The following is a 57,671-nucleotide window of genomic DNA, read 5'->3' on the forward strand; positions in this document are numbered from 1 at the left end:
GGAACCATAAGTCGCCGTTACCTAAATAACGGATATGTACACCGAATCAAACAGCCGCCAAAGAAGGTTCCAACTGCCGCTGAGCCAACCAAATCTCCTCCTGCAACCACTGCGCAAACACCTGCAACTGCGGCGTATCCGTCTGCTCCGGCCGGGTCACCAGCCAATACGACTGATGCCCCTCCACATGCACATTCAGCACCTGCGTCAACTGCCCACTGGCCAACTCCGAAGCGACCATATGCCAATCCGCAATGGTAATCCCCAACCCATCGATCGCCGCCCGAATCGCCAAATCCAGCAGGTCAAACTCATACCCCCCCTCGATATCAACCCCACTGATCCGCGCCGCATCCAGCCAATGCTTCCACGTCAGATACCGCTGATCCTCCCGCGCCAGCACATGCAGCAGCGTCATGCGATTCAGATCAATCCCGTCACTCCACTCCCGGGCATACAACGACGGCGCACACACCGCGATATGCCGCTCCTGAATCAACAACGAGCTGTCCAACCCATCCCATTCCCCATCGCCAAACCGAATCGCACAATCCAGCGTACTGGTCTCCGCCAGGCTGTCCTGCAACCGCGTGGTAATGCTCAACTCCAACTCCGGATGCTGCTCGCGCAAGCGCCCCAACCGCGGCATCAACCAACGATTGGTAAACGTCGGCGGCGCATTGATGTGCAACCGATTGGCATGGGACTTCTGCTGGATACTGCGCACCGTCAGCTCGATCTTGTCGAACGACTGGTGCAACGCCCGCAGCAATACCCGCCCGGCACTGGTCAATTCCAGGTGATGGTGACGACGCTCCAGCAGGGCCTCGCCCAACTGTTCTTCAAGCTGGCGCACCTGGCGGCTGACCGCACTCTGCGTGACGTTCAACAGCTCGGCGGCCCGGGTAAAACTGCCGGTACTGCCGGCGACTTCGAAAGCTTTGAGGGCGTTGAGACCGGGCATTTTGCGTTTCATGGACGACACTCGGGAGCACAGGGGAAATAACCTGCACAACATACCTTTTTGTATTGGGTCAGCGGTAGCACCCCAGCCTGACAAACAATTAATCGTCACAACCGCTGAAAGTGTCGTTTATCGCTACAGACCGTCGCTCACGAATAAATAGCCTGCGTATAACGCATGCACACTAAGACAATTAAGCATTGGTCGTCGCCAGGCTATAAACGCTAGTCTGCCAATGTACTTCCTGTAACTTCGCCCCTCTCTTTCGCGATTAACTTATCGAGTCATCGCCATGTCCAACGCACCCGTTTCATCCCGGCGAAGTATTGGCTTGCTGGCACTGGTGTTTACCGCCTGCAACGCCACCACCCACGGTTTCAGTGTGTTCCTGTATTCGGCGCTGTTGCCGCAGATCCGCCTGGCCTTTGAGCTCAGTTACAGCCAGGCCGCGTTGATTGCCGCGCTGTTGCAGCTGTTCTACATGGGCGCCTCGATTGCCAGCGGCCTGGCGGCGGCGTGGATCAGCCCGCGCAATATGGTGCGCCTGACCATCGTCCTCAGCCCCGCCCTGCTGGCCCTGGCCGTCGCCACGCCGTGGGTGCTGCCGTTTGCCCTGTGCCTGGCACTGGTGTCGGCGTGCGCGGTGTCGAACTGGAACGCGATTTCGGCCCTCGCTCAAGAGGTGATCCCGACTACACATCGCAGCCGGGTGCTGGGGCTGGCGTCCTCGGGCTCAGCCTTTGCGCTGTGCTTGAACGGGCTGTTGATCGCGCTGTTGCAGGGCTTGTCCTTGCGCCAGTTCTGGCTGATCTGCGCCGGGTTGACGCTGGTTGTCACGCTGTTGACCCTGTGGGCACTGGCCCCGATCAAGCAACCGACACCACGCGAGACCATGGCGCCGGCGCTGAATCAAGTGCTGCGCCAATGGCTGAAGTTGTGCGTGGCACAACCGGTGGCAATGCAGATCGTCTTGCTCAGCGCGTTTATCGGCGCCATCAGCGGGCCGTTTCTGAATTTCCTGTCGGCGTTCGTCAGCGAGCAGCTACAGGCCAGCGCTTCCGTCACCGGCTCGATGTGGACGCTGATCGGGATCGGCGGTGTGATCGGCGGCTTGCTGCTGGGCACGCTGGCAGATCGTTGGGGGGCGTTGCGGGTGATGGCCCTGAGTATCGGCGCGTTTGGTCTGAGCATGCTCGGCTTGCTCGGGCACCCGAGCCTGGTACTGAGCTGGCTGGCGGCCGGGCTGTTCGCGCTGTTCTATTTCCCGTGTTGGGGCTTGATGGCCGCCTACGTCGGGGCCCGGCTCAGCCCGGTGCACAGCCTGCAAGTGGTGAGCCTGAGCATGGTCAGCTACGGCCTGGCGAGTGCCACCGGCAATGCCTTGTGCGGCTGGCTGCTGCAAGTCACTGGCGAATTTGCGGTGGTGCACGGCTGGATCGCGGCCTGGGTGTTGGCCAGCCTGTTATTGCTCAAGCGCATGGCCCAGCGACACACCCGCGAAGCGCTGGCCGCCCAGATGCCCTGAGTGGCCCAGTTGCCGGCGCAGAATCTCCACCAGGGCATCCACTTCCGGCACCTGGCAACCGGCTGAACGCCAGAACATCAGGCGCGCCGGGGCAATCGGCGGGAAGCCCTGGCGCTCGTCCAGAATCTGCCAGTCGGGTGGCACCAGGCGCCGCGCCATCACGCCCACCGACAAGCCCTGCTCGATCGCAATCGCAATGCCGCGCGGGCTTTGGCTGGTGTAAACCACCTGCCACGAGCGCCCGGACTGGGCCAGCGCCTGCACGGCGTTCGCACGGAACGCGCAGCCCTCGGCGTACACCGCCAACGGCACCGACTGACGCCCCACGCAACTCCAGCTGGGCGCCGCGACCCACACCAACGGCTCGTCGCACAGGTATTCCCCGCTCTGCAAACCTGCGTGTTCCACCCCCAGCACCAGGTCCAGTTCGCCCCGTTGCAGGCGCCCCACCAGGGCCGTCGACATCTCGCAGCACACATCGGGCCGTACCTGGGCGAACTGCGCCTGGAAGTCCTTGAGCATCCCGCCCAGGCAATACTCGGCGTAGTCCTCGGGCATGCCGAGGTGGATACACACCTGTTGATTGGGCAATTGCGCGGCGCTGACGGCCTCGCTGTGCAGCTTGAGGATCTGCCGGGCGTAGATCAAAAAGGTTTCGCCACCAGGGGTCAGGCCCACCGAGCGGCTGGTACGGCGGATCAGTGGCGTGCCGACGATGTCTTCCAGGCGTTGCAGGCTCTGGCTGACGGTGGATTGGGTCTTGTGCAGGCGCTCGGCGGCCGCCGAAAACCCCTGGCACTCGATAATTGCCACAAACACTTTAAGCAGGGTGCCATCCAGTTCGCCCGACATAACTATCGCCCTCGCCGATGGATTCGATCACAACTTGTAATTTCCACTTTGCACCTCGTTCAGCAACTATCGGGTCAGCCAAAAAACACCAACTGATAGTTCCGGGAGTCTTGCATGAGCCTTCAACTTGCTGACGCTGAAGTGGGCGATATCAGCGACATTATTAATACCGAGCTGTATCCCATACATGATTCGGGCCATGTTCAATTACAGGCCCTGATCGAACACGCCCGGGCCGAACTGGCCGAAGACGGCTGCTGCCTGCTGAAGAACTTCCTGCGCCCCGCAGCGCTTGAGCAGGCGCGCCTGGAAGGTTTGGCGCTGTCGGGCAAGACGTTTTATTCGGTGCGCAAGGTCAACGCCTACTTCACCGAGGACGACACCTCCCTGCCCCACGATGACCCGCGCCGCACGTTCATGGAGCGCACCAGCGGCTTTGTGACCCGCGACATGATCGCCCCGGACGCGATCATCCACCGGCTGTACGTGTCGCCGATGATGAAACGCTTTATCGGTGCCTGCCTGAATGAGCCGGAAATCTTCGAGTACGCCGACCCGTTCGCCGGGCTGGTGATCAACGTGATGCCGGACGGCACCGAGCAGCCCTGGCACTTCGATACCAACGAATTCATCGTCAGCATGATGACCCAGAAGCCCGAGGCCGGCGGCCTGTTCGAGTACGCGCCGATGATTCGCTCGCGCACCCAGGAGAACCTCGGCGCCGTCGGCAAGGTGGTGCGTGGCGAAGACCGTTCGCGGGTGCAGGAACTGGAGCTGAATCCCGGCGATTTGCAGATATTCAAAGGGCGTTTTTCGGTGCACCGGGTGACCCGCGTGGAAGGCGCCACCGAGCGCAACACGGCGATCTTCGCCTACTCCGAAAAGCCCGGAATCATTGGCCGTGCCCAGCGCACCAAGCAGCTTTACGGACGCCTGTCCGAAGCCCATCTGCAAGCCGAACGCAACCTGGTCCGCAGCGACCAGTTGCTCGACTGATTCACACCTAAAAAACCTTGAAACCGTATGTGCCCTGCGAGGAACACCCCATGAGTCTGTCCGGCCCCAACCGCAACCCCGCTGACTGCGAACCTACCCATGACGAGATCCAGCAGATCCAGTTGGACCGTTTGCAACGGGTACGCAACGAGCTGAAAAAACGCGACTACGCCGCCTGCGTACTGTTCGACCCTACCCACATGCGCTACGCCACCGGCTCACGCAACATGCAGGTGTACTCGGCGCGCAACCCGGCCCGCTATGCGTTTATCCCGGCAGAAGGCCCGGTGGTGGTGTTCGAGTTCGGCGGCTGCCTGCACCTGGCCGAAACCCTCAACACCGTCGATGAAGTGCGCCCGGCCAAAGCCATCTCCTATTACTTCTGCGAAAGTTTCCTGGGCAATGTCACCGCCGACTGGGCCGCGGAAATCGATGAGCTGGTGCGCAAATGCGGCGGCGGCAAACGCATCGCCATTGAAAGCGCCACCTCCGCTGCGGCCTTCGAACTGCAAAAGCTCGGTTACCAGATTTTCGATGCCCAGGAACCGCTGGAACGTGCGCGCTGCATCAAGGTGCCGAACGAACTCAAGATGATCCGCGCCAGCCTGCGTGCCACTGAAGCCGGGGTGCGCCTGATGGAAGGCAAACTCACCCCCGGCATCAGCGAGAACGAGCTGTGGTCGCACCTGCACCAGCACGTGATCGCCACCGACGGTGATTACGTCGAGACCCGCCTGCTGTCCTCCGGCCCACGCACCAACCCGTGGTTCCAGGAGTGCAGCACCCGGCCCATCGAAGCCGGCGACCTGGTAGCGCTGGACACTGACGTGGTCGGGCGTTTCGGCTACTACGCCGACTTCTCGCGGACCTTCCTGTGCGGTGAACAAGCCGCCACCGCCAAGCAGCAGGAGCTGTACAAACTGGCCTACGAGCAAGTGCAGACCAACATGGAAATGCTCAAGGCCGGGCGCAGTTTCAAGGAGTACGCGGAACTGGCCTGGAAGATTCCCGAGCATTACAAAAACAACCGTTACTTCGCCCTGGTGCACGGGGTTGGCATGACCGGTGAATACCCCTACGTGGTGCATCGCGAAGACATTGATGCCCTGGGCTACGACGGTGTGTTCGAAGCCGGCATGACCATCTGCGTGGAAAGCTACATCGGCCACGACGACGGCGGCGAAGGGGTCAAGCTCGAAGAGCAGATCTACATCCACGAACACGGCATCGAGTTGCTCTCCGACTACCCGTTCGACCCGCGCTTGTTGAGGTACTGATCGTTCCCACGCTCTGCGTGGGAATGCATCCCGTGACGCTCTGCGTCACCGTTTCGCAGAGGGGGCGCGGAACGTCCGGGGCGGCATTCCCACACAGAGCGTGGGAACGATCAGTCGGTGGGGAGCGACATGTAACATGCGTTTATAGAACGTTCCAACGCAGAATTTGTCGTTTGTCGATCTTTGCGCAAATGACAAAACTGCGGGCATCTCTAATAAAAACAACATGAGAGCTGCCCTATGTCCTGTCCCATTGCCACCCTCCCGACTTCGTTGCGCCTTGTTCTTCTGCCGGCTTCACAGCGGTCACGGTCGCGCCTTCGCGGCGCTTGCCATTGACCCTTGCGGTTCAACAAAAAAACGCATATTCGCAAGTACCGGAGAGGCTTATGAAAGAGTTGACTACCCTGGACGGCGCCGCGCCGCATCCAGCCGTAAATGATCTGTGTGCCCAAGTGCAAAGCGGCGAAATCAACCGTCGCCAATTCCTGCGCACGGCCGCGCTGCTGGGCATCACCGTCGCCAGTGCCAGCACCTTTCTCGGTTCCGCACTGCTGGGCAATGACGCCCAGGCCGCCGAGCCACGCCAGGGCGGAAGCCTGCGGTTTGCCTGCGCGATCCAGGAAATCCAGGACCCGATGCTGATCACCTGGATCGAAGCCTCGAACCTGCTGCGCAACTCGGTGGAATACCTGACCTGGGTCGACGCCGACAACATCACCCACCCTTACCTCGCCGAGAGCTGGAACCCGTCGGAAGACCTCGCCACGTGGACCTTCAACCTGCGCCAGAACGTGAAGTGGAGCAACGGCGACACCTTCAACGTCGACGACGTGCAGCACAATATCGAACGCTGGATCGCCGCCGATTCCAAGTCGGTGAACCGCACCGCGTTCCAGGACATCAAGGCCTTCGAAAAAGTCAGCGAGTTCCAGTTCCGCCTGGTGCTCAAGCGGCCGATCCTGGCGATCCCGGAGATGCTCAACGCCTTCACCTGCGCCATCGTGCACCGCAGCTTCAAGGCCGGTGACGACTGGGCGAAAAACCCGCTGGGCACCGGGCCGTTCAAGCTGGTTTCATTCGCCGTGAACAAGCAGGCGACCTTCGCCAAGCGCGCCGACTACTGGGGCAAACCAGCCAACCTTGACGAGTTGCGCTACATCGACATGGGCACCGACGTGTCCACCCACCTCGCCGCCCTGCAAGCCGGGCAAGTCGACGTGCTGTACCGCGTGACGGTGGCTGAACTGGACCTGGCCAAGCGCTTGCCCGGGGCCCAGTTGCTGACCTGCAAGTCGGCGCAAACCGTGGTGATGCGCATGGCCTGCGACCAGAAACCGTTCACCGACCTGCGCATCCGCAAGGCGGTGGTGCTGTGCGCCGACAACGCGCAGATGCTGAAGATCGCCTATCGCGGCATGGGCACCCTCGGCGAAGACCATCATGTGGCGCCTTCCCACCCCGAATATTTCCCGCTGCCCAAACGCAACCGCGACGTGGCGGCGGCCAAGAAGCTGCTGGCCGAAGCCGGCTTCCCCAACGGCATCGACATTGACCTGATCGTCGGCAACACCCAGGGCCGCTATGAACAGGACTGCGCGCAGATCCTGCAACAGAACTGCCTGGAAGCCGGGATCCGCATCAACCTCAAGGTGATCCCTGCTGCACAGTACTGGCCGATCTGGGACAAGGCCGCCTTCAGCCTGACCTACTGGGCCCACCGCCCGCTGGGCGTAATGTCCCTGGAACTGGCCTACCGCGGCGGTGGCGCCTGGAACGAAAGCCATTACAGCGACCCGGCGTTCGATGCCGCGCTGGACAAGGCCATGGGCATCATCGACCCGAAACAGCGCGCCGTGGCGATGGAAAATGTCGAACGCATCCTGCAGGACGCCTGCGTGATCGTGCAGCCGTTCTGGGGCGACAAGTTCACCGCCGTGAGCAAAAAGGTCCAGGGCTTCCAGGTGCACCCTTCCGACTTCTACCCGATGGACAGTGTGTGGATGAGCGCTTGATTTAGCGCACGCCCTCCTCCCTGCCCGCACACGGGCAGGCATCCCTTGAACAGTCGGAGCATGCACCCATGGCTCATTTTCTGATGCGCAAGTTATTGGCGCTGGTGGCGACCCTGCTGTCGGTGTCATTGATCGTGTTCCTGGCCCTGGAACTGAATATCGAAGACGTGGCGATCAACGTCCTCGGCCCCTACTCCGCCGCCGACCAGCGCGCCGCGTGGCTGGTGGAACATGGCTATAACCAACCCTTTGTGTGGCGCTACCTGGTGTGGCTCAAGGACTTTGTCAGCGGCGACTGGGGCACCTCGGTGTACTTTCGCGAATCAGTGATCAAGCTGCTGCTGCCGAACCTTGCGCAAACCCTGACCCTGGCCGGCCTGGCCTTGCTGGTGATGGTGCCGGTGGCGTTGACCCTCGGCGTTCTGGCCGGGATTCGCCAGGGCTCGGCGCTGGACCGCCTGGTGTCGTTCCTGTCGATCGTCACCACCTCGATTCCCGACTTCGCCAGCGCGGTTTTCGTCTCCGCGATCTTTGTGTTCTGGCTTAACTGGCTGCCCGGTGTGAGCAGCATGAGCGAAGGCTTCAGCGTCGTGCAATTGGTGCTGCCACTGATGGTGCTGTGCCTGTTCGGCATCGGTTACCTGGCGCGCATCACCCGGGCCTCGATGGTGGAAGTGATGCAGGCGCCGTACATCCGCACGGCGCGGCTCAAGGGGGCGTCGACCTCACGCATTGTGCTGCGGCATGCCCTGCGCAATGTGCTGATCGCGCCGGTCACGGTGATCATGCTGTACATCCCGTGGCTGCTGTCGAACGTGATCGTGGTGGAGGTGTTCTTCGCCTACAAGGGCTTCGGCTCGCTGCTGTACACCGCCTCGCTGAACCATGACGTGTACCTGATCGAAGCCTGCGCGATGGTCAGTGCCGTGGTGGTGGGCATCACCAAGATCTTCTCGGACCTGGCCTACACCTGGCTCAACCCGCGCATCACCCTGCGCAGCCTCGGCGGAGGTGCCCAATGAACCTGCTGCACTCGTTCAAACATCCCTTGGCATTGCTCGGCCTGCTGCTGGTGGGCGGCTGGGTGGTGATCGCGCTGTTCGCACCGTGGATCGCGCCCCATGATCCGCTGGAAAGCTTCACGCCCTTACTGACGCCAATGACCGTCGGCGACAACGGCCAGAGCTTCCTGCTGGGCACCGACATGATTGGCCGCGACATTCTCTCGCGGCTGATCTGGGGCACCCGCACCGTGCTGTTCTGGTCGATCCTCGCCACGCTCACCGCGTTTGCCGTGGGCATCGCCATGGGCCTGTGCGCCGGCTACTTCAACGGCTGGGTCGACAGCGTGCTGTCGTATGTGGCCGACACGGTGCTGTCGTTCCCGGTGCTGGTGTTGTACATCGTGATCATCATCGCCCTCGGTGCTTCGGCGCTGAATATCCTGATTGCGGTGACCTTCACCAGCGCACCGGCGATCTTCCGGATCATGCGCGCCCTGACCATCGACATCCGCTCGCGAGACTACGTGCTCAGCGCCATCACCCAGGGCGAAGGCTCGCTGCGGATCATGCTGGTGGAAATCCTGCCCAACTGCGGCGGGCCGCTGATTGTCGATTTCTGCCTGCGCATCGGCTACACCGCGATCATGATCGGCGCCCTCGGCTTCCTGGGACTCGGGCTGCCGCCGCCCACACCGGACTGGGGCGGCATGATCAATGACGGCCGCGCCATGGCCATCGCCTTCCCGCACCTGGTGATCTTCCCGTGCATCGCCATCTCCACCCTGATGCTGGGCCTGAGCCTGTTGGCGGACGGCCTGGATGAACACGCCCAGAAAGGCGCAAGGAGTTGAGCATGAACCACACGCAAGTACTGCGGGTGCAGAACCTGTCCATCGAATTGCCCGCCGGCGCCGACCGCAGCCACGCGGTGCAAGGCATCAGCCTGGAGGTGCGCAAGGGCGAAATCCTCTGCGTGATCGGCGAGTCCGGCTCCGGCAAGTCCGTGCTGTCGGCGGCGATCATGGGCGACTACGCCAAGGGTTTGCGGCATACCGAAGGCGTGATCGACTTCCTCGGCGATGACATTTGCACCCTCGACGAGGAGCGTTTGCGCCAGCTGCGGGGCAACCGTATTGCGATGATTTTCCAGGAGCCCATGGCGGCGCTGAACCCGGCGATTCGCATTGGCAAGCAAGTGGAAGAGATCTTCGATATTCACGCACCGCAGATGCCGGCGGCGGAGCGTCGCGAGCGCATGTTGGCGCTGCTGGAATCCACCCAACTACCGGACCCGCCACGCATCGCCAACAGCTTTGCGCACCAATTGTCTGGCGGCCAGTGCCAGCGAGTGGTGATTGCCATGGCGCTGGCGATGAACCCGGACCTGCTGATCGCCGACGAACCCACCACGGCGCTGGACGTGACCACCCAGGCGCAAGTGCTGAAGCTGGTGCGCGAGCTGCGCGGCCGCGGGCAACACGGCATTCTGTTTATCACCCATGACTTCGGCGTGGTGGCGCAGATTGCCGACCGTATCGCGGTGATGGAAGGCGGCCGGCTGGTGGAAATCGGCGAGCGCGACCAGGTGCTGAATGCCCCGGCCCACGCCTACACCCGCAAGCTGATTGCGGCCGTGCCGGCGCTGCACCCGGAGCTGCACAAGCCGAGTGCCGACGGCGAGCTGGCATTGCGCATCGAGCACCTGACCAAGACCTACACCGTCGGCGGCAGCTCGGTGGCGGCCTTGCGCAATGTCTCGCTGCAACTGCCACGGGGCAAGACCCTGGCGATTGTCGGCGAGTCCGGTTCGGGCAAAAGCACGTTGGTGAAAGCCGCGATCCGCCTGGTGGACAGCGACAGCGGCCACGTATGGGTCGGTGACACCGACTTCCTGGCCCTGCGCGGCTCGGCGCTGGCGGCGAATCGTCGGCGCATCCAGATGATTTTCCAGGACCCGTATGGCTCGCTCAATCCTCGGCACCGGGTGGGCGACATCATCGCCCGCGCCGCGCAATTGCGCGGGTTGTCGGCCAAGGATGCGTGGGCTGAAGCCGGTGATTTGCTGGAACAGGTGGGCCTCAAGCGCGACGCCCTCAAGCGCAAGCCCCGGCAGTTCTCCGGCGGCCAGCGCCAGCGCATCGGCATCGCCCGCGCCCTGGCGATGCGCCCGGAAGTGTTGATCGCCGATGAGAGCGTGTCAGCCCTGGATGTCTCGGTGCAGAAACAGGTGCTGGAACTGCTGGCCGAACTGCAGCAGCGCCTGAACCTGAGCATCCTGTTCATCACCCACGACCTGCGGGTGGCGGCGCAGATCAGCGACTACATCGCGGTGATGCGCCAGGGCGAAGTCGTGGAATACGGCACTGCCGAGCAAGTGTTGCTGCGACCTCAGAACACTTACACCCAGACCTTGCTGGCCGCCGCCCCCGGCGCCTCGGAGCTGCCCACGGCAGGCCCGCCGTTGCGGCTGATTCGCCCGCAAGCGCACTGAGTCAACCCTTTACCCCGCGTCGCAGCGTTCGTTGCGGCAAGGGGCTGCTGTTGCCAAAAAATAACCAATAACGAGAGCAAAACCATGCGACCAACCTTCCGTTACATCGCTCTGGTCCCTGTGCTTGGCGCCCTTGCGGCACCGGCCATGGCCATTCAAGTCACCGACAACCTCGACCTCGGCGGCGCCGTGCGCGCCCGTTGGGACTACGACCCGGATCGCGACATCCAGAAGTTCGGCCTCGACACCGCGTACCTCAGCGCCAAGTACAACTCCGACACCTGGATCGGCGAGGCGCAGTACCGTTTCTACGGGCGCTCCTACCCGTACCAGTACACCAAGAACTACGGCGATATCCAGTTCGCCAAGTTCGCCTGGGTGGGCTACAAGTTCAACCCCGACCAACAGGTGCAAGTGGGTTTGAACACCGTGCCGTTTGGCTTGCAGCCGTACTTCGGCAGCACCTTCTACGAAACCCTGGGCAACGTGATCGGCCTGGAAGATGTGCAGCAGGTGGGCGCCAAGTACATCCAGCAAAGCGGCGACTGGAACATCCAGGCCGGTTACTACCTGCGCCCGGCGTGGCAAGGCAAAGGCACGAGCAAGGGCGTGACCTACTCCAGCGTGATCTCCGAGGCCGACAGCTACGTGGGCGACGGCAGCAACAACCAGGAACGCAATACCGTGGTGGTGCGGGTGGCCAAGGCCATGGACCTGGGCGGGTGGAAATCGGAAGTCGGGCTGTCCGGCCTGACCTCCACCCTGGAGAACAAGGACACCAACGACGATGGCCGACGCAATGCGGTGGCGATCCACTACCTGGGCAAGAACGGCCCGTGGGGCGTGCAATTGCAGGCGGCACGCCAGCAGATGTCGCCGCGCAACCCGGGCACCGACAGCGTGGTGACCCTGGGCGGGTATGACGGCACGTTCAACGTGGCCAGCCGCGGCAATCTGTATGTGGCGGATTTGAGCTACGACGTGGCCGGCAAGTACCTGTTTGACCAGGTCAGCGGTGTGAAGCTGTATGCCAACTACAGCGCGTTTGACAAGTCCGAGGATCAGTTCAAGACCTCACAGCGGGTGATCCTGGGCACGTCGTTTTCGGTGAGTAAACTGTGGGTGGCCACGGAGTGGTTGATCGGCAAGAACGACCCGTATATTGGCGGGAGCAGCTATACCGAGAGCCTGGGGGCTGGGGGGAGTAACCAGTGGGAGAATCAGTTGTATATGAACATTGGGTACTACTTCTAAAATAGGCGGCGTCTTCACTGACGCCTTCGCGAGCAAGCCCGCTCCCACATTTTGACCGCGGCGCCGATCAAATGTGGGAGCGGGCTTGCTCGCGAAGAGGCCGCCAAAAACACCCATAAAAACAACAGGTGTGGAATCCATTTCATGCGCCAACTGCCCTCCCTCAACATGCTCCGTGTCTTCGAAGAAGTCGCCCGCCACCGCAGCTTCAGCCAGGCCGCCGTGGGCCTCAACGTCACCCAGGGCGCCGTCAGCCGCCAGATCAAACAACTGGAAGACTACCTCGGCGTCGCCCTCTTCATCCGCACGCCCCAGGGCCTGTCCCTGACCGAAGCCGGCTTCGCCCTCTCCCCGCACCTGAGCGACGCCTTCGACCATATCGAGCGCGCCCTGCACGCCGTGCGCGTGCCCAACCTGCGCCAGCGCCTGCGCATCGTCGCGCCACCCACCTGGGCCACCCGCTGGCTGTCCGCCCACCTGCGCCGGTTTTGCGAGCGTTACCCGGACATCAACCTCAGCGTCACCCACCAGAACACCCACGCGAGCCTGGCGGAAATCGACTGCCAGGTCCGCTTCGGCCTGGAAGCGGCCACGCAGTGCAGCAGTGAACTGTTGGTGATGGAACGCCACATCGCCGTCGCCAGCCCGGAACTGTTCAGCGACGGTCAGCCGCCCGACCTGCGGCGCTTTCCGCTGCTGCACATCCTGCACGATGGTAAGCGCTTGAAGGTTTGGGAGAACTGGCTGGCGGCCATGGGCCGGGAAGATATCGATGCAGGCCAGGGCCTGGAATTCAGCACCCTGGACCAGGTGATCCACACCGCCCTGGCCGGCGGTGGGTTGGCGGTGATCGACCGGCAGATGATCGAGCGTGAACTGGCGAATGGCAGCCTGCTGCCGATCACCCCGGTGGAGGTGATCGGCCCGTATGGCTATTGGCTGGATGTGGCAAGTGACAAGCAGGGTTTATCCAAGGTTCGGTTGTTTACGCAGTGGTTGAACCGGGTGAGCAATCCCTGACACCGCAGGCTCGGCCTTGCACGCCTGGCTCAACGTCAACGCCTTGGTTTCCGGCGCCCAGGCCCAGGAGATGATCGCGCCCAGCACCAGGATCGCGGCGAGGATGCCCATGGTCGGGCTCAGGCCGATCCCCGCTACGCTCACCGGCAACAGGAAGGTACTCACCGCCGAACCCAGGCGGCTGACGGCTGTGGCAAGGCCGATGCCGCTGGCCCGCACTTCGGTCGGGAAGCTCTCCGCCGGGAATACGCCCACCAGGTTGCTCACCGCCGACAGCACCAGGGTGAACACGCCGAACGTCAGCACCATCAACCACGCCATGCTGCCCGGCAATACCGCCAGCAGAAACAGCGCCGCCGCCAGGATGATGAACGAGTTGATCAGAAAGCCCCGCCGGGAGAATTTCACGGTGCACCAGATGCCGATCAAGGCGCCGATGATCAGCAGCAGGTTGAGCATCAGCGCGGTGCCAAAACCTTCGGCCAGGCCCATCTTCTGCAGGATAGACGGCAGGAAGGTGTAGATGGCGAAGTACGGCATCACGATGCACACGAAGAACAGGCAGTTGAACGCGGTGCGCTTGCGGTATTCACGGCTGAACAGCACGCCGTAGCCGGAACGGGTTTGCCTCGACGGTTCTTCATCGAGGACCACGTGTTCGCCGAGGTGTTTCTTGACGATGGCTCGGGCCTCGGCAATCCGGCCCTGGTTGATCAGCCAGCGCGGCGATTCGGGCGTGCCGATGCGCGCGATCAGGATCAGCCCGGCAGGAATTGCCGACGATGCGAGCATCCAGCGCCAGGCATCATCGCCGAGGCTGAGCATGGCGGTGCCGACAAAGGTCGCGGCCACGTAACCAACCGTCCACACCACGCTGAAGGAGCCCAGCAGTACCCCGCGATGTTTCCTGGGTGAGAACTCGGCAAGCATCGCGTGGCCGACGCTGAAGTCGCCGCCCAGGCCGATACCGATCAACACCCGACAGAGGAACAGCCCCATGGCGGTTTCGGCGTAAAACTGCATCACCGAGGCAACGGTGATCAGGACGAAGCTGACCAGGAAGATTTTCTGCCGGCCGAGGGTGTCGGAGATCCAGCCAAAGAACAGGCTGCCCATAAACAGGCCGATCAGGGCCGAGGCGCCGATCAGGCCTTGCCAGAAGGCGTCCAGTTGCATCTGTGGGCTGAGCAAGGTGAAGGCAATGCCGATCAGGCCGAGGATGTAGCCGTCGGTGAAGTGGGCGCCGAAGGTCAGGCCGGCGATTTTAAGGTGGAAGCGACCGATGGGCAGGTCGTCGATTTTGATGGGTTGAGTGGACATGGTGTTCTCCATATTTTTGTTCTTGACGGAGTAACAGCGGGCAAGCCCATTTCCCTGTGGGAGCGGGCTTGCTCGCGAAGGCGGTGTGTCAGTCAATGCATGTGGTGGCAGGCCCACCGCTTTCGCGAGCAAGCCCGCTCCCACATTGGATCGGTGTTGTTTGGGAGAGTGGGGTCAGAGACCGCCCATCAACAGGTATTTGATCTCCAGGTAATCCTCCAGGCCGTACCTGGAACCTTCACGGCCCAGGCCCGACTCCTTGATCCCGCCAAACGGTGCGACTTCGGTGGAGATGATCCCTTCGTTGATCCCGACCATGCCCGCTTCCAGGCCTTCGGCCATACGCCATACGCGGCCGATGTCGCGGCTGTAGAAGTAGGCGGACAACCCAAACGGCGTGTCATTCGCCCGTTGCAGCACTTCGGCTTCGTCCTTGAAGCGGAAGCAGGCCGCCACCGGGCCGAAGGTTTCTTCCTGGGCAATGAGCATCTCGCCGTGGGCTTCGGTGAGGATGGTCGGTTCGAAGAACGTCCCGCCCAAGGCATGGCGACGGCCGCCGCACAGCAGCTTGGCACCTTTCTCGAGGGCGTCGCCGACGTGGGCTTCAACCTTGGCCAACGCGGCCGCATTGATCAGCGGGCCTTGTTCGGTTTCGCCGTCCAGGGCGCTGCCGACGCGCATCGCAGAGACTGCTTCGGCCAGCTTGCGGGTGAACGCATCGTACACAGCGTCCTGGATGAAGAAGCGGTTGACGCAGACGCAGGTCTGCCCGGTATTGCGAAACTTGGAAGCCATGGCGCCTTTGACGGCAGCGTCCAGGTCGGCATCGTCAAACACGATAAAGGGTGCGTTGCCGCCCAGTTCCAGGGAGACTTTTTTCAGGGTGTCGGCGGCCTGGCGCATCAGCAGCTTGCCGGTGCGGGTGGAGCCGGTGAAGGACAGCTTGCGCACAATGCTGGAGGCTTGCAGTGCGCCACCGATGGCCACGGCATCGCCGGACACGATGTTGAACACGCCCGCCGGAATCCCGGCCTGTTCTGCCAACACCGCCAGGGCAAAGGCCGACAGCGGGGTTTCTTCCGACGGTTTGAGAATCATCGTGCACCCCGCCGCCAGCGCCGGGCCAACCTTGCGGGTGACCATGGCCAGGGGGAAATTCCATGGGGTGATCGCTGCGACCACGCCGATGGCTTCCTTGGTCACGATGATGCGGGCGTCGGCCTTGTGGCTCGGGATCACGTCGCCATAGGCACGCTTGGCTTCTTCGGCAAACCATTCGAGGAAGCTCGCGGCGTAGACCACTTCGCCCATGGCTTCGGCCAGCGGCTTGCCCTGTTCCAGGCTGAGCAGGTGGGCCAGGTCCTTCTGGTTGCTCAGCATCAACTCGCTCCAGCGCTTGAGGCGCTGGCTGCGCTCCTTGGCGGTGAGCTTGCGCCAGGCCGGCAACGCGCGGTTGGCGGCGGCAATGGCTAGGTTGGTTTCTTCAGCACCGGCGCGTTGTACTTCGGCGATCTGCGCACCATTGGCCGGGTTGCGCACCGGGTAGACCGGCCCACCGCTGGACCATTGGCCATCAATGAAATTGCCTGTGCGAATCAGCGGGTTCATGCCACGGCCTCTATCAGGTTAAAACGGTCCAGGCCCGGACGGGCGCTGCGCAAGATGCGTTTGCCGGCGGTGTAGTCGTTGATCACATCGCACGGCGTGTAGTTGCGTTCCAGCTCGTGCAGTTCTTCGGCATCCAGTTGGGTGTCGAGGGCTGCAAGCGCGCTATCAAATTGTGCGGTGGTGTCGGCGCCCACCAGCATCACGTCCACACCCGGATGATTGGCCACCCAGGCCTGGGCAATCTGTGCGTTGGACACGCCACGGGCACGGGCCACACGTTGCACCGAGTGGGCGATGTCGAACGACGCCTGGTCGCTGTACATCTGCTGGGTGAAGAAGTCGGTCTGGTTGCGGGTCGACTGCACTTCGCCGGTGAGCAAGCCACGGGCCAGCGGGCTGAACACCGACACGCCCAGGCCCTGGTCGCGGCAGAACGGGATCATCTCGCGCTCTTCCTCGCGGTAGGCGCAGTTCAGTTGCAGCTGCATGTTGATCGGCTTGACCCAGCCGTTGCGCTCGCAGGCCATGAGGATTTTTGCCAGTTGCCCGGTGAGCATGGTCGACACGCCGATGTAGCGCGCCTTGCCGGAACGCACGATGTCGTTGAGGGCGCCCATGGTTTCTTCCACCGGGGTGTTCACGTCGAAGTAATGCAGCATGAACACGTCGACGTAATCCATGCCAAGGCGGCTCAGGGAGGCGTCGATGCTGTCCATGATGTGCTTGCGCGAATGGCCGCTGGCATTGATGCCGCTGCGGGTGCCGTAGCCGACCTTGGTGGTGACCACGATGTCTTCACGGCGCGCAACGCGCTTGAGGATGCGCCCGACCACTTCCTCGCCGACGCCTGCGGAATAGAAGTCCGCCAGGTCGATGAAGTTGACACCGTTGGCCAGGGCATGGGCAACGATGGGTTCGCTTTGTTTCTCGTCGAAGATCCACGGTTTCCAGTCCGGGGTGCCCATGTTCATGGTGCCCAGGCACAGGCGCGAGACTTGCAGGCCGGAGTTGCCCAAACGGATGTATTGCATGGGAATGTCCTCAGGCTTTTGGCGTGTAGAAAGGGTTGCTGATGTGGTTGACCACATCCGCCAGTTGCGCGGTGTGCGGCAAGCCTGTGAGGGCGGCGCGGATCGCAGTGCGGCAGGCGTTGTAGTTGTTGAGGTAGACCGCATCCAGGTCGTCGCAGGCCGGGTTGACCCAGTTGGCGGTGACAATCGCCCACTCGTCCTCGGCTTCCGGCGGCAGGGTGCCGTCGAGCAGGGCTTCGAGCACCGCCTTGGCGATCCCGGCCTGGGACGCGCCCCAGGTGGCATTGCCGTGCAGGTCGCTGCCGATGGCGGCCTTGTTGACGTAGAGGGTCATGGGTTTGACCGGGATGTTCGGCTGGGCAATCACCATGAACGGGCAATGGCCCTGGCTTGGCGACGCCAAACTGTTGGCAAACGCCTGGCCGGCCGGACCGTTGCGCGGGCCGATGAGGATGTTGATGTGGGCAGCATTGACGCCTGGGCCTTCGAAGCCTTCGCCGATGTACAGATCAAGTGCTTTCATTTCGCAAACGCTCTTTTTTGTTATGGGGAGCTGGTTGGCGAATTTTTAGCACTGGCCCGGGTAGCGGCCGTAACCATTAAAAGTCATGGGGCTGTGAGTTTTAGTCATGGCCCTGCGACCATCGGCCTGGTCTTGTGCGTTGACCATCGTTGTTACACCCCATATAGTGTGCCCACAAACACAGACAACCACTACATAGTGTGCAAGAACGCTGAACACCGACCACACTATGCGCAGTATTTCAATGCCTTGAAGCCTGCAAAACGCACATTTTTGAACACGCTGGGTGAATCGAAGCCCACGCCGTCAGACGGACCACGAAGGAGCAATTCAATGCTGAGTTGGGATGAAGCAGATCAACCAGACACCGGTGACGTAGTCATCCGGGGCGCCAACGCCGGCCACGCCACCGAAGCCAACATGGACCGCCTCGACGGTGCCGGCGCTGCCGCCGCCCTTGAAGCCCGCAACGTGACCGCCAGCGACTCCGCCGCGATCATCCGGGCCAAGGCCGCCCTCGACAAGCTCGACGTCGCCGAAGGCCTCGCCGAACTCGAAGGCTCCGCCGCCCGCGTCGCCGTTGACGAAAAGCGCATGATCAACTGCCGCGCCGACCTCAACCAACTCGTACCTTTCAAGTACGACTGGGCCTGGCAGAAGTACCTCGACGGCTGCGCCAACCACTGGATGCCGCAAGAGGTCAACATGACCGCCGACATCGCCCTGTGGAAAAACCCGGAAGGCCTGACCGACGACGAGCGTCGCATCGTGATGCGCAACCTCGGCTTCTTCTCCACTGCGGATTCGTTGGTCGCCAACAACCTGGTATTGGCCGTGTACCGCCTGATCACCAACCCGGAGTGCCGCCAGTACATCCTGCGCCAGGCCTTCGAAGAAGCGATCCACACCCACGCCTACCAGTACTGCATCGAATCGCTGGCCATGGATGAAGGCGAGATCTTCAACATGTACCACGAGATTCCATCGGTCGCCAAAAAGGCTGCCTGGGGCTTGAAGTACACCCGTTCGATCTCCGATCCGAAGTTCGAAACCGGCACCGTTGAGACTGATAAAGAGCTGCTGCGCAACCTGGTGGCGTACTACTGCGTACTGGAAGGTATCTTCTTCTACTGCGGCTTCACCCAGATTTTGTCCATGGGCCGTCGGAACAAAATGACCGGGGTGGCCGAGCAGTTCCAGTACATCCTGCGGGATGAGTCGATGCACCTGAACTTCGGTATCGATGTGATCAACCAGATCAAAATCGAAAACCCGCACTTGTGGGATGCCGAGATGAAGGAAGAAGCGACCCAGATGATCCTGCAAGGGACTCAGCTGGAGATTGAATACGCTCGCGATACTATGCCGCGCGGCGTACTCGGCATGAACGCGGCGATGATGGAGGATTACCTCAAGTTCATCGCTAACCGTCGTCTGTCGCAGATTGGGTTGAAGGAAGAGTATCCAGGGACGACTAACCCGTTCCCGTGGATGAGCGAGATCATGGACTTGAAGAAAGAGAAGAACTTCTTCGAGACCCGTGTGATCGAGTACCAGACTGGCGGCGCGCTGAGCTGGGATTGATTTAAAGCGGCCCCTTCGGGGGCCGTGTTGTTTCACCTGTCGATGTTTTTTTATGCCCAATCAAACCATCAAGACACCCTGCGTCGGCCTGTGCTCCACCGTTTACGGAGACCTGGTATGCCGGGGCTGCAAGCGCTATCACCATGAGGTGATTCAGTGGAACGGCTACAACGCCGAGGAGAAACAGGCGGTGTGGCTGCGCCTGGAACAACTGCTGGTGCAGGTGATGACCAGCAAGCTGCAGGTCCTGGACCCGCAGCGCCTGCGCCAGCAACTGGAAGACCGCAAGATCCGCTTTGTGCCCCACCAGTCGCCGTATTGCTGGGCATACCAGTTGATTGCCCGGGGCGCGCGGGTGATTTCGAAGCTGGATGCGTATGGGTTGGCGCTGTTGCCGGAGTTTCGCGAGCGCAATCTGGCAGATTTGCGGGATGCGATTGACCGGGAGTTTTTCCTGTTGTCCGAGGCGCATTACGAGCGGTATATCGCGCCGGGGTTTCTGCGGGAATCGTTTGGGGCGCCGTTGATAGCCAGTATTTAGACAACCACACAGAACCAGTGTGGGAGCGGGCTTGCTCGCGAAAGCGGTGTATCAGTTGCCGGATATATTGACTGACACACCGCATTCGCGAGCAAGCCCGCTCCCACATTTAGATCTTTGTCGCTCAGGAGGTCCAGGACGGCTCGCGATCGGTCTGCACCCCATAACGCTTTATCGCCTGCTGGCAAACCTGCCTGTCCAGACTCCCCTGCTCCACTAACGCCGTCAGCGCCGCCAGCACGATGTGATGGCGGTCCACCTCGAAGAAATCCCGCAACGCCGCCCGGGTATCGCTGCGACCAAAGCCATCCGTCCCCAGCACGGTGTAAGCCGAATCCACGTACGACCCAATCATCTGCGGCACCGCCCTTACATAGTCAGATACCGCCACCACCGGCGCGCCCTTGGGCAAACACTCCGCCAGGTGGCTGCGCCGCGCCGGCTGTTGCGGATGCAGGCGGTTCCAGCGTTCCACGTCACGGGCGTCCCGGGCCAGTTCGCTGAAGCTGGTGACACTGAACACTTCAGCGTCAACCTGCCAATCCTCCGCCAACAATTGCGCCGCTGCCTGGGCTTCGCGCACCAGCGTGCCGGAGCCGAGCAACCGGACCTTGCCGCCAGGCTGCCCGCTCAGCCGGTACATGCCTTTGATGATCGCCGCTTCGACGCCTTCCGGCAGGCTCGGCTGCGGGTAGTTTTCGTTCATCAGGGTCACGTAGTAGAACTCGTCCACATCGTGCTCCAGCATCTGGCGCATGCCATGGTCGAGGATCACCGCAAACTCGCCGGCAAACGCCGGGTCGTAGGCGCGGCAATTGGGCACGGTGGCGGCCATCAGGTGGCTGCTGCCGTCCTGGTGCTGCAAGCCTTCGCCACCCAGGGTGGTGCGCCCGGCAGTGGCGCCCAGCAGGAAACCTCGGGCACGCTGGTCGGCGGCGGCCCAGATCAGGTCCCCCACGCGCTGGAAACCGAACATCGAGTAGTAGATGTAAAACGGCAGCATCCGCAGGCCATGCACCGAATAACTGGTGGCGGCCGCGACCCAGGAACTGATGGCGCTGGCTTCGCTGATGCCTTCTTCAAGGATCTGCCCGTCGGTGGCTTCGCGGTAGCTGAGGATCGAGCCGATGTCTTCGGGCTCGTAGCGCTGGCCGACGCTGGAATAGATGCCGATCTGCTTGAACAGGTTGGCCATGCCGAAGGTGCGCGCTTCGTCGGCGACGATGGGCACGATGCGCGGGCCGAGGGCCTTGTCCTTGAGCAGATTGGTCAGCATGCGCACAAAGGCCATGGTGGTGGACATTTCCTTGCCCTCCGCCTGGGTGGCAAACGCGCCGTAGCCCGACACCGGCGGGACACTTACGGTGGGTGCCTGCTGGCCACGGCTCGGCACATACCCACCGAGGATGGCGCGGCGTTGGTGCAAGTACCGCATTTCGAGGCTGCCTTCAGCGGGCTTGTAGAAGCTCAGGGATTCGGCCTGTTCATCCGACAGCGGCAACTGGAAGCGATTGCGGAAGGCGATCAAGGCCTCGCGGTCGAGCTTCTTCTGCTGGTGGGTGGTCATCTTGCCCTGCCCGGCCTCGCCCATGCCAAAGCCCTTTTTGGTCTGGGCCAGGATCACCGTGGGTTTGCCGGCGACCCGGCGCGCCGCGTGATAGGCCGCGTGGATCTTGACCATGTCATGGCCGCCACGCTTGAGCCGGTCGATCTGCTCGTCGCTCAGGCCCTCGACCAGTTTGGACAGCGCCTCGCTCTGGCCGAAGAAATGTTCGCGGTTGTAGGCGCCGTCCTTGGCGGCGAAGGTCTGGAACTGTCCGTCCACCGTCTGCGACAAGGTGCGTACCAGCGAGCCGTCGGCGTCCTTGGCCAGCAAGGCGTCCCAATCCGAGCCCCAGACCAGCTTGATCACGTTCCAGCCGGCACCGGCGAACAACGCCTCCAGCTCGTCGATAATTCGCCCGTTGCCACGCACCGGGCCGTCGAGCCGTTGCAGGTTGCAGTTGACCACCCAGGTCAGGTTGTCCAGGCCTTCACGGGCGGCCAGGGTCAGCGCCGACATGCTTTCCGGTTCGTCCATCTCGCCGTCGCCGAATACGCCCCATACGTGGCGGTCGGTGGTGTCCTGCAAGCCGCGGTGTTGCAGGTAGCGCATGAACCGCGCCTGGAAAATCGAGCTGATGGGGCCAATGCCCATGGACCCGGTGGGAAATTGCCAAAAGTCCGGCATCAACCACGGATGGGGATAGCTGGACAAACCTCGGGCGCCCGCCTTGCCGGCACCGATTTCCTGGCGATAGTGGGCCAGGTCGGCCTCGCTCAGGCGCCCTTCAAGGAAGGCGCGAGCATAGATGCCGGGGGCGGAATGTGGCTGGTAGAACACCAGGTCGCCGCCAAAACTGTCGTTGCGGGCACGGAAAAAGTGGTTGAAGCCCACCTCGAACAAATCCGCCGCGCTGGCGTAGCTGGCGATATGCCCGCCCAGTTCGCCATAGGCCTGGTTGGCGCGCACTACCATGGCCAGGGCGTTCCAGCGCACCACTGAGGCCAAGCGTTCTTCGGTGGCCAGGTCGCCGGGAAACGGCGGTTGCTGCTCCACGGCGATGCTATTGATGTAGGGCGTGCCATGCCGGGGTTTCCAGGCGATGTGCGGCGCGCCGCCGGCATCCGCCAGCATGTCGAGGATCTCCCGTGCGCGCGCCGCGCCGGCGTTGGCCACCAGGGAGGCCAGGGCATCGCGCCATTCGGCCAGTTCTTCCTGGTCCATCGCTGTCTGACTCACTGCACTCGCGAAACCGTTCATGGGCACCTCCGGGCTTTTTTTCCAGTTTATGTCGGTGCCAAGGGATTTTTTGACTGTTGTGCGCCGCCTCTCGGGGCCTTTTGAGCATAAATCACTGCCAATCAGCAAATTCAAAGCACGTTGTGCTTCAACTCCCGAACACCCCGCAATTGTGTTTAAAATGCCGCCCGCTCAATGACCGACGTTGCCCGATGAACCCAGACGCACTCGCCACCCTGCACACCCATTTGCTGAACGCCCTGCAAACCGTCCCCGCCGAGACCCGGCGCCTGTTTCACGGGCGTGGCCGCTGCTGGCCGGGCCTGGAGCAACTGACGGTGGACTGGCTGCAAGGCGTGGTGCTGGTCTCGCTGTTCAAGGAGCCAGAAGCCACGGAGCTTGAGGCCTTGAAGCAGGTGCTGATGCAGATCGACTGGCGGTCATTCGGCGCCCATACCGTGGCGCTGCAACACCGCTACCTGCCGCAAAGCACCACCGAATGGCTGCTGGGCGAGGTGGTCGACGAACTGACCATCACCGAAGGCGGCCTGCGCTACCTGATCGACCTGGGCAAAAAGCAGAACAGTGGGCTGTTCCTCGACATGCGTTACGGCCGCAACTGGGTACGCGAACAGGCTCATGGCCTGCGGGTGCTGAACCTGTTCGCCTACACCTGTGGTTTCTCCGTGGCCGCCATCGAAGGCGGCGCCGAGCATGTGGTGAACCTGGACATGGCCCGAGGCGCCCTGAGCCGTGGTCGTGACAATCACCGCCTGAACGGCCACGACCTGAGCAAGGTGACGTTCCTCGGCCACGACCTGTTCAAGTCGTGGGCCAAGGTCACCAACAGCGGCCCGTACGACCTGGTGATCATCGACCCGCCCTCGTTCCAGAAAGGCAGTTTCCTTTTGACCAAGGACTACCAGCGGGTGCTGCGTCGCCTGCCGGATTTGCTCACGGCCCAGGGTACGGTGCTGGCGTGCATGAACGACCCGGCGTTCGGCGAAGACTTCCTGATCGACGGCGTAACCCGCGAAGCGCCTGGCCTGCGCTTTGACCAGCGGCTGGAAAACCCGCCGGAATTCCCCGATATCGACCCGCAAAGCGGATTAAAGGCACTGGTGTTTCGCCAAGGCTGATGCCGAAACGTCCTGCGCTTGCTACGCTTAACCTACGCCGGGTGGTGAACCTTATCCCACCCTTCCCGGTCGATACCTGCACACTCTGGCCAGATTCGACGGTGCTACCCCGTCGGCTGCCCTGTTTCACCTTTTGGAGAACGCCCCTGTGATATCGACCCTGCATGTAGCCCGTCTCAAGGCCTGGGGCGCCCATGGTTTTACCGCCACCGGCGTGGTGCTGGCCTTCCTGGCCACCCTGGCACTGCTCGACAACCAGCCCAAGGCTTGCCTGCTGTGGCTGGGCCTGGCCTTGATCGTCGATGGGGTCGACGGCTCTCTCGCGCGACGGGTGAATGTGCAAACAGTGCTGCCAAGCTTCGATGGCTCGGTATTGGACCTGGTGATTGATTACCTGACGTACGTGTTTATTCCGGCGCTGTTTATCTATCGCTATATCGCCCTGCCGGACTTCACCCCGTTGTTTACGGTGTCGGTGATTCTGGTGTCGTCGCTGTTCTGCTTCTGCAACGTCAACATGAAGAGCAAGGACAACTACTTCGTCGGCTTCCCCGCCGCATGGAACGTGGTGGCGCTGTGCGTCTATATCATCCAGCCGGAAGCCTGGGTCACCTTGCTCACCGTGATCGGCCTGGCGTTGCTGACCGTGACGCCGATGAAGTTCCTGCACCCGTTCCGGGTCAAGCGCTTCATGCCGATCAATATTGCCGTGACCACCATCTGGTTGCTGTGCAGCCTGCTGCTGGTGATCGACTTCCCGTACACCAATCGCCTGACCCTGGGCCTGTGGTTGCTGATGTCGGCGTACTTCCTGGGGATCTGCATCTGGCGGACCGCACTGGAGTGGGTCGAAACACATAAATAGCCAAGCGGGCACGGTTGAAATGTGGGAGCGGGCTTGCTCGCGAACGCGGTGGATCAGCCACTCTATCCGGTGACTGACACTGCGCATTCGCGAGCAAGCCCGCTCCCACATTGGGAATGCATCCCGTGACGCAGAGCGTGGGAACGATCATAGTCGCAGGCCCCCACGCTAATCGGTAAGATACCGGCCTTTCGCGCAGCCCTTGCTGCGCCCTGCCGACTAAGTCTTGCCCATGCCTTTCGAACTCAGCGTTGACCTCACCACCCTGGCGATCCTCGCCGTGGTTGCCTTTATCGCCGGTTTCATCGACGCCATCGCCGGCGGTGGCGGCCTGCTCACCACGCCCGCCCTGCTGACCGCCGGCATGCCGCCCCACCTGGTGCTGGGCACCAACAAGCTCAGTTCCACCTTCGGCTCGGCCACTGCCAGCTTTACCTTCTACCGGCGCAAGCTGTTTCATCCGCGCCAGTGGGTGCACGCCATCGTCGGCACCCTGGTCGGTGCACTCACCGGCGCGGTCGTGGCCCATTACCTGCCGGCAGAAACCCTGAACAAGATGCTCCCGGTGATTGTGTTCGGCTGCGGTTTGTATTTGCTGTTCGGCGGCACGCCCAAGGCGGCGCTGGACAACGACGCACCGATCAAGAAGAAATGGCAGTCCACCCAGGGCTTTGGCCTGGGTTTCTACGACGGCGTCGCCGGCCCGGGCACCGGGGCGTTCTGGACCGTGAGTACCATGCTGTTGCACCCCATCGACCTGGTAAAGGCCAGCGGCGTGGCGCGCAGCATGAACTTCGTCAGCAACGCGGCGGCGCTGACGGTGTTCATTTTCAATGGCTCGGTAGACTGGATTGTCGGCCTGTGCATGGGCGTGTCGGTGATGTGCGGCGCGTTTTTTGGCGCACGCAGCGCCATCAGCGGCGGCGCCAAGTTCATTCGCCCGGTGTTCATCACCGTGGTGCTCGGCCTGACGGTGCGCCTAGCCTGGCAGCACTGGTTCAGCGTGACCTAGGCGACGGGCCAGGTAGAGGTCGATCAGGTAGCGCGCAATCGAGCGCGACGCCGGCAACGGCGGCAGTTCATGGATGTTGAACCACTGCGCGTCTTCGATCTCGTCAGCCTGGGGCACAATGTCGCCGCCAGCGTACTCGGCGTGAAAGCCCAGCATCATCGAGTGCGGGAACGGCCAGCACTGGCTGCCCATGTACTGGATGTTCTTGACCTCCACCTGCACTTCTTCACGCACCTCGCGAATCAGGCAGTCCTCGGCCGACTCGCCCGGCTCGGCAAACCCCGCCAGGGTGCTGTAGACCCCCGTGACAAAGCGCGGCGAACGGGCCAGCAGGATCTCGTCGCCACGGGTCACCAACACGATCATGCTCGGCGAGATCCGCGGGTAGCTGCGCAGGTCACAGGCCTGGCAGAACATCGCCCGCTCCCGTGGCACCTGCACCATCGCCTGGCCGCAACTGCCGCAAAAACGATGCTCCCGGGCCCAGGTGCCGATTTGCGCGGCGTAGCCCAGGACTTTGTACAGCGTGTGATCGCCCTGCAGCATGAATGCCCGCAGGCCCTGCCAGCCGCAGCCCGGCACGTCGGCGGGGCTGTTGAGTTCCAGCAGGTACACCGGCTCGCCGTCCAGGTGGCCGATGCCATGCTCGGCGAACACCGAGAGGTCCTGGCGCTTGAGCCATTCCCGGGGAAACAGCGGGCCGTTCTGGTCGTGTAAAAAGCCTTCACGGCTGCGGGCCACGGCCCAGCCGCCCGGGGCGTCATTGTCCAGCAGCGTTGTGGTAATCCAGCCTGGGGTCATGTTCAGTCAATCCACGAAGTCGGGTTTCTGCTTGCTCATATGGGCCGCGATGGCCACGCGCAGGTCGTTGGATTGCAACATAGCTGAGTTCCAGGTGGCAACGTATTCCAAACCGTCATTGATCGTGTGGTCACGCATGTAGCTGATCATCGCCTTGGTGCCGGTGACCGCGATCGGTGATTTGGCGGCTATTTCCCGGGCGATTTCCATCACGCCGGCCAGCAGGCTCTGGTGATCGCTGTACACCCGATTCACCAGGCCGATGCTGCAGGCCTCTTCGGCGCCGAACTGGCGGCCGGTGTAGGCCAGCTCGCGCAGCATGCCGTCGCCGACGATGCGCGGCAGGCGTTGCAGGGTGCCGACGTCGGCGGCCATGCCGATGTCGATTTCCTTGATGGAGAATTGCGCATCTTCGGCGGCGTAGCGCATGTCACAGGCGCTGATCAGGTCGATGGCGCCGCCGATGCAGTAGCCATGGATCGCCGCGAGTACCGGCTTGCGGCAGTTGTCGACGGCGTTGAAGGAAGCTTGCAGTTCGAGGATCTTGCGCCGCAGCAGGCGCGCGTTGCGGCCCACGTCCTTGCCGAACTCGTTGGCGACCGAGGCCAGCAGCATCAGGTCGATGCCGGAGGAGAAATGCTTGCCGGCGCCGCTGATGACCACGGCTCGCACCGCGTCGGTGTCTTCGACCCATTGGAAGATGTCGATGATCTCGGTCCAGAACGCCGCGTTCATCGCGTTGATCTTTTCCGGGCGATTGAGCTGCACATGGGCGACGTTGCCGCTGAGTTCGACGACAAAGGCTTGGTATTCGGACATGGCAGTGATCCTTGACTGGCGGCTGGAATAGGGGCCGAACTATAACAAGGCACCGCGTGAGGTGGTAAGGCTGTGCAAACGCCAAATTCGGGACTGAAGAACGATGAAGATCAAATGTGGGAGCTGGCTTGCCTGCGATGGCGGTGTATCAGTTAGCAAAGATGCAAGCTGACCCACCGCCATCGCAGGCAAGCCAGCTCCCACAATGGTTTTGTGGTGTTCTTTAACTCGGCAGCCAGAGCCGGAAGCGTGCACCACCCAATGGCGAAGCCTGGGCCGTCAATGTTCCGCCCTGCGCCTCCAGCGCCCGCCGGCTGATGGCCAATCCCAGGCCAAAACCGCCAGTGGCTCGATCCCGGCTGCGATCCAGCCGGTAGAACGGCTCGAAAATCCGCTCCCGCTGGTCAACCGGAATGCCAATACCGTCATCATCCACGCAAATCTCGCACCCCCTGGGACACACCTTCACCCCCACCTGAATTCGCCGCTCGCAATACCGCATGGCGTTGCGCAGCAGGTTTTGCAGGGCCCGGGCGGTCAGGCGCGGGTCCAGGGTGAAGCGTTCCACGGCGCAGTCCAGCACCACGTCCATCACGATATCGGGGTTTTCCAGTTCGTCGTCGACGCTGCCCAGGATGCTGTCGATGAACTCATCCAGCACCACTTCCACCCGCTCGGGTGTTTGCGCCGGGTTTTGCAAACGGCTGTAGGAGAGCAGCTCCAGCACCAGCTCATCCAGCTCGCGAATGTGCGCCACCAACCCTTGCAGCCGCTCACGGCTGGCCGCCGGGAGGTCGTCGGACAGCGCCAGGGCCAGGCCGAAGTCCAGGCGCGTCAGCGGCGTACGCAGTTCATGGGAGACGGCATTGAGCAAGTCGCGTTGCTGGTTGAGCAGCTGTTCGATGTCGTTGGCCATGGTGTCGAACACCGCCGCCAGGCTGCCGATGTTGGAGCTGGGCGGGATTTTTGTGCGGGCCGCAAGGTTGCCCTGGCCGAGTTGCGCGGCGGTGCTTTTCAGGCGCTCCAGGTCGCGCCAGTGGGGCCGCAGCCAGAACAGCAGGCATGCCAGCAGCGCCGCGCCGATCAGCACGTTCATGCTCCAGTACAGCAGGTTCATGTCCAGCGGGTCCGGCGGTACCGAGACCTTGACCACCAACTGGTCGTCCAGGGCCGAGCTGACGTCGTCCGCCCAGCCCCACTCGCCCAGGCGAATCACCATCTGGTCTTTTTCCAGCAGGCGCTGTTCTTCAGGGGTGTAGCTGGCGTCCTGGATACGCAGCAGTTGCACCTTCAGCGGCGCGAAATCCGCCGACAGTCGCACGGTGACATTGGCCCACTGCTCCATCGGCACCCGTCGATACTCCTTGACGATCAGGCTCTGCATGCCTCGGGACTGCTCGATGTTGTAGTTCATGTAACGGTGTTCAAACAGCTGGATCACCGCCCGGGGCACCAGGTAAATCGCGGCGGCGAAGGTGACGATGGTGATCAGGTACAGCCGAATCAGGACGCGAAACATGGCTCAGCATTCCCACTCGGAACGGCTGAACAAGTAGCCCTTGCCCCACACCGTCTTGATCTTGCGCGCCTCGCCCGCGTGGTCGTCGAACTTGCGCCGCAGCTTGGAAATCGCCACGTCCACCGAACGGTCGGTGCCGTTGAACTCGATGCCGCGCAGGCGTTGCAGGATCTGGTCGCGGCTGAGCACTTCGCCGGCGTGCCGGGCCAGCACCACCAGCAGGTTGTATTCACCGCTGGACAGCTCAACCGGCTGGCCGCGCCAGGTCACGGTGCGTTCCGACAGGTCGATGCACAGGTTGCCCATCAGGATCTGGTCGTTGGCCACCTGGGGTTCGGTGAGGCTGCTGCGGCGCAGCAAGGTTCGCACCCGCGCCAGCAATACCCGCGGCTCGCAGGGTTTGGTGACGTAGTCGTCGGCGCCCATTTCCAGGCCCAACACCTGGTCATGGCTGTCGTCGCGGGCGGTGAGCATCAGGATCGGCAGCGTGGCCGAGTCGGCCCGCAGCAACCGGCAGACCTGCAGGCCGTCGAGGCCCGGCAGCATCAGGTCGAGAATCACCAGGTCCGGTGGGTTGAGCCGCGCACGCTCACGCACGTGGTCGCCACGGCTGAGCACACTGACGTGATAGCCGTTGCGTTCCAGGTAACTGGCGATCAATTCGGAGAGCGCGGCGTCGTCTTCCACCAGAAGAATGTTGGGCATGGTATTTCCAAATAATACAATTTCTGAGTAGTACGCAAATCCAATGTGGGAGCGGGTTTGCTCGCGAAAGCGGTGTTTCAGTTAACGCACACGGCGACTGACACACCGCCTTCGCGAGCAAGCCCGCTCCCACATTTGATCTTCGGTATCAGGAAGATCGTGTAAGGTTCGGCGGTTATGAAGGATATACGCCCGCGTGCATCTGTGGGTCGCACCTTACATTTCTTCACACACCACCTACAGAGCTTCACAGCACTGTGGCGGGGGCGCCCGTAGGATGCGCCAGTCAATATTGGGATATGAGCATGTCGAAGAATCTGTTTGCGCCGTTTTGCCTGTTGGCCCTGACACTGGCGTTGAGCGCGTGTGGCAAGTCGGCGGACGACGCCGCCGAGGCGCCGCTGGCCAAGGTGCGGATCGAAACCCTGGAAGCCAAGCCCCTGTCCATCACCAGCGAGTTGAGCGGACGGATTGCCGCGCCACGCATCGCCGAAGTGCGCGCCCGGGTGGCCGGCGTGGTGTTGCAACGGGTGTTCCAGGAAGGCCATGACGTCAAACAGGGCGATGTGCTGTTCCGGATTGACCCGGCGCCGTTCAAGGCCGACCTCGACAGCGCCCAGGCCAGCCTGCGCAAGGCCGAGGCCAATGCATTCCAGGCGCGCCTGCAAGAGCAGCGCTACAGCCAACTGGTGGAAGGCAACGCCATCAGCGGCCAGGAATACGACAACGCCCGCGCCGCCGCCAGGCAAACCGCCGCCGATGTGGCCGCCAACCAGGCCGCCGTGCAGCGCGCCAAATTGAACCTGGGTTATGCCACCGTGACTGCGCCGATTTCCGGTCGGATTGGCCGTGCGCTGGTGACCGAAGGTGCGCTGGTGGGCCAGAACGAAGCCACACCGATGGCGCTGATCCAGCAACTGGACCCGATCCACGCCGACCTGACCCAATCCACCCGCGAGCTGAACGACCTGCGCCGGGCCTTTCGCGCCGGGCACTTGAAGCAAGTCGGCCAGGACCAGGCCAAGGCCACGCTGATCCAGGATGACGGCAGCCTGTACCCGCTGCCGGGCAAGTTGCTGTTCGCCGAGATCAGCGTCGACCCGGGCACCGGGCAGATCATCTTGCGCAGTGAGTTCCCCAACCCGGATCTCGACCTGCTGCCCGGCAGCTTTATCCGCGTGCGCCTGGAGCAAGCCGTCGACCAGCAAGGCATCAGCGTGCCGCAACGGGCGATCACCCGCGACAGCGCCGGGATCCCAATGGTGTTAATGCTGGACGCCGAGCAAACCGTGAGCCAGCAGCCGGTAGAACTGGGTTCGGTGGTCAATGACCGCTGGGTGGTGACCCGCGGCCTGAAGGCCGGTGACCGTATCGTCGTCGAAGGCCTGCAACACGCCCGCCCTGGCGAGAAAGTCCAGGTCGACGACAGCCCCGCGCCCATCGCCCAGGCATCCGGCCAATAAGGATCGTTAAACATGCCGCAGTTCTTTATTGACCGCCCGATCTTCGCCTGGGTGGTCGCCCTGTTTATCCTGCTGGCCGGCGCCCTCGCCATCCCGCAGTTGCCGGTGGCGCAGTACCCCAACGTCGCGCCGCCGAAAGTCGAGATCTATGCGGTGTACCCGGGTGCCTCCGCGCAAACCCTGGACGAAAGCGTGGTCAGCCTGATCGAGCAGGAGCTTAACGGCGCCGATCACCTGCTGTATTTCGAATCCCAGAGCAGCCTCGGTTCGGCCACCATCACCGCCACCTTTCAGCCGGGCACCGACCCGGAGATGGCCCAGGTTGACGTGCAAAACCGTCTCAAGGCCGTGGAGCCGCGCCTGCCCCAAGCCGTGACGCAGCAAGGCTTGCAGGTGGAGAAAGTCTCCGCCGGCTTCCTGCTGCTGGTGACCCTGACCTCCAGTGACGGCAAGCTCGATGACGTGGCGCTCAGCGATTACCTGGCGCGCAACGTGATGAACGAACTCAAGCGCCTGGACGGTGTGGGCAAGGCCCAGCTGTACGGCGCCGAACGCGCAATGCGCATCTGGATCGACCCGCAGAAGCTGATCGGCTTCAACCTGACCCCGGCCGACGTCAACGCGGCGATTGCGGCGCAGAACGCCCAAGTGTCGGCCGGCAGCATCGGCGATTTGCCAGGCACCAAGACCCAGGAGATCACCGCGTCGATCCTGGTGAAAGGCCAACTGTCGACCCCGGCCGAATTTGCCGACATCGTGCTCAAGGCCAACCCGGACGGTTCCACCGTGCGCGTCGGTGACGTGGCGCGGGTGGAAATCGGCAGCCAGGAATACCAGTTCTCCACCCGCCTGAACGGCAAGCCGTCCACCGCCGTCAGCGTGCAGCTGTCACCGGGCGCCAACGCCTTGAGCACCGCAACCCTGGTGCGGGCGAAGATGGACGAACTGGCGCGCTACTTCCCGGCCAACGTCGAATACAAAATTCCGTACGACACCTCGCCGTTCGTGAAGGTCTCGATCACCAAGGTGGTGTACACCCTGGGCGAAGCGATGTTGCTGGTGTTTGCGGTGATGTTCCTGTTCCTGCAGAACATCCGCTACACGCTGATCCCGACGCTGGTGGTGCCGATCGCCTTGATGGGTACCTTTGCGACGATGCTGTTGCTGGGCTTCTCGATCAACGTGCTGACCATGTTCGGCATGGTGCTGGCCATCGGCATTTTGGTGGACGATGCGATTGTGGTGGTGGAGAACGTCGAGCGGATCATGGTTACCGAGGGCCTGTCGCCCAAGGAGGCCACCCGCAAGGCCATGGGCCAGATTACCGGGGCGATTGTCGGTATCACCCTGGTGCTGGTGGCGGTGTTCCTGCCGATGGCGTTCATGCCGGGTTCGGTGGGCGTGATCTATCAGCAATTCTCGTTGTCGATGGCCACCTCGATCCTGTTCTCGGCATTCCTCGCCCTGACCTTGACCCCAGCCCTGTGCGCGACCTTGCTCAAGCCGATTGCCAAGGGCGAGCACCATGAGAAAGGCGGGTTCTTCGGCTGGTTCAACCGGCGCTTCGAGCAGTTCACCGACCGCTATGAAGGCTGGGTGGCCTACGCCCTCAAGCGCAGCGGGCGTTACCTGTTGATCTATCTGGTGCTGGTGGTGGGGCTTGGGGTGTTGTTCGCCCGCCTGCCCTCCTCCTTCCTGCCGGTGGAAGACCAGGGCTACACCATCACCGATATCCAGCTGCCGCCGGGCGCCAGCAAAAACCGCACGGTGCAGGTGGCCGAGCAGATCGAGGCACACAACGCCGGCGAGCCAGGCGTGGGCGATACCACGATGATCATGGGTTTCAGCTTCTCCGGTTCGGGGCAGAACGCCGCGCTGGCGTTTACCACGCTCAAGGACTGGTCGGAGCGCAGCAGCAAGGATTCCGCCGCGGCCATTGCGGACCGTGCCAACGCGGCTTTCAGCGAGCTGAAGGACGCGATTGCCTATGCAATCCTGCCACCGCCGGTGGATGGCCTGGGCACCTCCAGTGGTTTCGAGTTCCGCCTGCAGGACCGTGGTGGCGTCGGCCATGCCGCGTTGATGGAGGCCCGCACCGAACTGCTGGCCGCTGCCGAGAAAAGCCCGATCCTGGCCAACGTGCGTGAAAGCGCCCTGGCCGAAGCTCCGCAAGTACAGCTTGAGGTGGACCGCAAGCAAGCCAATGCCCTGGGCATTTCCTTTGCCGATATCGGCAATGTGCTGTCCTCGGCCATCGGTTCGGCCTATATCAACGACTTCCCCAACCAGGGCCGCATGCAGCGGGTGGTGGTGCAGGCCGAAGGTGATCAGCGCAGCCAGGTGGCCGACCTGATGAAGATCCATGTGCGCAACAATGCCGGGAAGATGGTGCCGCTGTCGGCCTTCGTCGAGGCGCGCTGGATTCAGGGCCCCGCCCAGTTGACCCGCTACAACGGCTACCCGGCCATCGCGATTTCCGGTGAATCGGCACCGGGCCACAGTACCGGCGAGGCGATGGAGGAAATCCAGCGCCTGGTCAGCCAACTGCCCGCCGGCCTGGGCCAGGAATGGACCGGCCTGTCGTTGCAGGAACGCTTGTCCGGCTCCCAGGCACCGCTGCTGCTCGGTTTGTCGCTGCTGATCGTGTTCCTGTGCCTGGCGGCGCTGTATGAGAGCTGGTCGATTCCGACCTCGGTGCTGCTGGTGGTGCCCCTCGGCGTGCTCGGCGCGGTATTGGCCGTAAGCTTGCGCGGGATGCCCAACGATGTGTTCTTCAAGGTCGGCCTGATTACTATCATTGGGCTGTCGGCGAAGAACGCGATCCTGATCATCGAGTTTGCCAAGGACCTGTATGACCAGGGTGAAGACCTGATCGACGCCACGTTGAAAGCCGCACGCCTGCGCCTGCGGCCGATCATCATGACGTCCCTGGCGTTCATCCTCGGCGTGGTGCCGTTGGCGATTGCCACGGGCGCCAGCTCGGCCAGCCAGCAGGCCATCGGTACCGGGGTGATCGGCGGCATGATTACCGCGACGCTGGCGGTGGTGTTTGTGCCGGTGTTCTTCGTCGTGGTCATGAAGCTGGTGCGCAAGCGCCACACGTAATAAATGCGCTATGGTGCTTACACATCCCTGATTTGTGAGCGCCATGCCCTTCCTCGCACGCACCCACCCTCGCCTGTCCTCCGCCGCCGTCCTGGGCCTGGCGGTGGGGCTCCTGGCTCCCGCCGACACGATCATCAGCAAAATCCTCATCGGCTGGAACGCCGGGGTCTGGACCTACCTGGTGCTGATGCTGTGGCTCACCAGCCATTCCCGGGCCGACGACGTGAAACGCATCGCCGAGATCGAGGACGAGAACGCCGGCCTGGTGTTGTTCATGGTGTGCATTGCGGCGATTGCCAGCCTGGCGACCATCACCCTGAACCTGGTGGGCACCAAGGACCTGAGCGATAGCCAGCGCCTGTTGCACTACGGTTTTACCGGCCTGACGGTGGTTGGCTCATGGCTGCTGATCGGGGTGATTTTCAGCGTGCACTATGCGCGCCTGTATTACACCTGGGACGGTCCCGAGCCGGCACTGCGCTTTGCCGAGGATTTACGCACGCCCAATTACTGGGACTTCCTGTACTTCTCGTTCACCATCGGCGTGGCGGTGCAAACGGCGGATGTCGGGGTTGCCACGCGTACCATGCGCAAGGTGGTGCTGGGGCAATCGTTGATCGGGTTTCTGTTCAACACGGCGATCCTGGGGTTCTCGATCAACATCGCCGCCGGATTGTTTGGATGAAGCTGCACAAACCTTCTAGACGCTAAGCCCCTGCAGGAGCGAGCTTGTTCGCTCCTGCAGTGTTCCATTCCATAGGTATTTTATGGCCGCCCACAACTGGATCGACCTGGCTCAGGACGCCGACACCGGCATCGAGACCCTGCGCGCGCATTTCGAGGGCCACGCCTACGACCCGCACTGGCACGACAGCTACCTGGTGGGCGTCACGGAACAAGGTGTGCAGCAGTTCAACTGCCGGCGCACCCGCCATAACAGCGTGCCCGGCCAGGTGTTCCTGGTGGAGCCCGGCGAGCTGCACGACGGCGATGCGCCCACGGCGGACGGTTTTACCTACCACATGCTTTACCTCGACCCGCAGTGGTTGGCGCGGGAAGTCAGCGCAGTGTTCGAAGAAGCGCCGCTCGACAGCCAGCTGGGGTTTGCCAGCACCCTGGCCAGCGACCCGCGCCTGGCCCTGGCCACCAGCCGGGCCTTCCAGACCTTGCACGGAGGTGAGCTGCGCATCGTGCGGCAACAGGCGATGGACCAACTGCTCGAACGCCTCACTGCGCAACTGCACTGGCGCACCCGCTACCATGAAGACCCTCGCCTGCCACGGGTGGCGCACAAGGCCCGGGAATACCTGCATGCGCACCTGCAGCAAGATGTGGGCATGGATGAACTGGCGCTGGCCTGCGGCGTCGATCGCTTTCGCCTTACCCGCGCCTTCAAGAGCGCCTTCGGCCTGCCACCCCATGCCTACCTGGTGCAACTGCGCCTGGCCCGCGCCCGGCATTGGCTGGCCAACGGCAAGCAACCCGCCGACGTAGCGATTGCCCTGGGCTTTGCCGACCAGAGTCACCTGGGGCGCTGGTTCGTGAGGGCGTATGGCCTGACGCCGGCGGCGTATCGCAAGCGGTGTTCAAGCGTTTTGCAGCGCTAGCTGCGCCACCACCACTCGTCGGCACTGTCAATTCTCACAGGTTCGCCACGCCCCCCGATAGGTGTTTGATCTTCTTGTCAGCAGTCGGCCACTCAGGGCCGCGCCTCATTCAAGGAAGCCTGTCCATGCCCAATTTTCCCATAGCCCCGGATAATGCGCCGCTGGGCGACAACAACCCGCCCGGCAACGCCCTCGTGCTGCATAACCCATCGTCAGGCCTGGCGTCGCGCCGCGTCGAAGACCTCGACCCACCCAAGTCGGCCTATCCGTCGGTCCCGCTGGATGCCACGCTGTATCCTGAAAGAGGGGTCTACGGCCTGGGAATCCGCCACGTGCGCCCCTTTGCCCAGTGGACCTTCGAACGCTGGTTCAACTTCAATTACGACTTCTACGCCCTCTACCTCAACGACCTGGTCAATGCAGTCGCCGCCGATATTGCGCTTGAAGACCGGGACCGTTACGACTTGTTCGTCCCCGAAGAATTCATCCCCGAAGGCGACGTCCAGATATACGGCCGCGTAGTGCGGGCCGGCAGCGGCCAGGAGAGTACGTCGCCGCTGCAAACCATCCTGATCAAGACCACCCGCCCCGGTGGCCGCGATAACGACCCCGGCAGCAAATGGCACCCGGGCCTGGTGATGACGGTGGAAGGCCTGCCTGAGGGCTCCACCGTTAATATAGATAATGCCAACAGCGGGGTCTGGTGCCTGATCCAGCGCTATGAAAACCTGCGCCAGAATGACCAGATCGAGCTGTCGTGGGATGGGGTTTTAGTCACGCATATCGTCAGCCCGGCCGAAGTCGCGGGTTCAGGGCCGATTCGCGTCTTTGTCTCCAGGGACATCATTTTGCAGGGGGGGCATTTCGGCAAGCTGACCCTGCGGTTCCGGGTCTCGGACGTGGTGCAAAACTTCTCCGGGGATAAGTACCAGTATTCCAAACCCTACTTCCTGGACAGCGAGCTGGATCCGAACCTGCTTTCTGCACCGATCTTCCTGGTGGATGGCGAAGAGGCGACCCAGATCGACTTCGATACCCAGAGCGAGGCAACCTTCGAAGTGCTGGTGACGGTGCCTCGGCAAACCCCGGCGCCGCTGCCGCGGCACCAATTGGCGGTGACCTTGTTCGGTACCCTGGGCGACGGTTCGACCCAGGTGTTCCCCTTGGCCCCGGTGGTGGACAGAAACCTCAGCGTTGAATTTGTCACCGTCGACCGGGAGATTATCGAACAACTGGTGGGCGGGTCCTTCCGGGTCTCGTTCCAGTGGCTGAAAAACGACGGCCGCGTGGAGCAATCCGGCAGTACCTCCGTCAGCGTGGTGGGCACGCCGGTGGCGATGCCGGCAGTGACGGTCGCACCGATCGAGGTGGGGCTGATCGAGCCCGATCAGGACATCACCGTGCAGATCCCCTTCTACGAACCCCACAACCCGGACTGGCTGGAAACCCTGGTGATCGAACATATCCGTCCTGGCGGCGGCGGCGAAGACTACGTGGAAGAACAACTGGCGGGCGCCCAGGGCGGCACGCGCTACGTCAGCAAAGAGCACCTGAAACAGTTTGAAGGCGTGGGCGACATCGCATTTTATTACCTGGTCAACGATGGCGCCGGCCACGTCCTGGACGGCAACGCATTGACCACTCGCAAGTCCCGCGAGCTGTTCGCCCACGTGGGTGAACGCATCGGCAACATGCCGACTGCACACCTGGAAGGCGCCCTGGGCAACAACATCGACCCCAGCCATGTGACCACGCCCACCTTGCTGCTGACCCTGCCCCTGACCTTGCCCGCCCCGCACGGGCAGACCGAAGAAGGTGACCTGATCCACTGGAACGCCATCGGCTCCGACCTTGACGGCTCGGCCAGTGGCGTTGTGCGCATCAACGGCGGCACGGCAGGCAAGCCCCTGGTTTTCCCGGTGAGCCGGGCGATCCTCGACAACAACAATAATGGCAGCCTGCGCATTACCTATAGCCTCGAACGCAGCGGCCCGCCACGCCTGGTATTGCGCTCCGAGGTGCTCAACCTGACCGTGGGCCGCGGCGTGCAACTAGACCGTCCGGTTATCGACGGCGCCACCCTGTTCCCCGACGCACTCAACCCCCTGGCCGCATTGAGCGGCGCCAAGGTCATCGTGAGATACCGGCCGATGCAGGCCACCGACCAGATCAAGGTCGACTGGTTGAGCCGCGACGGGCTGGGCAGTGCCACCGAGTACACCCTGGGCAACCCGTCCACCAACGAAGTATTCGTGACCATCCCGGCGCGCACCATCGCCAGGGGTATTCGCCCCGGTGGCAACCAGATCAGCGTGCAATACCACTTCAACCGTGGCGCCTTTCCGTACCCTTCGGACACTGTCGACCTGCACCTGCTTCCCCTCACCGGGCTGCCCACACCGACGATCGACGGCATTGGCGACAGCACCCTGCTCGACCTGTCGAAACTCAATGACCAGGCCCGCGCCCGTGTATCCGTCTGGCCGTTTATCGATGCCGGGCAGTTTATGTGGATGAGTTGGGAGGGCACGTTTGCCGACGGCAGCCCGTACCGCGAGGACACCTACACCGCCAACCTGGTCACCGAAAACGGTGCCGCCAACGGTATCTCGCCACCCGCGCCAGTGGACAAACTGCAGCGCTTGATGGATGGCTCGCACCTGACCATCCGCTTCTGGGTCAGCCTGGCAGAAAGCCCCGACAAGAACACCGCCGTGCTGTTTGGCGTGCGTGAACACCGTGTGCAAACCCTGCCCGCCGTGCTGCCACACCCACGGTTCAACGACCAGCCCGGGGCAACGCTGACCATTCAGCCGCTGGACCACGTAGACAACGCCAGTGTCACGGTGGCGTATGGCGGCATGAATCCAAGCCATTCCATCCAGTTGCAATGGATTTTCCCGGATGGCGGTGTTGCGGATATTGACGCCAAGGACGGCCTGGACGGCGGTCGTGTGGATTTCGTCATTACCAATGAAGTGCTGGCAGACAGCGTCGGCAAAACCATTGAGTTGCGCTATGTCGCCACCATCAATGGCAGCCCGGTGCCTTCAGAAACGCAGGTATTGACAGTGGCCAGGATCCCGGCGGGAAGACCGCCACAACCGCGAATCAATAACATGAACAGCGGCACAACCCTGGACCTCCAGGCGTTCACCGGGGATGCACACGCCTCAGTAGCCAAATGGGAATTGAGCAAGCAAGGTCAACGTGTATGGATCACGCTGGAGGCGGCAGGTGTAGAATCTTTGTCGGTGCTGAGGGCACACGCCATTACTGCTGCTCAAGCGGCCAACGGCATCACCAACCAAGCTGTCTCCCGCAGCTGGCTGGCAAGCCTGGGGAAAAACACTACGTTCACGGTGACCTGCAAAGTGACGTATGACGGCAGTGACGATGAGTCAAAAGCCATCCCGCTCCTGCAAAGTACCTATACCGTGACATGGCTAGCGGAGGTCAAATTTATTCCTACCCTCCTCCACTCATCAAACGGGGTCGTCGTCAGCCCTGACGGGCGCCGCGTTTATGTCGCTGTTGGCGCGGGTGGTAGAACTGCGATTTACGTAATCGACACAGCAACGGACGCCATTATTCACTCGGCTTCGTATGACATTCAGTCCAGTGGGCACCTTGCAATTCACCCGGACGGATCAAGACTCTACCTGGACCTGGTCCGCACCAGCATAGCGGTAATCAGTACAACCTCCTTCGCCAGAGTTGCGACCTATGCCACCGTAAATGAAATTATAGTGGACTTGGCGATCAATACTGCAGGCACTCGGCTATATGTTACTGCGAGGAGCGGTGCTTATACTTACGACGCCGCCACCGGCAATCGGATAGCTCAAATAGCGGGTCAGTCTCGCTTCATCGCCCGCTCACCTAATAATACGCGTGCCTATCTTACGACCTATGGCGGCGGTTTCAACGCGGTTGATACGACTGTTATAAATACTGCAAACAATAGTGTTGTAACTGTCATTCAGGGAGTGATTGGGCCCATGGCTTTAAGTACCAACACCCCTCGCCTCTATTTGGCGAGAGCTGATGGCTTGGCGATAATAAACACCAACACCAACAGTTTGGTGACCGTGATTGGGGTGGGATGGGGAAGGTCGGTTGCAGTCAACCCGGTACTTCCTCATGTCTACACGGCAGGGTACAGGGTCTTCAACATATTTGACACAAATACGGACAGGCTTATAGCGACTGTACCCGTGGACATTGGGTTTGGATCTGGCAATATTGCAGTACTACCGAACGGTTCAAAAGCTTATTTCACCGACAGTGACTCGCAAGGACTCTACGTCATGCGTTATTGATTAACTAACCGAGGTATAACCGGGACAGGTCCATCTAAACCATGGACTTGTCCCTTTTTTTGTCCCCTATAGCTCTCCCGCCACTATCCCCTGCCCGTGTCCGCACGCCCCTGCTCAAACCTTCCAGACACGCCACCACGCCCCTGCAACCATCGACTCCATCGCCCCACTTACGGACTCGCCCCACCATGTTCCCTACCCTGTTGCCCTTCCTGTTATTCGCTTTTGTAGCCTCCATCACCCCTGGCCCCACCAATATCCTGGTGCTGAGTAACAGCGCACGGTATGGCTTCAAAGCCGCGCTGCCTATCGTGCTGGGCGCATGCGCGGGGGCGGCGGGGATTGTGCTGCTGGTAGGCTGCGGCGTTGGCCAGTCGCTGGCGCACTGGCCCCGGGTGCAGGCAGCGATGCAATGGCTGGGGGTCGCCTGGCTCAGCTACCTTTCCTGGCAGATCTTCAGCGCCCCCGCCGAGTCAATCGACCCGGCTGCCGTGCAAAAACCCCTGGGCCTGGCCGGCGCCGCCAGCCTGCAACTGGTCAACCCCAAGACCTGGATGATGGCCCTGGCGGTGGTGAGCGTGTTTGCCGGCAATGGCGATGAACGCCAGAGCCATGTGCTGTACCTGTCGCTGGCGTTCTTTGTGATCGCCTTGCCGTGCCTCGGCGCGTGGGCATTGCTGGGGGCTGGAAGCAGCCGAGTGTTTCGTTCGCCCAAGGCCATGCAACGGTTCAACCGCTGCATGGCGGTGTTGTTGCTGGTCTCAAGCTGGCTGAGCGTCTGGGTGTAGACACAACCGTTCGTCGGCACTGTCATTTTTCACAGCTATCCGCTATCGGGGCTGCGGGTGTTTGATTTCCCTTGCCTATATGCACAGACAGCGCTGTGCGTGACTTCCAGCAAGGAGTGGTCAGCATGCCCAACCAACCGATCGACCCCGATGACAATGCCTCGGTCATTGAAGACCCAGGTGTACCTGTTTCCGACAGCCCCCTGGCCCTCCTTGAGCCCGCGCCCCTGCCGGTGATCACAGCTGAAGACCTGGCCCCGCCCTATTCGGCGTTCCCGCCGGTCTCGCTTGACCAGTATCCCGATGAACCTTACGCCTATGGCCTGGGCATTCGGCATGTTCAGCCCTATGCGTATTTCGTCCTGGAAAAATGGCACACCTGGGCCATCTTCGACGCCTTTGAGTTGTACCTCAATAACGATCTTCAGGCGTCTGGTGTCGTCGAGATGGACCAGGATCGTTATGGCATGTACGTCATCGCCGAACGCATGCCTGAAGGTGAAGTTCAAGTGCGCGCGCGGGTAGTGCGCGCAGGCAGCGGCCAGGAAAGCACCTCGCCGCCGCAAAGCATATTGATCAAGACCACCCGTCCCGGCGGGATTGAGAACAATGGTGACGACAAATGGCACAGTAAACTGAGCCTGAGTGTCGACGGCTTGCCCGAAAGCAGCACGATCAACATGGACACGATCAGTCGCGGGTTATACGCCGTGATTGCGCCCTATCCGAACGTGCGCAAGAACGACACCATTGAGTTCTATTGGGACGGAGTTGAGATCAGGCACCTGGTCACGGCCACCGAGGCCGCCGGTATCCAGCCGATCAGGGTATTTATCAGCAAGGAAAATATTCTCAAGGGCGGCCTCAACGGCGCACTCACCCTGCGCTTCAGGGTGTTCGATGTGGTTCAGAATTACTCAGGGGAAAAATACCAGTACTCCAAGCCGTATGGACTGGTCGCCGAACTGGACCCCAGCTTGATGAGCGCGCCGTTTTTCCTGGTGGATGACGCGGAAAGCCGGCAAATCGATTACGACACGCAAAGTAATTCACTGTTCGAAATCCTGTTGCAGACCCCACGGGTGACACCGGCCCCGCTGCCCCCAAACCAGGTCACGATTACCCTGACGGCCACACTGGCGGACGGCACGATCGAAGAACTGGTGCTTGATCCTGTCGAAGTCAGGAACGGTCGGGAAGAGATCTTCCCGGTGGACCGCGATTTGATCGAGCGCGTCATCGGCGGCTCGTTCAGGGCTTCATTCGTCTGGCACACCGCCACCGGTGGCCACCTCGGGCAGTCTGGCAGTGTCACCGTGACGGTGGTGGGTACACCGACCTCGATGCCGGCAGTGACCGTGACCCCGAGCGAGTTGGGCCTGATCAACCCGGACGATGATGCGTTTATCAGCATCCCGTCCTACCAGCCACACGCCTACGATTCGATGGAAACCCTGGTCATCGAGCAGATCGTTCCAGGGGGCGGTGGAATGCGCTATTCCGACCCGCAACTGGCCGGGGACCAGGGTGGCACGCGCCGGGTTCCAAGCGAAATACTGCAACAGTTCAAGGGGCTCGGTGATGTCGCGGTGTATTACCTGGTCGATGACGGCGCAGACAGCCAGTTGCATGCCTACGGTGCGCTGATTGAACGCAAATCCCGGGTGCTGACAGTACGCATCGACGAACGCCTCGAAACCATGCCTGCTCCCACCCTGCAGGGGGCGATTGACGACAACGTTGACCCGGTTGACGTAGTGGGCGACAGCGTGCTGCTGACGCTACCCTATACGGCAACCAGGAGCCGCGACCATATCCAATGGAACATTGTGGGCACGGGTACAGGCGGTTCCGCCAGCGGTTCGGTGACGATCAACGGTGCGACACAGGGCCAGCCACTGGTACTGCCGGTGAGCCGTGCGGTGCTGGATAACAACTTCGATGGCCAACTGCGCATCACCTACAGCCTGGAACGCGAAACCCCGCTGCCGAAACTCACCTTGCGCTCGTTTACAACCCTCCTGACCGTGGGCCGTGGCGTGGAACTGGATGCGCCTGAAGTCGTGGAAGCCGAGCAGTACCCTGACCGGCTTGACCCGCTGGCGGCTCAATCGGGTGCAACGGTGCTGGTGAAATACCGGCGCATGCGCGAGAGCGAATCGTTTTCAGTGAAATGGGTGACGGCCGATCTGCTGGGCAGCACCGTCGAAACGGGTTGGGGCAACCCCGACACCAATGAAGTGGGTGTACCGATAGAGGCTCGTACCATTGCCAAGGGCATTCGCAACGAGCGTAACCGCATCAGTGTGCAATACAGTTTTACCCGCAGCGGGTTTCTCCATGAGTCGGATACTCTGAACCTGGACCTGCTGCCGTTGAGTGGCTTACCCACACCAACCATCGACGGGGTCGGCAACAGCGTGATCCTGCCGACGAACGAGCTTGTTGCTCAAGCCCGCATCCGTGTGGCGGCCTGGCCTTTGGCCTTTGAAGAGCAGTTCATGTGGCTGCAATACACGGGTACCAACACCGACGGCAGTGCGTTCAACCTGGACACTTTTATCGCCGCCCCTGTTGGAGAAAGCGCCACCCTGGGTGTCTCGCAACCCATACCGTTGGCGGAGCTGCAAGGTCTCAGGAACGAGTCGCACCTGACCATTCGCTTCTGGGTCAGCCTGGCCGAAAGCACTGATAAAAACACCGCAGTATTGTTTGGTGTACGCGAGCATATTATCCAGTCGATCCCCGCCACATTGCCGCGCCCGGCCTTTGCCAATCTGCAGGGCGCCACCTTGACCATCGACCCACAGGACTGGCAGAACAACGCCTATGTGGCGGTGGCCTATAACGAAATGACCGCGGCCCACCGCATCGCCCTCGAGTGGATTTACCCGAACGGCACCATGGCGACCATCCCGGCGCAGAACGGTAACACCAATAAGCGCGTCGACTTTCAGATCAGCCGGGACATCCTCGCCAATAGCGCGGGCAAATTGATCGAGCTCCGTTATATGGCGACGATAGGGACGAATATTGTCCCGTCAGAGCCCCAGAAGCTGAGCGTTAACCGCGTTCCGTCGTCGGCCCTGCCTCGGCCGTCTATTAATGGGATTGCCAATGGCGGCGTTCTGAACCTGAACAATTTCAGCGGTAATGCCACGCTCAGCGTTGCACCATGGCCGTTGGCTGTTGCAGGGCAGAAGGTTTGGGTACAACTCTCCAGGTCCGGTAGCGCGCCTTTGAACGTGCTGACAAACTACAGCCTGCAGGCGGGAGAAGTATCTACCGGCTTGGTGAATAAGCCTGTGCTGCGCTCATGGCTGGATGGGCTACCCAACAACAGCACCATTACCGTAACCTGCAAAGTGGCTTTTGATGGCAGTAGTGTTGAGTCAGCCGCCATTACCTTCCCCATTGCAAGTTACAGCATTATCTCTTCACTGAGGATCGATCAAAGCCAGCTTAATTTGAATGGTATTAAGGTGATCACTAACTGGCCAGCAACCGGGCTGGACTGGCCAGGCAATACAGCAACCCGCACAGCAAGCGGCGGCGTGAGTAACTATAGCTACGCTTCCAGCAACCCTAATGTTGCTTTTGTGGACGCCAACACAGGCAAAGTAACCGGCCTCCGTAACGGTCAAGCGACTATTACTGTGAGAGACAGGAACAACGTCTCGCGAGCGTACGCAGTGGTTGTTTCCAATATTTTTCAACTACGCATTAACGAAACACAGCAATCTCCACAAGCTCAAATAAATTGGATGAGATCAATTGGAGGCAGCATAGTTTCCAGTTGGACGCTACTGCAAACACGCTACACCCCTCCGGCTCGCTCAATTCCGTACGGATTGTGTTATTTCGATGCTAGCGGCAGGTGGTATTACTTTGTTCAGGCGTCAAACAGCGGAACACCAATTTACTCCATTAACGGACTGCCGAATTGGCCGGCATGGTGCATCACTCCGTTTTAGCAAATAACCGGGACAGATTTATTCAACTCCCAAAAACCCACCCACAAAAAAAGGAAGCCTCGGCTTCCTTTTTTCTTTACCCCTGTTTCCTAGAAGTCGTAACGCACTCCCACATTAACCCCCCACGGCTGATCCACCTTCTTGCCCTGGGCATGTTCAATATCAGCGTGCAGCTTGACGTTCTTCGACACCGACATCGCCACGCCCGCTGCCACTTCAATACGCGAACCGAACACATCGTTGTTGAAGCGCTGGTCGTTCACCTTGACCTTGTTGCTGTGGTTGAACTCATGGGCCAACGCTGTACGCAGGTAGGGCTGCAGCACCCCGCCGCTCTCCAGCTGGATATTCTTGCCACCTGTCACGCCGAGCTTGCCCACCACGGAGGCGCTGCGATCACCCTTGGCCTGCAGGCCATTGTCCAGCTCGTAACTTTGCGCCTGGATAATCGCTGTGCTCAGTTGCGAGTACGGTTCTACAAAGTAACCATCGTCGAGCTTGATATGCCGGCCGACTTCCGCCGATGCGCTCACGGCATTCTGCGTGTAGTTGCCCTTGGCACGCTTGCCGTCGCTCATGGTCACGTTGACCTCGTTGTGCAAGCGGTTGAGCTTGACCACGCCGTCGAAGTACAGCCCGCTCTCGTCGTCGATCCAGGTGGCATACCCCCCCAGGTAGTAGCTGTTGACCTTGCCGCTGCCGGAAGTGTTGGCGCTGATGTCGGACGTGCTGTGACCCGCCATGACACCGGCCATCCACTGGCCATCTCCGCCCGACAATGGCGCATCGGCACCCAGGCTCAGGCCACGCTGGTTTTGCGTGTAGCCACCACCGTCCTTGTTCCCGGCTACCTCGTATTTGTTGCCGTAGCCACGCATCCAGAACCCGTTGCTCTGGCCGTCGCTGAAACGCAGTTCACCCATGCGGGTACGCAGCAGGGACATCTCGCCGTACAGCACGGTGGGGGCCGTGTTGAACAACGCCATTACGGTTTTGGTGCTGTTGCTGGTGCCACGACGGTTAGGGTCGAGGTACCAGTCGGTGTCTTCCTTCTTCAGCCCGTAGGAATAGGCGCCCACATCCACGGTGTCGCCGTCCAGCGAGAAGTGCGCATCGCCACCTTCGGTGTGCACCACACGAATCGGCAAGGCACTCGCCAACTCGGAGCCGGTCGCCGCCAACAGCAGGCTGTGGTTGCCCGTGGCAACCCCGTTGACGTTGAGCAAGTCGGTCTGGCCGGTGCTGAAGTCGGTGTGCATCACATAGCTGCCGTCACCCGACAGGCTGTTGACGTCCAACTGGAAGAACTCATCGGCGCCGCCAAAGTGCACGGTGCCGCCGCCCATGATCAAGTCGCCGACTGAACTGTCATCCACCAGCATCCAGTGGGACGCTGAATTGACGCTCAACACGGCGACGTTCTGCAGTTTGCCGGTGAGCCAGGAGCCATTGTTGAGCTGCAACCTGGCGGTGCTGCCGTCTTCGGCCACGACATCGCCGACCAGGAAGCTGCGGTCGACGTTCATGTTGGCGGTGGCGCCGTTCATGACTTCCAGCAGCACACCGTTTGCGCCGGTCAGCGTGGAGCCATTGAGTACATGAATATCAGCAAGGGTGGATTCCCCGGGCCGGAACGAGCCGACCTGAATCGCCGAACCGGTCTTGCCCTCGACGCTCGAGCGGTCGAGGATCAGGCTGCTGGCCAAAGTCGGGTCGTTATCCACGCCCATCTTCACGCCAATGTCTCCACCAACGATGCTGGTATTGAACGCACGGGCCTGGCCATTGAACAGTTCGATACCCACGCCATCATCTGCGGTCGCCTCGACACGCGAATCGGTCAGGTCCAGCACACTGTGGGCACTGGCCGAGGCACCGCGGGTGCTGCCGGTGATGTGACTGTTGACGACCGTGACGCTGGAACCATTGGTGGCGCCCAGGGAACGGGCCGCTGCCAGCCCGGTTCCGTTGTTGTGGGTAATGTTGCTGTTGGTGATCAGCACGTTGCTGCCCGTGACATGAACCCCGGCCCTTGCCGAATCCCGCGCAACGACGTCCGAACCATCGATGCGGATGTCGGAGTTGATTGCGGCAATGTCCCGGGTGCTGCTGCCGGCATTGACAATCAGGGTTGCGGAATTGGCAGTGATTTGCAGGGTGGGCACTCCCAGAACCGTCAGGCGGGAACCTGCACGCAATTCAAAAGTGTCAGGGCGCGGGCCAGGCCCCGCCATTTCATCCGGGCCGGTCACGACACGCGCTTCGGACAGCTGCGCCATGAGCATCAGCAGTGTGACGGCCTTGGCCTTGAAGGCAAGGCTTAAGGGAGTTGGTTTGAAATTGAATGGAGCTGACATCTTTACGGACCTCTGGGTTGGCGTTCCTTTACGGAAAAAAACTGGCCGGTTCCGAAAAGCGTGTGGACCCTGCCAATCAAGCGGCGCCCAAGGTACCCAGAGCTGTTCCCAACATCTGTAGGACTAATCCCAAGGTGCTGTGCTGAAAGTGAATGCAGTTTGTAGTCGACCCAACGGCAAAAATGCCAAAGAGGAGCAAGGCTCCTCTTTGGCATTAGGGCTCAAACAAGTATCAAGGAAGCGGGACGGCAGTACCGTCGCAGAAAAAGCCATTCGTTCCACCTATCCGAACCCCGCGAACAAGAGGATGCGCTTCATCGGAAGGTAATGGTCCTTCAGGCAGGTTGATGGTGTACCAGATCCGCGCGGAGCCGGCCAGCCTTGCACCCGAGTTGGGCTGGATGGGTTTGTAGATGGTCTCATAGGGCCCCAGGAGCAACTCGAACCCAGAATTGATCATGGCTTGCGTGAGCGGTATGGAGTCCACACGACCCACTGCTGCCGGGACCTCTATCGTTCCTGCATTGTCGCTGTAGCCCTGCCAGTGCAGCGTAACCACCATCCTCAGTTCAAAGTGCTCCGAAGGCGGGATAAACACCACAACGTTTCCGGGAGGATTTTCAGGCCTGAACGTAGCGCAGTTGATCGCCCCTGCGTCCGACAGATGTCGTACCACCGGCGGGGCAAGCTCTTTGAAGTTGGCATTCACCGTCACCGTCGTGTCAGGGGAAAACTGGCGGTTGGTGCTGGCCCCTTGGGCAATGGTGTAGAACACCGTCTTGCGGCCATTGCCATGACGCTCAATGAAGCTCCACGGGATTGAGAGCGGAATCACCTGGCCAGCCGAGGCGCCGGTCACCGGTTGGGTAGCAACGAGTTCGCCCGAATAGTAAAGGCGGATCGTAAAGTCGCTGGCATCCGGTGTGGGTGCCGTACTCCATAACGTTACCCGAGCAATTGCAGGCCGGTTGGCGTGGTCGCGCTCCAGTTCGTCGTCGGGGCCCTCGGTACCGGTTGCGTCCACCCCGTTCACGACTACGGGCAGCAGGTCATCGTTGATCGGGTCCGGGCCAATGGGAGTGGGGCCGACAACAAACAGGTCCAGGTTGACGGTGGTGGTCGGTGTCGCCGGGTTGTTGACAGACCGCCGCCGCACCACATAGGAAACCGTCAACGGCAATAGCCCTCGAGTGGCGCCATACAGGATTTCCAGCACCCTGTACGGAACGTAAACCTCCGCCGGGAAACGGCTGTTGCCCAGTGGCTGGGCCTCCAAGGGAACGGTGGTGATGCTTGTCCTCAATGTGACGAGGAATTCATCTCCATCGACGCCGCGCAGAAAGTTCGTATATTCAGGAATACGCACGATCATGCCGCCGTCCAGCGCAACGTCTGCCCGATCAATCAATACATCGCCGGGGGGTGAGGTTCGGTCAACCAGGGGGGCCAGCAGGTTCTCGGGCGCTGGAAACAGGCCCACGTCCATCTCGTAGGCAGTCGAAAGCCGCGCCCAATTCCCTGCCGCGTCGAACAACTCATACCGCAAATTGCGCAGGCCATCCGGATTGGCGTCAACCACGGATAATGGCAATGGAAAGCTCAGGTCCGCAGGCAGATTCCAGCGTGGCGAAGGATCGGGCGGGTTGGGTGCATAGGGCGTATCGGAGCCATTATAGTAAAGATACGCCCAATCGCCGTCTGCCCGACCATGCGCCACATAATCCGGGATCGTAAACACTGCAGACTCATTGGGCTTGCTTTCAAAGTAGTCGCGGTCGGCAGGTGTCGGCAGGTCGGCAGGCGGAATCGGCGCCGGCGGTGCATCGGGGGAAATGGCATACGGTGGTGTCAGGTCAACGACAACGGTCTGCGGATCTGATTCGGAATAGTTGTCAACGCCACGTACGTTAATTCCGTACTTGATTTGGTACCGCCCCGCGGGCCGCCGACCTTGAGCAATGTTCACCGGTGTCTCAGGCCCTGGGGCAACAACGGTGAAATTATAAATGGGCGTGCCCCACTCGGTGTCATCGAAATTTTTCCACCAAACAGTGACAATATCGTCAAGCGTCGGATGGGTATCGGCGTCAGGCCATAGTGGAATAGAGAAATTCAAATTCTCACGCAGGTTGTACTCCCGTGAAAGCAATCCAGGGTACCCAGGCACCTCACCTTCAAGACGACCATCAGGCAAGTAGTCAGCCGTATTGGCACTTCGATTCTTTGCATAGTTACGGATAAAGTCGAGCGTGTCCTTTTTCATTACGTGTCTCCAGATATTAAGACGAATTACATCTCACCCACACTTCCCTACCATTGACGTAGCCGTTCGCGTCGCGAGACAAAGCGCTTGCACGCCTATCACACGCCGACTATTCCCTGCACAACAACAAATACACCCAGTCCTTTAATCTTTGACCAACGTTGCCTTTCCATCACTAGTGCAACTAATGACATCCCCGGGTTTACAAAACCCACCCGTTGGAAAGGTCAGGTCGACACGGATATGTCCGCTCCCCTTGACGTCTGGCCGGGAGTCACCCACCTTGCCCTGGTTGCGCCACACTTCGAAACTGGCGACAGCTGAACCGTATTCGCGCATAGGCTCCAAGGTCCGGTCGAACGGTTCCACCACAACTTTAATACCGTTATCAATATGGGGTTGCAGCACCTGGATGGTTTCTTCGTATTCAGTGCCAGCAATAGGATCAACCCAGTTATTACGCGCATAGCCTTGCCAGTGAAAACGCACCTCGTCGTTAAGTTGCAGGCCGATATTGCCCGGAATCAACCAATGCACGCCATATAAAGGCGAAGGCGAAGAACAACAGGTCACATACTCGCTAGTCAGGGTGTGCTGAACTTGCGGAGGAGTAAAATCAATCAGCGCCGTCACATCGACATTCACAAAAGTTGGCGGCGACTGTTGTTCGTTGACCCCATTACTGGTGAGGTAATGGACCGGCAGACGTGGATTGACCGTCCCCTCGATCAGATTCCAGGGAATATCGGTAAACCACACCAACTGCCCTCCTACCTCCCCCAACTGCACGGGATGGCTGGCCACCGGGCCAACACCGTTCCAGAACAGACTGAGCAATTGACCCGCAACCGGATCTGCAAACAAAGGAACATATGCCTGGGCAGCCAGCCCACGATCCAGATGATTGAGCTGATTGGGAGTCTTGGAGCCGCGCCCTATCACCGTGACGCTGGCCAGGGTCGGGTTAAGCAATGCGGGCGCATTGGGATGGTCCTGGCCGGCAATCGTCAGGTCGACATTGAACCGTTCCGATAAGGAACGAAATGGAGGCAGGGCTCCGCGAATGATTTCGTAGCGCACCACCGCCGCTTCGGGAACCAGTACAGGCGCAGGCCCCCTGAGGGTCAGCCATGGAATTTCCACATCACAAGGGAAGCTCAGTACCGGCTGCGGGACTGTCGGACGGGCATTCCAATAGGCGATTACCTGGTCCCCCGGCGCCCAATCGTCGTAGGCGGGGTCAATGCGCATGAACACGCCACCACGTGCATCATCGCGCTTGATCAGGCTGTCGTCGTATGCCGGTGGCCGAATTTGCGGACGCGGCAAGTTGCTCGGCAACGGCGTCAGTGCCAGCTGAAACAGCAGTCCGGCACTCTGGCTGCTGAAATTGCCTGCCTCGTCAAAAATGCGGTAGAAAATATAGGCGTCACCGTTGTTCAACCTGCGAAAAATATCGGGGTCCACGTAAGCAACCAGCGGGTCTGAGGCTAACGCGATCACGTACTCGGCGTCCGCCGCGCTTAGCGGCGGGTTATCCCGGTTGGACAGGTAGAATTCAATCCGGTCCTTGTCCGAGCGCACGGTGTAAAACGGAATATTGAACGCCAGCGGCACGTTATCGAGCAGGTATTGCTCATCGACGTTCGGGGTCGGGGCAACTACAAAATCCACAGTATCCAGAGGGTTCAGTAACTCAGGCGAATCCAGATCGATGGTGAGTGTTCTCCTGGGATTCAGCACACTGACGCCGCCAAAGGAGTCCTGAACCGTGTAGTAGAGTTGCGCGGTGCCGGAGCCCTCGTCAGTCAATCGTGACAGGGGCACCTCCAGTGAGATCACCGCTGGCAAAGGGGGTGGCGGGCCAAACACCTGCCGCGAATCAACCACCTCATCGACACCCGCCCACACCCAGCGGAGGCGCACGATGTGCGGCTCATCCAGCAGCGGCTCGGGTCGCGGGTTCCACATCGGAATGTTGACCTGCAGCGGGCCCTGCAGGCGCGAGCGCGGGATCACGCCCCGGGGGTCACCACTGTCGACGCCGGGTATGTCCATCGGGTCCAGCAACACAGTGCCCCCGTCGTCTGCGCCCAAGGGTTTGATCAGGTAAGTGGATTCAGAGGCGTCAGACATGGGTTTAATCCTCAACACGGTGGACAGTGGCCTGCCGGCAGGCGGCGTGTGTATACCAAGTGGCGTTGAGAGAATTAAGCGCCCGATTCCTTCGTCCGGATACTGTCAGAATTAACAGGTAGACCCCTCCATTCGTCGCTTTTGCTCGGCCTTGCTGCCAGGGCGGTTACTGAGCAGCGCTTGACGAAATTTCCTACTTGGTGTTTGCTGAAACCGGTTTCAGCGATTGGTTTCTCCTTGGAACCCAGATAAATCCAATAAGAAAGGCCCGCCGCCGTGACTACTTTTTCCGCCGCCCAACGCAGCCGCGTGACCATGCTGGACGTCGCCGAGCGCGCCGGTGTGTCCAAGGCCAGCGTGTCGCGCTTTATCGGCGACGACCGTGCCCTGCTCTCCGATGCCATCGCCCTGCGCATCGAGCAGGCCATCGATGAGCTGGGCTATCGCCCCAACCAGATGGCCCGCGGCCTGAAACGCGGGCGCACCCGCCTGATCGGCATGCTGGTAGCCGATATCCGCAACCCCTATTCGATTGCCGTGATGCATGGCGTGGAAACCGCCTGCCGCCAGCACGGCTACAGCCTGGTGGTGTGCAACACCGACCGCGATGACGAGCAGGAGCGCCAGCACCTGGCGGCCCTGCGTGCCTACAATATCGAAGGGCTGATCGTGAATACCCTCGGCCATCACCTGGACCAATTGCTGGAACTGCAACGGGAAATGCCCCTGGTGCTGGTGGACCGCAAGGTCGAACCGCTGCACAGCGACCTGGTAGGGCTGGACAACCGGGTGGCGGTGCGCATGGCCGTGGAGCATCTGGAACAGCAAGGCTATCGCGACCTGCTGTTGGTGACTGAAGCCACCGACGGCACGAGCTCGCGGCTTGAGCGCCTGGACAGTTTCAAGGCGGAGATGACCAACCGTCCGACGTTGACCGGCGCCGTACTGGAGTTGGATGGCGAACTGGAACAGCGTCTGCAAAAGTTTCTAGGCAAATCCGGCCCCAAGGCGTTGTTCTGCGCCAACGGAATCGCGGCACTGGCCTGTACCCGTGCATTGAAAAATCTAGGCTGCGACCTGTTTGATGACGTAGGCCTGATCGCCCTGGATGACCTCGACTGGTACCCGCTGGTGGGCAACGGCATCACCGCCCTCGCCCAGCCCACCGAGGCCATTGGCGCCAGTGCGTTTGACTGTTTACTCAAGCGTTTGCGCGGCGATAGCCAGCCCCCACGCACCCTGGATTTCTTGCCACAACTGATTATCCGGGGCTCGACCCAATCCCTTGTGGGAGCTGGCTTGCCTGCGATAACGGTTTCTCCGGCGAAGCAGTAGGCGGCTGACCGCCGCCATCGCAGGCAAGCCAGCTCCCACACGTTTATTTTGCGAATAAAAATGAAACCGGTTTCAGAGGTCCACAACAATGCATAAATACCCCGTCTCCATCAGCCTTTCCAGTTACGGCGCCGACCTGGTCCGCCAGCAAGGCCAGTTGAGTTTCGTCGAGGTGCTGGCTGCCGCCGGCGCGCAACGCATCGAATGGCGCGAAGAGCTGCTGACCACCGAACAACCCCATGAGCTGGCGCAAGCTGCAGCCGATCAAGGCCTGGAGTGCGTGTTCTCATCGCCCCTGGAACTCTGGGTGGCCGGTCGCTCACAGCCCAATGCCGAACTGGCCGTCACCCTCGACCGCGCCCAGGCATTCGGCGCCCGCTGGCTGAAAGTCTCCCTGGGCTATTTCACCGACACCAACGACCTCGACAGCTTGAGCGCCCTGCTCAACCGGCATCCGGTCAAGCTGCTGGTGGAAAACGACCAGACCCTGCACGGCGGGCGCATCGAGCCGATGCAGCGCTTTTTCAACGAAATCGAGCGGTTGGCGGTGCCGGTGAAAATGACCTTCGATATCGGTAACTGGCAATGGCAGGACCAGTCGGCGACCACCGCTGCACGCCTGCTGGGCCGCCACGTGGATTACCTGCACTGCAAGGCCGTGGCCCGCCGCGCCGACGGCAAGCTGGTGGCTTTGCCGCCGGGCGCCGCCGACCTGCATCTGTGGGAACAACTGCTCAAGCACATGACTCAAGGTATTACCCGGGCCGTGGAATTTCCGCTGCAAGGCAATGACCTGGTGCCGGTCACCGCCCAGCAGGTCGCCACCCTCGCCGTCCTCGGCCAGCCCCGCGTGGAGAACGCACATGTCTGAGATCGATATCCTGTCGTTTGGTGAAACCATGGCGATGTTTGTCGCCGAACAGACCGGCGACCTGGCCCAGGTTGCCCAGTTTCACAAGCGTATTGCCGGCGCCGACAGCAACGTCGCCATCGGCCTGTCACGCCTGGGCTTCAACGTCGCATGGCTGAGCCGCGTGGGTGCCGATTCCCTCGGGCGCTTCGTGGTGGACACCTTGCAGAACGAAGGCCTGGACTGCACCCATGTGGCGGTGGACCCGCTGCACCCCACGGGCTTTCAACTCAAGTCCCGCGAGGAAGCCGGCGATGATCCGCAGGTGGAGTACTTCCGCCGTGGCTCGGCCGCCAGCCATCTGTCGGTCGAGGCGATCAAGCCTGAGCTGTTGCAAGCCCGGCACCTGCACGCCACCGGCATTCCGCCGGCGCTGTCGGACGCCACCCGCGACCTGTCGCGCCAGTTGATGACGCAAATGCGCGAGGCCGGGCGCAGCGTGTCCTTCGACCCGAACCTGCGCCCGTCCCTGTGGGCGAACGAGCAACGCATGATCAGCGAAATCAACGCCCTCGCCTGCCTGGCTGACTGGGTGTTGCCGGGCTTGGGCGAAGGCCGCTTGCTCACCGGTTTTGAAGACCCGGCCGACATCGCCGCGTTTTACCTGGACCAGGGCGTGGAAGCCGTGGCCATCAAGCTCGGGCCCCACGGCGCGTATTACCGCACCCAGCTGGACCAGGGGTTTGTCGCCGCCGTGCCAGTGGCCAAGGTGGTCGACACGGTCGGCGCCGGCGATGGGTTTGCCGTGGGCATGATCAGCGCGCTCCTGGAAAACCTGAGCTTCAGCGAAGCCGTGCAGCGCGGCAACTGGATCGGCAGCCGCGCGGTGCAGAGCCGTGGCGACATGGAAGGCTTGCCGTTCAGGACCGATCTGCCCCACACCCAGAAAGCCGGTTAATCAGCATCACCGAGTTACCTGTTGCCACAACTACAACAAGCTCAGGAGCAACCTTATGGAACCGTTGAAACTCGCCACCCGCCGTTGGTGGTACATCATGCCCATCGTGTTTATCACCTACAGCCTGGCGTACCTGGACCGCGCCAACTACGGCTTTGCCGCCGCCTCCGGGATGGCCGAAGACCTGATGATCACCCCGGGCATGTCGTCATTGCTCGGCGCGCTGTTCTTCCTCGGCTACTTTTTCTTCCAGGTGCCCGGTGCGATCTACGCGCAGAAACGCAGCGTGAAGAAGCTGATTTTCGTCAGCCTGATCCTGTGGGGCGGCCTGGCCACCCTGACCGGCATGGTGTCCAACGCCTACATGCTGATCGTGATCCGCTTCATGCTCGGGGTGGTCGAAGCCGCCGTGATGCCGGCGATGCTGGTGTACCTGTGCCACTGGTTCACCCGCGCGGAACGCTCGCGGGCCAACACCTTCCTGATCCTCGGCAACCCGGTGACCATGATGTGGATGTCGGTGGTCTCGGGCTACCTGGTACAGCATTTCAGCTGGCGCTGGATGTTTATCATCGAAGGTTTGCCGGCGGTGCTGTGGGCGTTTATCTGGTGGAAGCTGGCGGATGAAAAACCCGCAGACGCCAAATGGCTGAGCGCCCAGCATAAAAAAGACCTGGAAACCGCCCTCGCCGAAGAACAAGTGGGCATCAAGGCGGTAAAGAACTACGCCGAGGCCTTTCGCTCACCCAAGGTGATCATCCTGGCGCTGCAGTTTTTCTGCTGGAGCATTGGCGTGTATGGCTTCGTGCTGTGGCTGCCGTCGATCCTCAAGGCCGGCCTGAAAATGGACATGGTCGAGGCTGGCTGGCTGTCGGCGCTGCCGTACCTGGCGGCGGTGATCGGCATGCTGGCGGTGTCCTGGGGCTCGGACAAACTGCAAAAACGTAAACGTTTTGTGTGGCCACCGTTGCTGATCGCCTCCATCGCGTTTTATGCGTCCTACGTGCTCGGCGCCGAACACTTCTGGTGGTCGTACACCCTGCTGGTGATCGCCGGGGCCTGTATGTATGCGCCTTACGGGCCGTTTTTCGCAATCGTCCCGGAAATCCTCCCGGCCAACGTCGCCGGCGGCGCCATGGCGCTGATCAACAGCATGGGCGCCCTCGGTTCGTTCGGCGGTTCGTACCTGGTGGGCTACCTCAACAGCAGCACCGGATCGCCCGGCGCCTCGTACTTGCTGATGAGTGGTGCGCTGCTGGTGTCGGTGGTGTTGACGATATTTCTCAAGCCCGGCGCCAGTGACCGCGAACGCGCCCCGCTGCAATCCCTTGAATTGAAGGTAAAGACCTGATGAAAAAGTCTGTCGTGCTCTACAAGAAACTCTCTGCACCGCTGATGGCCCGCCTGCATGAACAGGCCGAGGTCACGCTTATTGAATCGCTGGATGAAAGCGGCCTGGCCAAACTGCGTGAAGCCTTGCCGACCGCTCAGGGCTTGCTCGGTGCCAGCTTGCGCCTGGATGCCAAACTGCTGGATCTGGCGCCAAACCTTGAGGCCGTGGCCAGCGTGTCGGTCGGTGTCGACAACTACGACATCGACTACCTGACCGCGCGCGGCATCCTGCTCAGCAATACCCCCGACGTGCTGACCGAAACCACCGCCGATACCGGCTTCGCCCTGATCCTGGCGACCGCCCGGCGAGTGGTGGAGCTGTCCAATATGGTGCGCGCCGGCAACTGGAACCAGAACATCGGCCCGCTGCATTTCGGCAGCGATGTACACGGCAAGACGCTTGGCATTATCGGCATGGGCCGAATTGGCGAAGCCTTGGCCCAGCGTGGGCACTTCGGGTTCGGCATGCCGGTGATCTACCACAGCCACTCGCCAAAACCTGCAGTGGAGGCGCGGTTTGACGCGCAATACCGCAGCCTGCCGGACCTGCTCCGGGAAGCCGACTTTGTGTGCCTGACCTTGCCGCTGACGGCTGAAACCGAAGGTTTGATTGGCGCTGAAGAGTTCGCGCTGATGGGCCCGGAGACGATCTTTATCAACATCTCCCGGGGCAAGGTGGTGGACGAGCCGGCGCTGATTGAGGCGTTGCAACAGCGCACGATTCGTGCGGCGGGGCTGGATGTGTTTGTGCAGGAGCCACTGCAGCATGATTCGCCGTTGTTGCGTTTGAACAATGTGGTGGCGACGCCGCATATCGGTTCAGCGACTCATGAGACGCGGGAGGCGATGGCCAAGTGCGCGGTGGACAATCTGCTGGCGGCGCTGGCGGGTGAGAAGCCGAAGAACCTGGTGAACCCAGCCGCCTGGAAACACTGATTCCTGAAACACCACAGCACCCAATGTGGGAGCGGCGGTGCGACGATTCGACTTGCTCGCGAAGGCGGTGTGTCAGCCACCGAATGCATCAACTGACACACCGCTTTCGCGAGCAAGCCCGCTCCCACATTTTTGATCGTATTTCAGGTCAGATGACGAAGCGCGCCACCATCCCGTTCAAATCCACCGCCAGGCGCGACAGCTCATGGCTGGCCGCGCTGGTCTGGTTGGCACCCGCCGCCGACTGCGTCGCCAGGTCGCGGATGTTCACCAGGTTGCGATCCACTTCGCGGGACACCTGAGCCTGTTCTTCCGAGGCACTGGCGATCACCAGGTTGCGCTCGTTGATCAGGCTGATGGACTGGGTGATCTGCTCCAGGGCCACACCGGCAGCCCGCGCCATTTCCAGGGTGCTTTGGGTGCGCTGGTTGCTCTGCTGCATGGACTGCACCGCTTCACCCGTACCGCTCTGGATGCCGGCGACCATTTTCTCGATTTCCTGGGTCGACTGCGCCGTGCGATGGGCCAGGGCCCGCAC

41 protein-coding genes (1 of these 41 running past the window's edge) are annotated in these 57,671 nt (G+C 61.4%); 26 read left to right on the forward strand and 15 right to left on the reverse strand.

The window, feature by feature from the left end; translation table 11 throughout:
• Positions 1–46 precede the first annotated feature (46 nt).
• Entirely contained in the window at positions 47–976 is a 930-nt protein-coding gene (locus tag HX807_RS28840; RefSeq protein ID WP_032899060.1) for a LysR substrate-binding domain-containing protein, read from the reverse strand.
• A 280-nt stretch (positions 977–1,256) separates the two neighbouring features.
• Here HX807_RS28840 and HX807_RS28845 point away from each other — a divergent pair, with 280 nt between their 5' ends.
• Positions 1,257–2,489 (forward strand): MFS transporter, encoded by a 1,233-nt coding sequence (locus HX807_RS28845; RefSeq protein WP_102606013.1) that lies wholly within the window; start codon positions 1,257–1,259, stop codon positions 2,487–2,489.
• Here the strand turns inward: HX807_RS28845 and HX807_RS28850 are convergent.
• A complete protein-coding gene (locus HX807_RS28850; protein ID WP_177051865.1) occupies positions 2,427–3,341 on the reverse strand; it encodes a LysR family transcriptional regulator in 915 nt (304 codons plus the stop codon). The genes HX807_RS28845 and HX807_RS28850 overlap by 63 nt on opposite strands.
• A gap of 114 nt (positions 3,342–3,455) precedes the next feature.
• On the opposite strand from HX807_RS28850, the gene HX807_RS28855 reads away from it, so the two are divergent.
• The 8 genes from HX807_RS28855 to HX807_RS28890 all read left to right on the forward strand — a co-directional run bounded on the left by HX807_RS28855 (position 3,456) and on the right by HX807_RS28890 (position 13,398).
• Positions 3,456–4,337, forward strand: coding sequence for a hypothetical protein (locus tag HX807_RS28855; RefSeq protein ID WP_008432881.1), 882 nt, complete (start codon positions 3,456–3,458; stop codon positions 4,335–4,337).
• Positions 4,338–4,387: 50 nt separating this feature from the next.
• Positions 4,388–5,614 carry a Xaa-Pro peptidase family protein gene (locus HX807_RS28860; protein WP_177051867.1) on the forward strand — a complete coding sequence of 409 codons (1,227 nt, stop codon included), beginning with the start codon at positions 4,388–4,390 and terminating at the stop codon, positions 5,612–5,614.
• Between the two features lie 389 nt (positions 5,615–6,003).
• Positions 6,004–7,629, forward strand: a complete 1,626-nt coding sequence (locus HX807_RS28865; protein ID WP_177051869.1) for an ABC transporter substrate-binding protein — start codon at positions 6,004–6,006, stop codon at positions 7,627–7,629.
• A 68-nt stretch (positions 7,630–7,697) separates the two neighbouring features.
• Entirely contained in the window at positions 7,698–8,651 is a 954-nt protein-coding gene (locus tag HX807_RS28870) for an ABC transporter permease (protein ID WP_102369228.1), read from the forward strand.
• Positions 8,648–9,484 (forward strand): ABC transporter permease, encoded by an 837-nt coding sequence (locus tag HX807_RS28875; protein ID WP_003218574.1) that lies wholly within the window; start codon positions 8,648–8,650, stop codon positions 9,482–9,484. Before HX807_RS28870 ends, HX807_RS28875 begins: the two co-directional genes overlap by 4 nt.
• Positions 9,485–9,486: 2 nt before the next feature.
• Positions 9,487–11,124 carry an ABC transporter ATP-binding protein gene (locus HX807_RS28880; protein ID WP_177051871.1) on the forward strand — a complete coding sequence of 546 codons (1,638 nt, stop codon included), beginning with the start codon at positions 9,487–9,489 and terminating at the stop codon, positions 11,122–11,124.
• A gap of 84 nt (positions 11,125–11,208) precedes the next feature.
• Positions 11,209–12,378 carry a hypothetical protein gene (locus HX807_RS28885; RefSeq protein WP_177051873.1) on the forward strand — a complete coding sequence of 390 codons (1,170 nt, stop codon included), beginning with the start codon at positions 11,209–11,211 and terminating at the stop codon, positions 12,376–12,378.
• A gap of 144 nt (positions 12,379–12,522) precedes the next feature.
• Entirely contained in the window at positions 12,523–13,398 is an 876-nt protein-coding gene (locus tag HX807_RS28890) for a LysR substrate-binding domain-containing protein (RefSeq protein ID WP_008432889.1), read from the forward strand.
• Here the strand turns inward: HX807_RS28890 and HX807_RS28895 are convergent.
• From HX807_RS28895 to fae, 4 genes are all read right to left on the reverse strand, one after another.
• Complete coding sequence (locus tag HX807_RS28895) at positions 13,345–14,718, reverse strand: MFS transporter (protein WP_177051875.1); 1,374 nt, start codon at positions 14,716–14,718, stop codon at positions 13,345–13,347. The genes HX807_RS28890 and HX807_RS28895 overlap by 54 nt on opposite strands.
• A 174-nt stretch (positions 14,719–14,892) precedes the next feature.
• On the reverse strand, positions 14,893–16,326 hold the full coding sequence (locus HX807_RS28900) for an NAD-dependent succinate-semialdehyde dehydrogenase (protein WP_177051876.1): 1,434 nt from the start codon (positions 16,324–16,326) through the stop codon (positions 14,893–14,895).
• A complete protein-coding gene (locus tag HX807_RS28905) occupies positions 16,323–17,357 on the reverse strand; it encodes an aldo/keto reductase (RefSeq protein ID WP_102606526.1) in 1,035 nt (344 codons plus the stop codon). Before HX807_RS28905 ends, HX807_RS28900 begins: the two co-directional genes overlap by 4 nt.
• Positions 17,358–17,367: 10 nt before the next feature.
• Positions 17,368–17,880, reverse strand: coding sequence for a formaldehyde-activating enzyme (gene fae, locus HX807_RS28910; protein WP_003212394.1), 513 nt, complete (start codon positions 17,878–17,880; stop codon positions 17,368–17,370).
• Between the two features lie 333 nt (positions 17,881–18,213).
• Here fae and HX807_RS28915 point away from each other — a divergent pair, with 333 nt between their 5' ends.
• Together HX807_RS28915 and HX807_RS28920 are read left to right on the forward strand one after the other, a co-directional pair.
• The gene (locus HX807_RS28915) at positions 18,214–19,464 is read left to right on the forward strand and encodes a ribonucleotide-diphosphate reductase subunit beta (protein ID WP_008432895.1); all 1,251 of its coding nucleotides are present in this window, start codon (positions 18,214–18,216) and stop codon (positions 19,462–19,464) included.
• Positions 19,465–19,516: 52 nt separating this feature from the next.
• A complete protein-coding gene (locus tag HX807_RS28920) occupies positions 19,517–20,005 on the forward strand; it encodes a DUF1289 domain-containing protein (protein ID WP_003208512.1) in 489 nt (162 codons plus the stop codon).
• A gap of 124 nt (positions 20,006–20,129) precedes the next feature.
• On the opposite strand, the gene mdeB is transcribed toward HX807_RS28920, so the two are convergent.
• Positions 20,130–22,808 (reverse strand): alpha-ketoglutarate dehydrogenase, encoded by a 2,679-nt coding sequence (mdeB, locus tag HX807_RS28925; RefSeq protein WP_177051878.1) that lies wholly within the window; start codon positions 22,806–22,808, stop codon positions 20,130–20,132.
• 191 nt (positions 22,809–22,999) lie between these two features.
• On the opposite strand from mdeB, the gene HX807_RS28930 reads away from it, so the two are divergent.
• The 3 genes from HX807_RS28930 to HX807_RS28940 all read left to right on the forward strand — a co-directional run bounded on the left by HX807_RS28930 (position 23,000) and on the right by HX807_RS28940 (position 25,803).
• Positions 23,000–23,926, forward strand: coding sequence for a class I SAM-dependent methyltransferase (locus HX807_RS28930; protein WP_134326771.1), 927 nt, complete (start codon positions 23,000–23,002; stop codon positions 23,924–23,926).
• Positions 23,927–24,074: 148 nt separating this feature from the next.
• Entirely contained in the window at positions 24,075–24,791 is a 717-nt protein-coding gene (pcsA, locus tag HX807_RS28935; RefSeq protein WP_003208507.1) for a phosphatidylcholine synthase, read from the forward strand.
• A 232-nt stretch (positions 24,792–25,023) separates the two neighbouring features.
• Complete coding sequence (locus HX807_RS28940; RefSeq protein WP_003208505.1) at positions 25,024–25,803, forward strand: TSUP family transporter; 780 nt, start codon at positions 25,024–25,026, stop codon at positions 25,801–25,803.
• On the opposite strand, the gene nudC is transcribed toward HX807_RS28940, so the two are convergent.
• From nudC to HX807_RS28960, 4 genes are all read right to left on the reverse strand, one after another.
• Positions 25,771–26,604, reverse strand: a complete 834-nt coding sequence (nudC, locus tag HX807_RS28945) for an NAD(+) diphosphatase (RefSeq protein ID WP_008430294.1) — start codon at positions 26,602–26,604, stop codon at positions 25,771–25,773. The two genes, HX807_RS28940 and nudC, sit on opposite strands and share 33 nt — an antisense overlap.
• Positions 26,605–26,610: 6 nt before the next feature.
• Positions 26,611–27,423, reverse strand: a complete 813-nt coding sequence (locus HX807_RS28950; protein ID WP_177051880.1) for a crotonase/enoyl-CoA hydratase family protein — start codon at positions 27,421–27,423, stop codon at positions 26,611–26,613.
• A gap of 223 nt (positions 27,424–27,646) precedes the next feature.
• Entirely contained in the window at positions 27,647–28,942 is a 1,296-nt protein-coding gene (locus tag HX807_RS28955) for an ATP-binding protein (RefSeq protein WP_003214046.1), read from the reverse strand.
• Between the two features lie 3 nt (positions 28,943–28,945).
• A complete protein-coding gene (locus HX807_RS28960; protein WP_008430287.1) occupies positions 28,946–29,647 on the reverse strand; it encodes a response regulator transcription factor in 702 nt (233 codons plus the stop codon).
• Positions 29,648–29,952: 305 nt separating this feature from the next.
• On the opposite strand from HX807_RS28960, the gene HX807_RS28965 reads away from it, so the two are divergent.
• The 7 genes from HX807_RS28965 (at position 29,953) to HX807_RS28995 (ending at position 44,906) form a co-directional block, all read left to right on the forward strand.
• Complete coding sequence (locus HX807_RS28965; RefSeq protein ID WP_177051882.1) at positions 29,953–31,110, forward strand: efflux RND transporter periplasmic adaptor subunit; 1,158 nt, start codon at positions 29,953–29,955, stop codon at positions 31,108–31,110.
• A 12-nt stretch (positions 31,111–31,122) separates the two neighbouring features.
• Entirely contained in the window at positions 31,123–34,215 is a 3,093-nt protein-coding gene (locus HX807_RS28970; RefSeq protein WP_003214052.1) for an efflux RND transporter permease subunit, read from the forward strand.
• Between the two features lie 43 nt (positions 34,216–34,258).
• Entirely contained in the window at positions 34,259–34,900 is a 642-nt protein-coding gene (locus HX807_RS28975) for a DUF1345 domain-containing protein (RefSeq protein WP_003214055.1), read from the forward strand.
• A gap of 82 nt (positions 34,901–34,982) precedes the next feature.
• Complete coding sequence (locus tag HX807_RS28980) at positions 34,983–35,822, forward strand: AraC family transcriptional regulator (RefSeq protein WP_008431232.1); 840 nt, start codon at positions 34,983–34,985, stop codon at positions 35,820–35,822.
• 125 nt (positions 35,823–35,947) lie between these two features.
• Positions 35,948–40,144 carry a YncE family protein gene (locus HX807_RS28985; RefSeq protein ID WP_177051884.1) on the forward strand — a complete coding sequence of 1,399 codons (4,197 nt, stop codon included), beginning with the start codon at positions 35,948–35,950 and terminating at the stop codon, positions 40,142–40,144.
• 188 nt (positions 40,145–40,332) lie between these two features.
• Positions 40,333–40,932: a LysE family translocator gene (locus HX807_RS28990; RefSeq protein ID WP_177051886.1), complete on the forward strand. Its 600-nt coding sequence runs from the start codon at positions 40,333–40,335 to the stop codon at positions 40,930–40,932.
• A gap of 125 nt (positions 40,933–41,057) precedes the next feature.
• Positions 41,058–44,906 (forward strand): Ig-like domain-containing protein, encoded by a 3,849-nt coding sequence (locus HX807_RS28995; RefSeq protein WP_177051887.1) that lies wholly within the window; start codon positions 41,058–41,060, stop codon positions 44,904–44,906.
• An 89-nt stretch (positions 44,907–44,995) separates the two neighbouring features.
• Here the strand turns inward: HX807_RS28995 and HX807_RS29000 are convergent, their stop codons facing one another.
• The 3 genes from HX807_RS29000 to HX807_RS29010 all read right to left on the reverse strand — a co-directional run bounded on the left by HX807_RS29000 (position 44,996) and on the right by HX807_RS29010 (position 51,662).
• Positions 44,996–47,263 (reverse strand): autotransporter outer membrane beta-barrel domain-containing protein, encoded by a 2,268-nt coding sequence (locus HX807_RS29000; RefSeq protein WP_177051888.1) that lies wholly within the window; start codon positions 47,261–47,263, stop codon positions 44,996–44,998.
• Positions 47,264–47,495: 232 nt separating this feature from the next.
• Positions 47,496–49,526: a hypothetical protein gene (locus HX807_RS29005; protein ID WP_177051889.1), complete on the reverse strand. Its 2,031-nt coding sequence runs from the start codon at positions 49,524–49,526 to the stop codon at positions 47,496–47,498.
• Positions 49,527–49,670: 144 nt separating this feature from the next.
• Entirely contained in the window at positions 49,671–51,662 is a 1,992-nt protein-coding gene (locus tag HX807_RS29010; protein WP_177051890.1) for a hypothetical protein, read from the reverse strand.
• 276 nt (positions 51,663–51,938) lie between these two features.
• On the opposite strand from HX807_RS29010, the gene HX807_RS29015 reads away from it, so the two are divergent.
• From HX807_RS29015 to HX807_RS29035, 5 genes are all read left to right on the forward strand, one after another.
• Positions 51,939–52,997 carry a LacI family DNA-binding transcriptional regulator gene (locus tag HX807_RS29015; RefSeq protein WP_177021196.1) on the forward strand — a complete coding sequence of 353 codons (1,059 nt, stop codon included), beginning with the start codon at positions 51,939–51,941 and terminating at the stop codon, positions 52,995–52,997.
• A gap of 88 nt (positions 52,998–53,085) precedes the next feature.
• Positions 53,086–53,868, forward strand: a complete 783-nt coding sequence (locus tag HX807_RS29020) for a sugar phosphate isomerase/epimerase (RefSeq protein ID WP_177009633.1) — start codon at positions 53,086–53,088, stop codon at positions 53,866–53,868.
• A complete protein-coding gene (locus HX807_RS29025; protein WP_003214077.1) occupies positions 53,861–54,805 on the forward strand; it encodes a sugar kinase in 945 nt (314 codons plus the stop codon). The genes HX807_RS29020 and HX807_RS29025 overlap by 8 nt, the downstream gene beginning before the upstream one ends.
• A gap of 55 nt (positions 54,806–54,860) precedes the next feature.
• Positions 54,861–56,156 carry an MFS transporter gene (locus HX807_RS29030; RefSeq protein WP_003214078.1) on the forward strand — a complete coding sequence of 432 codons (1,296 nt, stop codon included), beginning with the start codon at positions 54,861–54,863 and terminating at the stop codon, positions 56,154–56,156.
• On the forward strand, positions 56,156–57,133 hold the full coding sequence (locus HX807_RS29035) for a D-glycerate dehydrogenase (RefSeq protein WP_177051891.1): 978 nt from the start codon (positions 56,156–56,158) through the stop codon (positions 57,131–57,133). The genes HX807_RS29030 and HX807_RS29035 overlap by 1 nt, the downstream gene beginning before the upstream one ends.
• A gap of 148 nt (positions 57,134–57,281) precedes the next feature.
• On the opposite strand, the gene HX807_RS29040 is transcribed toward HX807_RS29035, so the two are convergent.
• Positions 57,282–57,671, reverse strand: the end of a protein-coding gene (locus tag HX807_RS29040) for a methyl-accepting chemotaxis protein (protein WP_003214083.1). 1,236 nt of this gene lie beyond the right edge of the window; the window shows 390 of its 1,626 coding nt (coding positions 1,237–1,626); its start codon lies beyond the right edge, outside the window; it ends in the stop codon at positions 57,282–57,284.

It is taken from the genome of Pseudomonas sp. D8002 (genome assembly GCF_013385695.1).
In the GTDB taxonomy this organism is placed as follows: Bacteria; Pseudomonadota; Gammaproteobacteria; order Pseudomonadales; family Pseudomonadaceae; genus Aquipseudomonas.

What these genes read in the sequence shown, in the direction of transcription:
- HX807_RS28855 (WP_008432881.1), top strand. Translation starts at nt 3,456, where the DNA reads ATGAGCCTTCAACTTGCTGACGCTGAAGTGGGCGATATCAGCGACATT.
- HX807_RS28965 (WP_177051882.1), top strand. Translation starts at nt 29,953, where the DNA reads ATGTCGAAGAATCTGTTTGCGCCGTTTTGCCTGTTGGCCCTGACACTG.
- fae (WP_003212394.1), bottom strand. Translation starts at nt 17,880, where the DNA reads ATGAAAGCACTTGATCTGTACATCGGCGAAGGCTTCGAAGGCCCAGGC.
- HX807_RS28840 (WP_032899060.1), bottom strand. Translation starts at nt 976, where the DNA reads ATGAAACGCAAAATGCCCGGTCTCAACGCCCTCAAAGCTTTCGAAGTC.
- mdeB (WP_177051878.1), bottom strand. Translation starts at nt 22,808, where the DNA reads ATGAACGGTTTCGCGAGTGCAGTGAGTCAGACAGCGATGGACCAGGAA.
- HX807_RS28850 (WP_177051865.1), bottom strand. Translation starts at nt 3,341, where the DNA reads ATGTCGGGCGAACTGGATGGCACCCTGCTTAAAGTGTTTGTGGCAATT.
- HX807_RS29010 (WP_177051890.1), bottom strand. Translation starts at nt 51,662, where the DNA reads ATGTCTGACGCCTCTGAATCCACTTACCTGATCAAACCCTTGGGCGCA.
- HX807_RS28955 (WP_003214046.1), bottom strand. Translation starts at nt 28,942, where the DNA reads ATGTTTCGCGTCCTGATTCGGCTGTACCTGATCACCATCGTCACCTTC.
- HX807_RS29000 (WP_177051888.1), bottom strand. Translation starts at nt 47,263, where the DNA reads ATGTCAGCTCCATTCAATTTCAAACCAACTCCCTTAAGCCTTGCCTTC.
- HX807_RS28985 (WP_177051884.1), top strand. Translation starts at nt 35,948, where the DNA reads ATGCCCAATTTTCCCATAGCCCCGGATAATGCGCCGCTGGGCGACAAC.
- HX807_RS28990 (WP_177051886.1), top strand. Translation starts at nt 40,333, where the DNA reads ATGTTCCCTACCCTGTTGCCCTTCCTGTTATTCGCTTTTGTAGCCTCC.
- HX807_RS28875 (WP_003218574.1), top strand. Translation starts at nt 8,648, where the DNA reads ATGAACCTGCTGCACTCGTTCAAACATCCCTTGGCATTGCTCGGCCTG.
- HX807_RS28905 (WP_102606526.1), bottom strand. Translation starts at nt 17,357, where the DNA reads ATGCAATACATCCGTTTGGGCAACTCCGGCCTGCAAGTCTCGCGCCTG.
- HX807_RS28995 (WP_177051887.1), top strand. Translation starts at nt 41,058, where the DNA reads ATGCCCAACCAACCGATCGACCCCGATGACAATGCCTCGGTCATTGAA.
- HX807_RS29025 (WP_003214077.1), top strand. Translation starts at nt 53,861, where the DNA reads ATGTCTGAGATCGATATCCTGTCGTTTGGTGAAACCATGGCGATGTTT.
- HX807_RS28960 (WP_008430287.1), bottom strand. Translation starts at nt 29,647, where the DNA reads ATGCCCAACATTCTTCTGGTGGAAGACGACGCCGCGCTCTCCGAATTG.
- HX807_RS28950 (WP_177051880.1), bottom strand. Translation starts at nt 27,423, where the DNA reads ATGTCCGAATACCAAGCCTTTGTCGTCGAACTCAGCGGCAACGTCGCC.
- HX807_RS28890 (WP_008432889.1), top strand. Translation starts at nt 12,523, where the DNA reads ATGCGCCAACTGCCCTCCCTCAACATGCTCCGTGTCTTCGAAGAAGTC.
- HX807_RS28915 (WP_008432895.1), top strand. Translation starts at nt 18,214, where the DNA reads ATGCTGAGTTGGGATGAAGCAGATCAACCAGACACCGGTGACGTAGTC.
- nudC (WP_008430294.1), bottom strand. Translation starts at nt 26,604, where the DNA reads ATGACCCCAGGCTGGATTACCACAACGCTGCTGGACAATGACGCCCCG.
- HX807_RS29030 (WP_003214078.1), top strand. Translation starts at nt 54,861, where the DNA reads ATGGAACCGTTGAAACTCGCCACCCGCCGTTGGTGGTACATCATGCCC.
- HX807_RS28975 (WP_003214055.1), top strand. Translation starts at nt 34,259, where the DNA reads ATGCCCTTCCTCGCACGCACCCACCCTCGCCTGTCCTCCGCCGCCGTC.
- HX807_RS28940 (WP_003208505.1), top strand. Translation starts at nt 25,024, where the DNA reads ATGCCTTTCGAACTCAGCGTTGACCTCACCACCCTGGCGATCCTCGCC.
- HX807_RS28895 (WP_177051875.1), bottom strand. Translation starts at nt 14,718, where the DNA reads ATGTCCACTCAACCCATCAAAATCGACGACCTGCCCATCGGTCGCTTC.
- HX807_RS28880 (WP_177051871.1), top strand. Translation starts at nt 9,487, where the DNA reads ATGAACCACACGCAAGTACTGCGGGTGCAGAACCTGTCCATCGAATTG.
- HX807_RS28845 (WP_102606013.1), top strand. Translation starts at nt 1,257, where the DNA reads ATGTCCAACGCACCCGTTTCATCCCGGCGAAGTATTGGCTTGCTGGCA.
- HX807_RS28870 (WP_102369228.1), top strand. Translation starts at nt 7,698, where the DNA reads ATGGCTCATTTTCTGATGCGCAAGTTATTGGCGCTGGTGGCGACCCTG.
- HX807_RS29020 (WP_177009633.1), top strand. Translation starts at nt 53,086, where the DNA reads ATGCATAAATACCCCGTCTCCATCAGCCTTTCCAGTTACGGCGCCGAC.
- HX807_RS28920 (WP_003208512.1), top strand. Translation starts at nt 19,517, where the DNA reads ATGCCCAATCAAACCATCAAGACACCCTGCGTCGGCCTGTGCTCCACC.
- HX807_RS28860 (WP_177051867.1), top strand. Translation starts at nt 4,388, where the DNA reads ATGAGTCTGTCCGGCCCCAACCGCAACCCCGCTGACTGCGAACCTACC.
- HX807_RS28865 (WP_177051869.1), top strand. Translation starts at nt 6,004, where the DNA reads ATGAAAGAGTTGACTACCCTGGACGGCGCCGCGCCGCATCCAGCCGTA.
- HX807_RS28980 (WP_008431232.1), top strand. Translation starts at nt 34,983, where the DNA reads ATGGCCGCCCACAACTGGATCGACCTGGCTCAGGACGCCGACACCGGC.
- HX807_RS28885 (WP_177051873.1), top strand. Translation starts at nt 11,209, where the DNA reads ATGCGACCAACCTTCCGTTACATCGCTCTGGTCCCTGTGCTTGGCGCC.
- HX807_RS28900 (WP_177051876.1), bottom strand. Translation starts at nt 16,326, where the DNA reads ATGAACCCGCTGATTCGCACAGGCAATTTCATTGATGGCCAATGGTCC.
- HX807_RS28970 (WP_003214052.1), top strand. Translation starts at nt 31,123, where the DNA reads ATGCCGCAGTTCTTTATTGACCGCCCGATCTTCGCCTGGGTGGTCGCC.
- HX807_RS29005 (WP_177051889.1), bottom strand. Translation starts at nt 49,526, where the DNA reads ATGAAAAAGGACACGCTCGACTTTATCCGTAACTATGCAAAGAATCGA.
- HX807_RS29035 (WP_177051891.1), top strand. Translation starts at nt 56,156, where the DNA reads ATGAAAAAGTCTGTCGTGCTCTACAAGAAACTCTCTGCACCGCTGATG.
- HX807_RS28930 (WP_134326771.1), top strand. Translation starts at nt 23,000, where the DNA reads ATGAACCCAGACGCACTCGCCACCCTGCACACCCATTTGCTGAACGCC.